The following is a 56,973-nucleotide window of genomic DNA, read 5'->3' as shown; positions in this document are numbered from 1 at the left end:
CCGACTCATGATCGAGGTACGCCGACAAGGTGGCGAGAAGCTCGCCGCCACCGACGGCCAGCGGAGCGAGCAAGGATTCCGCCGCCGGCACAAAAGTGTCGTGTTCGGTCCACGAGAGAAGCAGTTGCTCGAGACCCAGCGCATCGAATCGCACGAACCAGCCTGTCCCCGATCGGTTGGCGGCAATGCGTGCGGCATCCGTGGCGCCGCTGATGGTCGCAACGAGGCCCGCCGAACCGTTTTCGAAAGCTCCAACCCCAGTTGCGACGTTGAATGCCTTCCGCACCGTGTTGTGTACCTTACGGAGCGAGAATACGTGCTGTTCCAGTTGGCGAGGGGACTGCGATTCAGTGAAAGTGAGCCAGCCGGTGACGCCGCGACCGGTCATGGTTGCGTGCGAGTCGACCGCAAGTTGGCCGAGTTGTTGTGTTACGAACCTCAGTAGCTGAAAACTGTCGAGACGTGTCCGGCCGAGGATCCGAAACCCAAGGTGGAATCCCGCCGTGCGCCATCCGTGGTCCAACAATCGCTGCTCGAGCTCAGCCTCAATTCCTCCGCGCTGTTCGAGGAAATCCCGCAGGAGGCCGGATGACACGGACGCCTCGTTTACGGCAACAACTTCGTCAATGAGAATGCGTGCGGCCACGGCCGGCATTGCCACTTCAGCTGCGACCCCGAGCGCCCGCAGCTGCGGATCGCTCAGGCCGTTTCCGAAAAAGGCAATGCGGAGCCCCGCCCTGCTCGGGCTGTCGACGCGTACGGATGCTGCGGTGCCGCCGCCATCGATGCGGGCGAGGTCGACCCACGGGGCGAAGTTGACGGCAGAATGCATGGCGGGCTCGAAGTGGCCACCTGCTTCAAGCAGCACGCCCTTCTCATCGATGAGTGCGATGGCGTGACCGACGTTAGAGGAGAGGTGATGGAGGAGATCGGGCAGCCCAGTGGCGTGGTACTCAATGGATTGCGCGACCTTTCGTACGTAGCCGAGAGTCAGCGCGTCGCGCGCCTCGAGTAGCTGCCAACAGGCCTTGGCAAGCATCAACGGCTTGTCGACGTGAAGTACGCTCAGCCCGAGTCGGGTGGCGAGAGCGAGATTGCCGGCGCCGAAATTATCGATACCCGGCATTGCGAGCGCAACGAAACCCCGGTCTCGCACGCGGCGGATGAGGGCGTCTTGCTGCCACGGCGTTGTCGGGGGAGAGGCGGAGAGAATGGCGATGCCCCCACTCACTTCGGCAGGGAGCTCGCTCTCGTTGGACTCGATCACGACCTCGTTCCACTCGGCCTCTGCTGGTCCGGCTACCGCACGGAGGCCACCGTTCGCTGGGTGCGCCAGCAAGGCCCGGAGGCGCAGGTTCTCGCTCATCCGGGGAACTCCAATTCGTCGAGACCGTATGCAGCAGGCACCACGTGGCGCATGCGTTCCGCGGACCGGCTCCACCAATGGGGCGCGGGCAACTCGATGACGGAGACGTGACGGCCGATCGTAAACGCCGTCACCTCAAGAATGTCGCGCGAGATCGAATCGAGGGTGACGATGATCGTCGGGGCGGACGCTTCGACGCGTCCATCCGTCATGAAGGCCAGCGACTCCGATCTGCTGACGATGCGGTGCACTTCGCCGCCGACACCCGCGATCTCTACCGAGCTGACATGGGGGTCTCGCGGATGCGAAGTGGCGGCGGTGATGCGGCCCTCGCCCAGTACGCGGCCACCGAGCGCGGCGGAGAGTTGGGACAGCGGTTCGGATGCCATGGTGTCGAAGGTCGTGCCCAGCTCGAGCGCCCGTGCGGTGCCGCCGAGAATCGCGTGCTCTGCAAGATCGCCGACGGTGAAGCCCGCGAACACCGTGCCACATGCGCCGCCCGCCTGAATAACAGCAGCGCGGACGATCCGCTCCAGATCGGCTGGGCGATCGGTCTGCAGGAGCATGACGCCGCCAGCACCGGTGTCGCACGTCGCTATGACCCCCGGAACACGATCGACGTGCAACGACATCTGATCGAGCCCTGGTACCGCCCGGCCGGTGAGGTCGGCGTCCACCATCATCCGCGTCCCGGCGAGGGTGAATGGGGTGAGCCCGTTGAGCCCACCGCCCTCCAGGGAACAGACAACAGGCACAGATATGCCAAGCCATCTCTCCGCCGCCGCGATGAGTGGATCGAACGGCGCGTCGCCCGGCAGTCGTTCGTTGAGCAGGAGAGTCGAGCCGACAAACGCGGCACCCAGGCACGGCAGCGCCGGATCGAGCTCCTCAAGCCCATACAGCTGCATAGGCCACAAGGAAGCATCCGCCAACGCGAGCTCGAGCATGGTGGTCGTGCCGCCTCCACCTGAACCGAGGAGAGAGAACCCGCGACCGAGCATCGGCAGCTGTTCGTACTGGAGTGTCCTCACCATCCTGCAAGCCTAGGCGCGTGGCAACTGTGGAACACAGCGGGGAAGAACGCCGATCGGATCAGGTGCGGTCGTGCGATTCGACGGGGACGAAAGGCTCCGCGATGCCGAACGCCGCCGGCCCGAAGGCTGCAAGTGCGTCAGGAGTACGCATCATGTCTGGAGTCGAGATGCCGAGTACGCGTACGCGCTGGCCGTATCGCAACCCCTCGGTGGTGATGGGTTCGGCCGACTCGTAGTCCACGACGCAGATGAGGTCGGGCACGATCGCCACCACAGCGCCGTCATGGCGTGCGATGAGGTTCTCGTTCTGGAACGTGATCTCGAACCTCCCTTCGACCGTTGGATCGAGCGGGGAGATTATTGCGCGACCCTTCGCGAACCCTTCCGTCGTCCGGCGTTCAACGTCAGTCACTTTGCCCGCGAAGAGTTCGCGCATGTGCGAATACAGGGTTGGCGCGAGAGTATCCGCTATCGCCTCAAAGGGTGAGCGATTCGCTTCGCGAGCCAGGCGTATGGCGCGGCCGAGGGCGAGCGCCATCGAGATCGTGCGCGGTACCGCAGTGCGCTTCACGTCTGCCCCGCTCATGGCGTACTCGGCAATGTGGCCAACGCCGCCGAGCCGGATCGTGATCCCGCGGGCAAGCCACTCCATCTGGCGATCGTCATCGCCCGTGTCGATAATCACCTGTTCGCCGCGCTCGCCGGCGAGCGCCAGGGGCGAGCCGTGCACACCATAGACCGCGAACGTCTCCATCGAGAGTTCGGGGAAGGCTCGCCCCATGCCGTCGGCATCGACTACGGGGAGCCCGGTTTCAGCTGCCACGATGAGGGGGATCATCGAGTTGATGCCACCGCACTCGATCGGCATCGTGGCGTCCGCTCGCTTGCCCAGGTGCTCCTCGAGCGTTCGGAGCGCAAGAGTAGGTTCCGTGCCTGCCGGTATCTTTTCGATCATCACTGTTGGTGCGCCCATCTGCGCCGTTGGAATGACAAAAAGATCGTCATCGAGTTCGGCTGGGTCGAGGATCGTGATGGAGCGCTCGCCGAGCACGCGCTCAACGAGCATCTTGCCGATGTACGGGTCGCCGCCACCGCCCGTGCCGAGCAGGGTCGCGCCGCGTGCGAGATCGGGAAGGTCGACCGACCTGAGCTGCCAGGTCATGCGGCGACGCCGGGACGCGCTTCGATGGTGCCGTCGAAGCGGTGCGGGGGCAGGTCATAACCGAAATAGCCGGGGCCCACCATGGCCAGGGCAGGAACGGTGTGCCATCGCTCGTCGCTGGGGGCGCCGATCACCCTGATGCGCTGACCGTAACGGAGGGCTTCGGTTGTGATGGGTTCGCCCGAGTCGTGCTCCAGCACGATAATGAGGTCGGGGGTCGTCGTCAGGATCCGACCATCCTCCTCTGCGATGAGGTGCTCGTTCTGGAATGAGAGCGTCAGGGTCGAATCTGGGCCTTCAATTCGTGCTCGGCCCCGCGCGAACCCGGTTGTGGTGGCACGCTGCACGTCGATGACTTTGCCGGCGAACAGCTCGCGGCCGCCGAGAAGGTCGACGATGCGTTGCACGGGGTCGGCCTTGTCTTCGCGCGCCAACATGATCTGTTTTCCGATCTCGACACAGCGGGAGAGGGAGCCCGGAACGAGTGCCTCGCGGGCTTGGTCGCCCGACATGGGGAACCCCGAGATCATTACCGAGCAGCCCATCTCGACGCATGCGACGCGGGCGATGCGTTCGGTCCACTTGTTGTCGACGGTCTGGAGGACGCCGATATTCCCCTTCTCGTCGCTGAACGCGAGCGGTGAAGCGGTGATGTCGTACAGCGTCGGCAGCACCATCTGCAGTTCGGGGAACGCTCGGCCCATGCCGTCCGCGTCGAGGAGTGGGAGGCCGAGCGCTGCAGCCGCGGCAATCGGAATTGTCGAATTCACGCCACCTATCTCGGCGCAGGCGACGTGGGTGACGGGGCGGCCGAGATATGTGCCGAGTGCCAGCACGGGCGCCGTGACCTCATCGAGGCTGGGGAGCTTCTCAACCATGACGGTCGGTGCGCCCATCATCGCGACGGTGAGGACAACAGCATCGGCAGGAACCTCATCGAGAGTGACGACTGTGACATCGCCGTGCGCACGCAATGCCTGGGTCGCCAGCAGCGCACCGATGTAGGGATCACCGCCGCCTCCTGTTCCAAGCACCGCCGCGCCGCGAGCAAGGTCAGAGATGTCGTTTTCGGAGATCGTCCAGCTCATGTCAGGCCCCCATGTCGAGGTCGCCGACGGCCTTCACCCGGATGCGGGTGGCGTTGCCCGGTAGATAGGGAATGGGCACCTCATCGAAGTCAACGATTTCAACGGATGAGGGCTTCGCCCCCGCCGCGACCGCCTTGTCTATAGCTTCCGCGCGCACTGCGGCGATGGCTTCCTCGCGTCTGCCCGGTTCGATGGCGTAAACCTTGTCGATCTCACCGCCGACCTGGGCGATGGAGGCGCCGATCGCATTGGCGACCGCATAGTTCTCCGGCCGGCGAACTGCGCCGAAGAGCTCGAGGTGCTCTGGCAGGAGTATCGAGCCGCCGCCGACGGCGACCACCGGGATCGGTTCGGGCGAAGTGCGCATGCGGTCGACCGCCTCAGAGACGCGCTCGGCGATGCGAGCCAGGACACGCTCGACGAATGCTGAATCGAGATGGGCGACCTTCGAGGCATCGCCGATATCGGCCCGGCCGGCTGCCACTGCAATATCGGTGGCAGTGAGAGTCGAGCCACCGAAGACGAGTGCTTCCGTCGTGAGCCTGTAGCCAACGGACTCCGGGCCCACCTCGCCGGTTTCGGTGTCGACGATGCTGCCTCCACCGATTCCGAGTGAGAGAACGTCCGGCATCCGGAAGTTTGTGCGGATTCCCGCGACTTTCACCTCGTTGGATGTCTCGCGGGGAAAACCGTTCATGAGCAGCCCGACGTCGGTCGTCGTTCCGCCGACATCGACGACCGCGCACGTCTCGAGGCCGCTCGTGAGTGCTGCGCCGCGCATCGAGTTTGTTGGGCCAGATGCGAAGGTGGCCACTGGGTAGAGGCGCACATAGTCCTCGTCCATGAGGGTGCCGTCGTTCTGGCTGAGGAAAATCGGTGCGTCAATGCCTTGTGCCCTCACAGCGGTTGTGAGCCCGTCGACGATTTCGGATGCCAGCTCGCGCAGCGCCGCATTGATGATCGTCGCGTTCTCGCGCTCTAGCAGCCCGATGCGACCGATCTCATGCGAAAGAGAGATCGCGACATCGGGGCCGAGCTCCTCGGCGACGATTCGGCCGGCTTCGACTTCGAGGTCGTGATTTACCGGGCTGAAGACCGAAGAGATCGCCACGGAGCGGATTCCGGCGGCCTTCATGTCGGCTGCGTGAGCGCGAAGCTCTCCAGGGTCGAGCGGGGAGATCGGGCGGCCGTCGAATTCGTAGCCGCCATGGGCGAGATAGCTCTTGCCGCTGATCGCCTCGATGAGATCCTCCGGCCAGTCCACCAGCGGTGGCAGCGCTTTCGTAGCTGGCAGGCCGAGGCGGAGGGCCGCGGTCGGTGCCAGGCGCTTGGCCTGCACCAGTGCATTGATGAAGTGGGTGGTTCCGATCATGACCGCGTCGATGTCAGAGCCGACGAACTCGTGGCCGGTGCGGAGGTCTTCGATCGCCTGCACGATCCCGCTTGTGACATCCGGTGTCGTGGAATGTTTCACTCCGGCGAGCACGTGCACACCGTTCATGAGCACTGCGTCCGTGTTGGTGCCGCCGACATCGATGCCGATATGCATGGTTCTCGCTTCCTGGGTGATGATCTGTTGTGCTGGATGGTTCTGGTTCAGGCGGGGACCGATTCGACAGGCTCCTCGACCTGCTTGGTCCGCGCGCTGCCGACACCCTTCACCCATCCGAGCTTCCCGGCGACGATGTAGAGAACCATCGAGACGATGAGCGAGAGGATGGGCGGGATACCCCAGGTCACGAAGTAGCCGATGAGTGCTGACGCCAGCCAAATCACAAGCGTCGCCGGCACGATCCGGGGTGCGGTCGCTGGCAGTCGGCCGATTTCACGAGTGGCGTCGAGTTCCCCGCGCCAGCGCTTCACCACGAAATATTCGGCAACCATGATGCCTGCGATGGGAGGGAAGGCGACGCCGAGAATGATGAGGAAGCCGGTGAACTGACCGAGAATGCCGGCTGCGGCCAGAATCGAACCGACGATGCCGAGCACTACTGTGGTCGTCACGCGGTTCAGATTTCTGTTGAACGCAGTGGAGATGAAGTTCACGAGTCCGAGGGTTGAGGAGTAGAGATTCCAGTCGTTGATCTTCAATGTGCCGGTGATCACGATGATGAGGCCAACGAAGCCGATGGACGATGTGACGATCGCGACGATATTGCCCGAAGCAGCAGCGTGCGCAAGGAGGACACCGGCGAGGCCGATGACGAACTCGCCGAGACTCACTCCCACGATGGTCTGCTTCACGACGTCTGCGGCCGAACGGTTGAATCTGGTCATGTCGGCGGTGATGATGGCGCCGACGATGAGTCCGCCGGCCACGATGCCGGTGCCAGCCCACACACTCATGGTTGGACCGGGCGCAGGTCCGGTGATGAGCTCGACAAAATCGTGTTTCGTGAGCTCGCTGATCACGGACCATCCGACGAGGATCAGGAAGAGCGGCACAGTGATGTTCGCGAGCCACTGCATGCCTTTGAATCCGAACGCGACGATCGCGGTGACGGCCAGGCCGAAGATGAGGCTCCACGCCCAGGCAGGCAGGACACCCGGCATGAGCACGTCGAGCGACTCCGCCGAGATCGCGCTCTGGATGCCGAACCATCCGATGAGGCTGATTCCGATTGCAAGCCCGACGAGTGAAGCACCGATCTCGCCAAAGCCTGTCCACCGAGCCAGGAGCGCGGTGTTCAAACCCTCCTTCTGGCCGATGATGCCCACGATGCACATGATCACCTCGAGGATGATCGAGCCCATAAGGAGAGCGAGCGCAGCTTCACCGAAGGTCATGCTGTAACCCAGAGTCGCGCCCAGCAGGAATTGCGAAAGGGCAGAAACTTGACCGAATCGTTGAACGGAGATGCCGAACCAGGGTTTCTGGGCGTCCCGGGTGACGCGGGAGAGTGCGAAGTCGTCTGCGTGAGCCGTGCGAGCCATGAGGGTCCTTCTGCGAGGGGAGGGGGTGTCGAACACGCTACCCAGTGGCTCGGATCTCTTCCATGTGCAATCTGCCCTGATCCTGACAAAAATTCGACAGATTGCCCTCGACTTACCGAACAGCACCATCGAGAATTCCACCCACCGACCGGGCCAACCTGTTCCCTCACGCGATTGAACGACAACCGGCAGACTCAGACCTCGACGAGATGGATCTCCAGTCCAGCGGCCCGAAGGGCAGCCAGCGCTTCGGGATCTGCCGAGCTGTCGGTCACGAGGATGTCGATGTCGCTGATCGGCGCGACCTCTGCGAATGCCAGGCGACCAAGCTTCGACCCGTCTGCCACCACGATCGTGCGTTGGGAATTCTGCACCATCGCCTTGTTCGTTCGGGCCTCCGTCTCGTTGTGAGTGGTGACTCCTCCCGTCACCGACACGCCGTCTGCACCGAGAATCGCCGTCTCAACGTTCATGGCGTTGAAGGTGTGCTCCGCGATGATCCCGACCAGTTCGAGTGACTCCGCCCGCAGGCTCCCACCCGTCATGACGACGCTGAGGTGCGGGAACGTCGTAATCAGGCTCGCGATCGACAGCGAGTTCGTGACGATGGTCAGCTCCCGATGGCCAGAGAGTGCATTGGCGACACAGGAGGTCGTCGACCCGCCGCTGAGTGCGATGGCGGACCGCCCACCACTGGGAATCAGGGTCGCCACGTGCGCGGCGATCGCCCGCTTCGCCTCCTGGAACCGGGTATCGCGCAGCGTCACGGGCAATTCGGTGCGCGAATCGATGCTCGTCGCGCCGCCGTGCGTTCGAAGCAGAAGTCGTTGTGCCTCAAGATCGGCGAGATCTCGCCTGGCGGTGGCTGGCGAGATCCTCAGGGTCGTCGCCAGCTCGGAAAGTCCGACGGTCCCGCGCTCGGCGACGAGGTCGAGGATCGCCACCATACGCTGCGACCGCTTGCCGGATGCCGCACGCACACCGACTGCTCCCGGGGAAATTGTCACAAGGCCCTCCGAATTCCGCCCACAACGTCCCGCCGTGCGCAATCAGCAATGTTGATCACTTTAGCCAATAGTCGCTCATTCGGTTGCACGATTCGCGCATTTTGCTCCATGATCGGTCTATGCCACGAATAGTCTTCACCGGCGCCGGGAGCGTCGTCTTCACTCGCCAGCTACTGACCGACCTGCTGCGATTTGAGGGCCTGCCGACACTGAACATCGTTCTCTACGACATTGACAGTGAGCGGTTGGCCGTCGCAGAGGGCACTGCGCGGTTCGTCGCCCGCCATCTCGGCCGCGAGGTCGATCTGGAAGTCACGAACGACCGCCGGGCCGCGTTCACCGGCGCCGACTTCGTCGTCAACATGATCCAGGTCGGCGGTATCGCCGCCACGCGCGTCGACCTTGAGGTGCCCGCACGACACGGCCTGCTCCAGACGATCGGCGACACGACCGGCGTCGGCGGCGTCTTCCGCGCTCTTCGCACCTTCCCGGTACTCACCGACATCGCGCGCGACATGCGTGAGCTGTGCCCTGATGCGTGGTTCCTCAACTACACGAACCCCATGGCGATGAACATCTGGTGGATGTCGGTGGTTGCGCCGGACATCAAGGCGGTCGGTCTCTGCCACAGCGTCTACTGGACGGTCAACGACCTCTGCGAGCTTCTCGATGTGCCGCTCGACGGAACGCATTTCCGTGCGGCCGGTGTGAACCACCAGGCCTGGCTCTACGAGTGGTCCCATGACGGCGAAGACCTCTATCCGCGGCTCAAAGCCCTCATCGATTCCGACCCGGATCTGCAGCGTCGTGTGCGTGCCGAGATCTTTCGCCGCATCGGGTACTACCCGACCGAGACCAGCGAGCACTCCTCTGAATATCTCTCCTGGTTCTTGCATGACCCTGAACAGATCGAGCGGTTCCGGCTCCGGCCGCTCGAATACATCGGCATCAGCGAGGAGAACGTCGCCGAGTTCGAGGCGGCGCGCGAATCACTGAAGAACGGCACGGACCTTGAACTCGAGGACGGCGCGGCCGAATACGCCCCGCAGATCATCCACTCGATCCTGACGGGAACCGAGCGAGTCATCCACGCCAACGTGGTGAACCGCGGGTATATCGATAACCTTCCAGAAGGCGCTGTGGTCGAGGTGCCGGCGCACGTCGACGCAGACGGAATCCACCCCATCAACGTCGGTTCCATCCCCGAGCAGGGCGCCGCGCTCAACCGCACATACCTGTCGGTGGCCGGCCTCACGATCGAGGCGGCACGTCGAGGCGAGCCGGAACTGGTCAAGCAAGCCGTGCTGGTCGACCCGAATGCGAGCTCGAGTCTCACCCCCGCCCAGATCTGGGCACTGTGCGATGAACTCACCGAGGCGCACGCGAAGTATCTGCCGACGGCTCTCGGAGGCATGCTTGAAGTCGAAACGGCCGAATTCAGGGCGGCGAACGGATGACCCTGGTCCCGTCGCGCTCGCTCCTTGACGATGCCGTTCTGCACGAGCGCGCCGTCCCTTCGTTCAACGTCATCACGCTCGAGCACGTCGAAGCGATCGTCGTTGGGGCCGAGCGCGCGGGCAGCGGTGTGCTCCTTCAGCTCAGCGAGAATGCCATCAAGTACCACGGCGGGCGCGCCGAGCCACTCCTCGCGGCCAGTCGAGAGCTGGCTGACGCGGCTTCCGTGCCCATCGGCATCCACCTGGACCATATTCAGGACCGGAAACTCGCCGAACGACTGATTGCACTGGCGCCTCGCTTCGGAGTCGGCTCCCTGATGTTCGACGCCGCGAACCTGGACTATGCCGCCAACGTGGCGGCGACGACCGAGGTGACCGAGGCCGGGCATGCGGCGGGCCTCTGGATCGAAGCAGAACTCGGCGAGATCGGCGGTAAGGACGGCGCGCATGCGCCCGGAGTGCGCACCGACCCTACTGAGGCCGCCGATTTTGTCGCGGCCACCGGTGTTGACGGGCTTGCCGTCGCCGTCGGCAGCTCGCACGCCATGACAGAACGGGCTGCCTCGCTCGACCTCACCCTGATAGCGGAGCTGGCGGCACGCCTCCCCGTGCCACTGGTGCTCCACGGTTCCTCCGGCGTCCCGGACGAGACCATCGCACTGGCCGTTGCCGCCGGCATCCGGAAGGTGAACATCGGAACCGTGCTCAACGTCGTGTGGACCGGTTCGATTCGGGCGACGCTCGCAGGCAACAGCTCGCTCGTCGACCCGCGCCGGTATTTCCGGGGCGCGAGAGACGAGATGACCGCGACAGTGGCCGCGCTGTGTGCGGTCGTCTCGCCGTCACCTCTCTGTAAATACTGATCAGCCTGAGTGATCAAGTCAGGCAGTTTTCTTGTCAAATGATCATTACTGTTCAAGACTGTTGGCCAACCTACTTCGCCCGTCGCACCTCGACTGGCGAACGCAACAAGCAAACGGAGTGTTTCCATGACGATCACGGCACGCGAAATCGCCAGTCAGCCCACCATCTGGCGCGAGGCCCTCGGTCTCGTCGACACAGCTCGCGAGCTTCTCACGCGAAAGGGCGAGAACGTCCTGGTCATCGGCTGCGGCACGTCGGCTTTCGTCGCCGAGTCCTTCGCCGTGCTGCGTGAGCAGGCCGGCTTCGGTCGAACGGATGCCGCTTACGCCTCAGAGCCGTGGAGCTGGCGGGACTACGACGCGGTGATCGCACTCACTCGCTCCGGAACGACGACAGAGGTAGTCGAAGCCCTGCGCGCCGTTCCAGAGGGCGTGACACGCATCGCGGTCACCGGCGTCTCTGGTTCTCCGGTGACCGAACTGGCCGAGGCCACTCTCGGGCTCGACTTCGCCGATGAGCAGTCCGTCGTGCAAACACGTTTCCCCACGACCTTCCTGCTGCTCGCCCGTGCGGCGCTCGGCTACGACGTGGACGCCGTGCCTGATGAGGCGGCTCGCATCCTCGCTGAACCGCTGCCGGTCGAGCTTGATGGCAAGGACCACTTCGTCTACCTCGGCACCGGCTGGACGTACGGGCTCGCACAAGAGGCCGCGCTCAAGATCCGCGAGGCAGCCCAGGCCTGGTCAGAGTCCTACCCCCTTCTCGACTACCGTCACGGTCCACTCGCGGTTGCCGGTCCCAGCTCGATCGTCTGGATGTTCGGCGCAACCGACGAGGGGCTGATCGAACAGATCCGAAGCACGGGAGCCCACGTTGTGACGAGCGTGTCAGACCCCCTCATCGAACTCGCCCAGGCTCAGCGGCTCGCCGTCGCCGTTGCCGAGAGCCGCGGTCTCAACCCCGACTCTCCACGCAACCTCACGCGCTCAATCGTTCTGAGTTGAAGAACCCGCAGTGACACAAAAACGCAGTGACACAAAAACGCAGTGACACACAAACGCAGTGACACACCCACAGAGAGTGAGAAGACGATGATCGGTCGCCGAACCAGCACCACCCGAAACATCCGCCGTCTCGCCATTGCCCTCGGCACAGTCGCCGTGGTCGCTGGCGTTGCCGGCTGCAGCGGTGCTCCCCAAGGAACGACGGAGCTCGACACCGAAGCCGACGTCACCATCACGATGTGGAGTGGGCAAACAGACGACGCGCAGAAGATCCTCGAGGGGCTCGCGCAGGAGTTCGAAGATGAACATCCCAACGTGACGATCGAACTGTCTCCTGGCGCATCGTCGACGGAAGAGTTGCTCCAGAAGCTGTCTGCCGGTTTCGCGGGCGGCTCCTACCCCGACATCTCATACGCCTTCGGATCGTGGGCGAGCCAGCTCGAACGCTCAGGGCGCACATCGGACATCACCGAGCAGGTGGCTGAGCCCGATGTGAAATGGGACGAGTTCTCCGACGCGGCCCGCAAGACGGTGCAGCCGACGGGGGAGGCGACGATCGGCTTCCCCGCCATCGTCGACAACATCTCGCTGATCTTCAACAAGACGGTCTTCGACGCTGCCGGCGTTGCATACCCGACCGACGACTGGACCTGGGATGACTTCAGGACCGCAGCAAAACACCTGACAGACCCGGCAACGAACACCTACGGATACGCGTACTCGGTTTCCGGCTCAGAGGAGACGACCTGGCAATTCTGGCCGCATCTCTGGCAGAACGGCGGCGAGATCCTCAGCGATGACCAGAAGAGTGCTGAGTTCGCCTCAGACGCGGGTGTCGACGCGCTGACATTACTTCGCGACATGGCCGTCGACGACAAGAGTGTCTACCTCGACCAGACCGACACGAAGTTCGCGCAGCTGTTCGCCAGTGACCGCATCGGCATGATGACGTCTGGACCCTGGCAGCTGTACGACCTGAAGACCGCTGGTACCGACTACGGGGTGACGATCCTGCCCGGCACGGACGGCGACCATCAGACGGTGTCTGGCCCCGACATCTGGGCGCTGTTCGACCATAAAGACACGAACCGCGAATATTGGGCATACGAGTTCACCGAATGGCTGACCTCCGCGGAACAGGACCTGCGCTGGAACGTCGAGATCGGCAACCTGCCATTGCGGTCGACCGAAGTCGACTCCGAGGTGTTCGCTGAGCAGGCAGCGAACTACCCAGGGCTCGAGATCATGGCGGCGAACAACGCCAACGCCGAGCAGGCGCGGCCGACTGTGCCAGGGTATGTCGGGCTTTCCGAGGCCATTGCCGACGCGATCTCTCAGGTGCTACAAGGGCAGGGCGAACCCGGCCCGGCTCTTGAGAAGGCCGCCGAACGGGCCGATGCGGCACTGAGCGAGGACTAGGTGCCAACGCACGAGTCGCGTGGCACTGGGACAACAGTCCTGAACGATGCGCAGGCCACACCGACAGAGGCGGACAGGGCCGATGCCTCAGCCGGGCATCGGCCCGCGAGGGCGACGGCCCTCCGACGCAAGGGTCTGAGAACGGCACTGGAAGGATGGAGCTTCGTCGCACCGGCGATGATCATCATCCTCGGCTTGTCGATCTTCCCCGCCGGCTGGGCGTTCCTTCTCTCGATGCAGAAGTGGGACGGATTCAGCGAGCCCAGTTTCGTCGGACTCGAGAACTATCAGCGACTGGTCACCGATGAACAGTTCTTCGACGCGATCACGCACACCGGCTTCTACACCGTGCTGTTCGTTCCGCTCTCAGTGCTCACCGGACTGTTTCTCGCCGTCGCGCTCAACCGCAACATCCGTTTCATCGGAATCTACCGGACGGCGATCTTCGTTCCGTTCGTGGCATCGGCGGCGGCGACCGGCATCCTCTCCACTTACCTGTTCAACCCAGAGTACGGCGTCGTGAACAATGTGCTGCGCGTGCTCGGGCTACCGCAGCAGGGCTGGCTGGAAGACCCGGCACAGGCGATGGTCGTCATCGCGATCATGTCGCTCTGGGGGCAGGCAGCGTTCACAACGGTGATCTACCTCGCGGCTCTCCAGGACATTCCGGGGGAACTTCTCGAAGCAGCCCGTGTCGACGGCGCCAACCACTGGCAGTCGTTCTGGCGGGTGGTCTGGCCACAGTTGACGCCGGTCACCGTGTTCGTGACGATCTGGCAGGCGATCGGGGCATTGCAGTTGTTCGACCTCGTCTACACGACGACCAGGGGAGGGCCGCTCGATGCCACCAAGACGATCGTGTACTTCCTGTGGGAGCGCGCATTCCGCGGTCTGGAGTTCGGTTACGGTTCGGCCGCGGCGTACGTTCTATTCGCGCTGACGCTGATCATCACGCTCGTGGTCGTCGTCTACGCACGTCGTCGCAATATGGAGGCCTTCTGATGGCAACAACCATGATCGACGAGATTGCCCCACCTGGCGCAGGAATGACCCAACGGCTCGCTGACCCAGGCCGCAAGAAGCGCCGCCGCGGCTTCAGTGGTTGGCATTTTCTCCTGGCGCCCGCCGCACTCCTCTTTCTTCTGCCTTTCGTGCAGATGTTCCTCGCTGCGCTGTCGCCGGCGAAGGAACTGGTCAGCTACCCGCCACCGTTCATCCCGTCCAGTCTCACCCTCGATGGATTTGTGCGCCTGTTCCAGGGCTCGGAGATCCTGTTGTGGCTCGGAAACACGGTCATTGTCTCAACGGCGGCGATTCTCTCGCACATCGTGCTCTGTTCGATGGCGGGATACGGTTTCGCGCGCCTGAAGTTCCGTGGACGCAACCTCGGTTTCTTCGCGATCGTCGGCACGATCATGGTTCCGACTCAGCTGCTCATGATCCCGACCTATATTCTGTTCGCCCGTCTCGGCCTCATCGACGGCCTCGGCGCCGCCATCGTGCCGTGGCTCGCTTCGGCGTTCGGCATCTTCCTGATGCGTCAGTTCTTCCTGTCGCTGCCGGCAGAACTCGAAGAAGCAGCGACGATCGACGGATGCAGCAAATGGCAGGTCTTCTTCCGGATCGTGCTGCCCCTGGCCAAGCCGGCCTTGGCCACTCTGGCGATCTTCACGCTGCTGAGCTCATGGAACGACCTGGTCTGGCCGCTCATCGCGATCAACAACGACCATGCCTTCACGCTCCAGCTCGGGCTGGCAAACTTCCAGGGAGCAAGGAGAACGGATTGGAGCCTGCTGATGGCCGGCAACGTGGTCGCCACGCTTCCGCTGATCCTGTTCTTCCTCTTCGCGCAGCGCCAGTTCATTGCGACAATGTCGTTCTCGGGCCTCAAAGGATGAGTGAACGGATGCCGGACCAGGCCCACAACGCGATCGATGTCCTCGTCGTCGGAGATGCGAATCCCGACCTGGTGTTGAGGGGAGACGTGGTGCCGCGCTTCGGACAGGCGGAGCAAATTCTCGACGGAGCAGACCTGGTGCTCGGTGGAAGCGCCGCCATCGTCGCCTGCGGCCTGGCGAGGCTGGGCGTGCGCACCGCGCTCGCCGCGGTGGTCGGCGACGACTCTTTCGGTCGTTTCACACTGAGTGTGCTGGAGGAGGCCGGTGTCGACATCTCAGCGGTCAGGGTCGACGCCGAGGTACCGACGGGCCTCTCCGTCATCCTCTCCGCGCCCGGCGACCGTTCGATCCTCACCCGCCCCGGCACGATCTCTTCGCTTCGCCCCGAGCATGTCGATGAGGCCGTCGCCCGGCTTCGCCCGCGCCATGTGCATGTCGCGTCGTACTTTCTGCAACCCGGTCTCGCTGCCGGGCTGCCTGCCCTGCTCGAGGGCATCCGTTCAGCGGGTGCCCATCCAACCCGAACGACTTCAACTCGAACGACGGTGAGCCTCGACACCAACTGGGACCCGACAGAACAGTGGGACGGACTCGCCGAGGTGCTCGGGCACGTCGACTACCTGCTGCCCAACCGGGAGGAGTTGTCGGCGATCGCGGGTGCGCTTACCGGTACGGATGTCGCAACCGATGTCGCAGCCGATGTCGATGCCGCGGCGGCATCGATTGCGCGGTTGGGGCCGGTCGTCGTCATGAAGGCAGGGAAAGCGGGAGGTCTGTCGTTCGCGGACGGCCGGGAACGGATTGCCGCCCCCGGCCTTCAGCTCGAGGTCGTCGACACGACGGGCGCTGGGGACAGCTTCGATGCAGGTTATCTCGCCGCCGTCATCGACGGCATCGATGACGAGGCAGAGCGGGTGAGCTGGGCGGCCATCGCGGGTTCCCTGTCCACTCGGGCAGCCGGTGGTACTGCGGCGCAGGCGACGCGCGCCGAGCTTCGCAGTGAATTGGAGCGGCGTGAACTGGAGCGGCGCGAATGATCCATTTTCTCGGCTTCAGTCCGGCTATCGATGTCACCTATCGCGTTGATCAGGTCACCATCGGCGGAATCCACCGCCCGAGCACTGTGCTCCGTCTGCCCGGCGGCAAGTCCCTCAACGCGGCGCGTGCCGCTGCCAGGCTCGGCGCATCCGTTCATGCCATCGTTCCGACAGCAGGTCGCACGGGTGACCTGCTCACCGCGTTGATCGGTGAGGTGCGGCCGCGTCTCACCGTGACGACCGTTGATGCGCCGGGGGAGACCCGCAACTGTGTGACGGTGATCGGGGAACCGGCGCAGGGACTGACCGAGTTCTATGAGCCGGCTCCCGAACTCGGTACGGATGCCTGGGCGGCGCTCCTGGAGCAGGTGCGAGTTATTCCGGCTGGGGATTGGCTCGCTGTTTCCGGCAGTGTGCCGCAGGATGCCCCGCTGGGTGAGCTCGTCGTGGCGCTCTCGGCCTGCAGCGCTCGTGGTGTGCTGGTGGCCGTTGACGTGCACGGGCCGGCGTTGTCCGCCATCGTCGCCGCAGCTGCGCCGACGGTGCTCAAGGTGAATCGGGCAGAGGCAGCTGCCCATCTCGGCATTCCATCGGCGGACACCCTGCTGGTGGATCTCGCCTCCCGGATGGTGGCACAGACCGGCGGGACCGTCGTGCTGACAGACGGTGTCGATGGTTCACTTGCGGCACACGGTGACCGCAGGATCAGGGTTCATCCCGACCCGGTGGTCGGAGCGTATTCGGTAGGCAGCGGCGACTGTTACCTCGCCGGCCTGGTCACGGCGCTCGCCAACGGCGACGAACTCGATGCTGCGCTCACTCGCGCAGCCGCCTGCGCAAGCGCGAACACCGCCGTGCCCGGTGCCGCCGTCTTCGATGTTGGCGACTTCCAAAGTGCCACCGACCGCATCGACGTCACCGCTGAATCCGCCTGATTGAGCAGACGCGCGCTTCGTGCCTTCCTCCGGGTCACGTCGCGCGATCGAGTCGCCCGAAATGGTCCTTCCGGTCGAGATCGAACGTGCGTTTCGGGCACCTCGACGCTGCCATCGGCGAACCTTCGGAGCGAGCGCTGAGGGGATGCTCCCGCTTCGCTGAACGGAAGTCTCGAGCCCCCCTTGTCCTGACCCGGCGGCGGTGCCAGAATCGGAACCATCCAGAACTGGACTGGTACGCCGACCTGCGGCACACCGCCGCGTCTGACGCCTTCATTGAGTGGGGTTGTTATGAATCGGTTTGAGGGGTTGTCGAAGCCTTCCCTCCTGGCATCCGGCGTCTTGCTGGTACTCGGCAGCATCGCCCAGCTTGTCCGGCTGGCTGATCGGCCGAGTGATGCGGTACGAAGCCCGCTCTCCCAGATCAGCGCTGTCGCCCTGCTCGCGGGCGGCATGCTGCTCCTGCTTGCGCTGGTGGCGCTTTACGTGCGTCGTGCGTCGCAGATCAAGGGCTTCGGCTTCGCCGCCGCACTCGTCGCAGGGGCGGGTACCGTGCTGATGTGCGCCGTGTACTGGAACAGGGCTTTCATGGAACCGGCCGCCGCTCTCGTCGCGCCGGCGCTTCTTGACGGTCGAACGGTGCCAGGATCCCTCCTGTTCGGCACCATCGTTGCGAAAGCAATCTTCGGCATCGGCTGGATCATGGTGGGCGTCGCGATGGTACGAGCGCGGGTCTACGGGCTGGCACCGGCCCTCCTCATCATGCTCGGTGGTGCGCTCAACGCTGCTCCGCTCATCGGAGTCGGGCCGCTGGTACTGGGGGTCGGCGTCATCTGGCTGGCGTTCAGCCCCGCGTATGCACGCCTCACCCGCTATCGTCGGGCCGAGCGCGAGGGAGGAACCCAGGCGGCCGATCAGGCGTCACCGGCCACCACGGCCAAAGCCTGACCATCCGCACCCGCACTCCACGGCTGGCAACACGGCTGACAACATGGCTGGCCTTCGTGTTGGAGCGCCTCCCGGTCGCGGTGCCGACCGATGTCACACTGGACGGTGGCACAAAGGAGGTCACATGCCCCTGATCGACAACGCGATCTACGTGGACGGCAAGCGGGTGGAAAGCCCCGCGACCCTGGACGAGACCTACGAGCTGATGAAGGCCAGGAACGGGTTCGCCTGGATCGGCCTCTACCGTCCAACCGACGAGGAAGTGCACTCCGTCGCTGCCGAGTTCAGCCTGCACCACCTCTCCGTCGAAGACGCACTCCAGGGCCACCAGCGGGCAAAGCTCGAGCGCTATGACGACGTGCTCTTCCTGGTGCTTCGTCCTGCCAGGTACATCGATGCGGACGAACGCGTGGAATTCGGCGAATTGCACCTCTTCGTCGGCCCGGACTTCGTGGTCACCATCCGTCACGCCGAGTCTCCAGACCTGGCCAAGGTGCGTCATCGCGCCGAACAGGAACCCCATCTGCTGGCCCTCGGGCCAGAGACCGTCCTGTACGCCATCCTCGACGAGGTCGTCGACGAGTATGGCCCGGTCGTCGCCGGACTGGAGAACGACATCGACGAGATCGAAGACCAGCTCTTCGGTGGCGACCAGGACGTGACCCGCCGAATCTACGATCTCTCCCGCGAGGTAATCGCCTTTCAGCGTGCGACGGGACCACTCACCGGCATGATCGAGTCCCTGCAGAAGGGTTTCGAGAAGTACAACGTCGACGTCGAACTGCACCGGCACCTACGAGACGTTCTCGACCACACCCTGCGGGTGGTCGAACGCGGCGACTCCTTCCGGCAGCTGCTCCAGAACGCGCTCACGGTGCACGCATCCCTCGTCGGCCAGCGCCAGAACGAAGAGATGCGCCATCTCACCGAAACGAGCCTCGCCCAGAGCGAGCAGGTGAAGAAGATCTCCAGCTGGGCCGCCATCCTGTTCGCGCCGACGCTGGTCGGCACGATCTACGGCATGAACTTCACGAACATGCCGGAGCTCCACTGGGAATACGGCTACCCGTACGCGATCGGCCTGATGTTTATCCTCGGATTTGCGCTCTATGCGGTATTCAAGAAGCGCAACTGGCTCTGAACCCGCCGAATCAGTGTCAAAACGCGCGAAACCCGGGCCGCCTAACGGAAAATACGTCCCGTGCGAATTAGGGTGACGGTGTGTGGCGCCTCGATCGAAAACCAGATGACGACAATCTGCTGTCGCAGTACCCGGATGCGCCTGCCCCCGACCCGAAAAACCTCACGGCTCCGCATTCGGTCAGCCTCGGTGACGCGGCTCTCGTAGCGGGCAATATCGCCGAACCCGCCTGGAAGCGCTGGCGCGACGAACTCGCCGGTGTCGGCGGTCATTCGCCGCTGTTGCACTTCTCAGACAACCCCCGGTCGCGCATCGAGCTGAGCGCGACGCATCCCGGCGGCCTGCCGCAGTTCATCACCGGCAAGACCACCCTTCTGTCGAACCTGATCCGCGACGAGCTGGCCCTCAGGAACGCCAGACTCGCCGCGAGCGAGATCACCCAGAAGGGCATCGAACTGCGCTCCATGCGCGGCATCGAATCCGTTCACCTGGCCATCGGCCTGGCCGAATGGCGCCACAGTGATGTGGAATTCACAGCGCCCGTGTTGCTCCGGCCGCTCGCCATCCGCCGGTACGGCCGTGATTTCGAACTGAAGCTCAAGGGCGCGCCATTCCTGAACCCTGAGCTGGCTCGTGCCCTGCACGACCAGTTCCAGATCACGCTCGACGCCGACGCCTTCGTGGCGTTGGCGATCACCAACGGTGCGTTCAAGCCGCAACCGGTCATCGACCGACTTCGTGGGCTCACCTCGCACCTGGCGTGGTTCAACGTCGTTCCTCGCCTGGTCGCGTCGTCGTTCGCCGACGTGGGGAGGGCGCTCGCCGCCGACGCCGTCAAGCTCGACCACCAGCTCCTGGATGCGGTCGCGGGCAACACCACTGCCCGCCGCAGCATCGAGACCGCATACAACCCCGTCGTTCCGATCGGTCAGGACGCCAGGCCTCCGGCGACTGACACCCTCCTGCTGGATGCCGATCCTGAGCAGGAGAACGTCGTCGCCCAGATCGCCGCAGGCAACTCTCTGGTTGTGAAGACCCTGCCAGGCACCGGCGGAACCCAGACCATCGTGAACGCGATCGGTTCTCTCGTCGCCCAGCACAAGCGTGTACTGGTGGTAAGCGCCCGTCGCTCGAGCCTCGACGGTATCGCCCACCGCCTGGTGCAGGTCGGCCTGCCGGGTGTGGCCGTCACACCGCGTTCACTGCGCCGCGACCTCATCCAGTCGATCACGCGCAACGAGAAGGCCACCCAGCCGAAGGTCGGCGACGTCGACGACGCGCTCGTGCGCCTGCGCAAAGTGCTGCTCGACTACCGCGCCGCACTGACTCGCCGCGACCCGGCCCTGGGCGTCTCGGTGCTCGACGCTCTCGGTGAGCTTGCCCGCCTCGCCCAGCTGCCGAAGCCGCCGTCTACCACGGCCCGCCTCGACCGCCAGTCGCTCGAGCTCCTCGCCAACGATCGTTCGCGGGCGGCGGCGACGTTGATCAAGGCTGCCGCGCTCGGCGAGTTCCGCTACGGCCCAGGTGATTCACCCTGGTACGGGGCGTCGTTCACGTCGACAGACGAGGCATCCGCTGCCCACCAGCTTGCCAAGCGCGTCAACCAGGTGGAATTGCCCCGCCTGCTCGAACGTGCGTCAGGGCTGATCAGCCAGACCAGGCTGCGGCCGTTCGAGACCATCACCGAACTCGGCATCTACTTGCGGTTGCTGCTCGATATTCGTGAGACGCTCGACAAGTTCCAGCCCGCCGTTTACGACCGCTCGCTGACCGAACTGATCTCTGCGACCTCCGCCAGGCGCGACTCACCAGACATGTCTGGCGCGAGCCGTCGTCGCCTGCGTCGCCTGGCCGACGAGTACCTGCGCCCCGGTGTGCACGTGAGCGACATGAACGAGAGCCTGCGACGCATCCAGCAGCAGCGCACCCTGTGGCAGCGATACGTGGTTGCCGGTGCGACGCCCGAGGTGCCTGTTGGCATCAACGACGTTCACGTTGCCTTCCAGCGTGCGAACGAAGACCTCGCCGCCCTCGACGTGCCGCTGGGGAATGCCGGCACGACGCGGCAGCTTGCCAACCGGCCGATCAAAGAACTTGTCTATACCGTCTCCGGCCTGGCCGCCGAGAGCGAGGTATTGGCCAACCTGCACGAACGCACCGCGCTGCTCTCCACACTTCGCGAGCACAACCTCGACCCCCTGATGACCGACCTTTCGCAGCGTCACATCTCGGAGAAGCATGTCGCAGCTGAACTCGAGCTGGCCTGGTGGCAGTCGGTGCTCGAGCTGCTGCTCGGCAACGACAAGGCACTCCTGAACGCCAACACCCAGGTGCTCGAACGACTCGAGGCCGACTTCAAGCTGGTCGACGAGGCGCATGCTTCTGCCGCTGGCCAACTGCTGGCCTGGCTGCTCGCCGAAACCTGGAAGATCGGAATCGTCGACTACCCGGAGGAGGCCGACGAGTTGCGTCGCCTGCTCCGCGCCGATCGGGCCACACCGGCATCCGTTCATGAAGCGGCGCCGCACCTTGGCCGGGTGCTCGCACCGGTCTGGCTTGCCTCGCCATACGAGATTGCCGGTCTGACCGATCGGATGACGTTCGACACCGTGCTGCTGGTCGACGCCGGAGCGACGACCTTCGCGGAGAACGTCGGCGCGATTCGCCGCGCAAAGCAGGTTGTGGCATTCGGAGACCCGGTCACGCAGACCCCGTCAGTGTTCGACACCGGCATTGTCGAGAAGGCAGAAGACGCAGAGCCGGCCGAGAGCGTCGACGGACTGCACGCCGACTCCGCGCTGGCGCGCCTGGGCGAACTGCTGCCGACCTTGACGCTCACCCGCAGCTACCGCGCCGGCGGCGAAGACCTCGCAGAGCTGGTCAACCACCGGTTCTACGCAGGCCGCATCGACTCGCTGCCCTGGGCAGGCAGCTACCTCGGGCACGGCAGCCTCACGCTCAACTACGTCAAGGGCGGCCACGGCATGCCAGACGCCGACAGCGGCGCCGTTGAAAGTGTCGATGCCGAGGTCGCCAAGGCGGTCGAGCTGGTCATGGACCACGCCGTCAAGCGTCCCCGCGAATCGCTCATGGTCATCACCGCCAGTACCCGGCACGCGGTGCGGGTGAACCAAGCCGTTTTGGCCGCGTTCGCCAAGCGCACCGACCTCTCCGACTTCATCCTGGGGGACCGCGCCGAACCCTTCACGGTGCTCACCCTCGAGCAGGCAGTCGCGCAGAGCCGTGACCGGGTCATTTTCTCCATCGGCTATGGTCGCACCCCGCACGGGCGCCTGCTGTCGAACTTCGGTTCGCTCGGTGAGCCGGGCGGAGACCGGCTGCTCGCCATCGGCATGACCAGGGCGCGTCGGTCGATGGACATCGTCTCCTGCTTCCGGCCGGCTGACATCGACGAGGACCGTCAGCGTCACGGCATTCTGGCGCTGTCACAGGTGCTCAGCGAGACGGAAGCGCGCGGCACCGAAGCGCGCGTGCCAGACGCCAGCGAGCCGATGCTCGTCGACCTCGCCGGACGGCTGGAGCGACTCGGCCTGACGGTGTCGCTCGGTCACCGCGGCAAACTCGCGCTAGCGGCATCCCACGTCGGTCGTGCCGTTGTTGTCGAGACGGATGTTGTGGTCGGCCGCACGAGCCTCCGCGAGTCCTTGAGGCTCCGCCCCGAGGTGCTTCGGCGACTCGGCTGGCACTACGTGCGCGTGCACAGTTTCGATCTCTTCAGCAACCCCGATGCCGTCGCGCGTCGTATTGCCGCACTCGCCGGGGTGAAGCCGGCTGCACCGGCCGCCGTGGGCACCGAGACGGCGCCGATCGCGCTCCCGCGTTCCTGAAGAAGCGGCGGTTGTGCGCCCGTTGTGCCGCCTCCCAAGCAGATGAGGCGGCACATGGAGCGCACGCGTGAGTTGGAACCGACGGTTTACGCTGGAGACATGGGCCAGAACGACGAACAACGCCAACACGTGGTGAAGGCTCCCGGGCGCGCTCGTCGATCCAAGCTGACACCGGCGCCGAACACCGATCCCAGCCCGGAGTCGCCGGTCGCCCGCGAAGAGGGTGGAGTGGCGTCTGGAGGCTCCTCCGGTGAGAACGACGACCGCCTGAAGCAGGACCGCCCGCCGCACTGGTAGTTGCGCTGGCTGAGCCCGTTCTATCGTCGTTGATCGAGCCTGTTGCTTGTCGTTAATCGAGCTTGTCGAGATCCTGTCGTGGTCTCGGCAAGCTCGACCAACGAGCCTAGAGCGTGTGCTTTGGCGTGTCGCCCCGCCCGGCTGCGAGCAGGTCGCGGATCTCGGAGAGCAGCACGAGTTCGCTCGCCTCTGCGTCTTCTTCGACGACACCGGCCTTGCGGCGACGCTCCTGCGCTTCCTTCATCTTGTTGATCGGAAGCACGAAGACGAAGTACACGACGGCCGCGATCAACAGGAAGTTGATGATTGCTGCAAGCACGAGACCGAAGGACATCGTCGCGTTGCCGATCTGAACGACCATGGCACCAGCCAGGTCTTTCGCGTTGAAGATGGCTGCTATCAGCGGGTTGAAGATCCCCTCGACGATTGCGGTCACGACTGCCGTGAACGCAGCGCCGATGATAACCGCGACCGCCAGGTCGATCACATTGCCGCGCATGATGAATTCTTTGAATCCCTGAATCATGGCCGTTCCTCCTTGCAACCTGCGGCAATGAGAACTATGCGTCTGAGTGACTCACGGCGCCGCCGGGGTGGCCGCGCTCTTCTCAGTGCCTGTTTTTTTGACACTAGCGGAGGATGCGGCCTCTTTCACAGCAGGCGCACCACTTGATTTTTCACTCGACTTTTCACTCGACTGGGGGGCGGGGCGCGAGTCGTTGCGATAGAAGCCGGAACCGGTGAAACTGACGCCAACGGCCGAGAACACTTTTCGGAGCTTCCCCCCGCACGAGGGACACTCGGTGAGAGTGTCATCGGTGAAGGCCTGCTGGATGTCGAAGGCCGTGTTGCACTCGGTGCAACGGTAGGAATAGGTGGGCACTGGTTCTCTTTTTTTTGGGAAATCGGCGAACGGATGCTCGCTGAGACAACTTAGAACGAGATGATTCTCGTGGGGGTGACGACGCCGTTCACCGGCTGATCGTGCAACTCTTTGGGAACTTCTTCGATAAATTCGTTGTCGTAGACAACGGCATACACCGGAGGACATTTTTCCATCGAACCGAGGGTCTTGTCGTAATAGCCGCGCCCCCAGCCAATGCGCATGCCCGTGGAATCGATCGCAGCAGCGGGGACGATGATCAGGTCGACATCGTTGATCGCGATCGGGCCAAGCAGTTCACCCACCGGCTCCGGTGTTCCGGCGATGCCTTCGTACTCCTCGTGTTCTTCACCGACAGTCCAGTCCAGCAGGCCATCTTCCCTGGATACCGGGAAGAGAATGCGGATGCCTTCTGTCTCGGCCCAGTTCAGGAACGGGCGGGTGCCTGGCTCGTTTTGCGCAGAAAGATAACAGGAGATCGACCGGGCAGAAAGGTCGGTGACGAGGCTCTGCAGGTTATCGGTGAACCCGGCGGCGGCCGACTCCTTCTCAATGGAGGTCAGATTCTGGCGGCGCTCACGCAACTCGGCGCGGAGCGCCCGCTTTCGGTGACCGATTTCAGAGTCCATGTGACCAATTCTAGATGCGGATAATCTAAGGGGTATGAGTAAACGGATCACGAAGGCTGTCATTCCCGCTGCAGGGCTCGGAACCAGGTTCTTGCCCGCGACCAAGGCAATGCCGAAGGAGATGCTCCCCGTCGTCGATCGGCCGGCGATTCAGTACGTCGTTGAAGAAGCGGTGGCCGCAGGGCTGCACGACGTGCTCATGATCACTGGGCGAAATAAGAACGCACTGGAGAACCACTTCGACCGGATGTTCGAACTCGAAGTCCTGCTCAAGGAGAAGGGGGACCGCACCAAGCTGGCCAAGGTGAACGAGTCGACCGACCTGGCCGACATGCATTACGTGCGGCAGGGCGACCCGCGTGGTCTCGGCCACGCCATCCTGCGGGCCAAGATGCACGTCGGTCGTGAACCGTTCGCCGTTCTCCTCGGCGATGACATCATCGACGAACGCGATCCACTGCTCGACAAGATGATTGATGAGCAGGAGAAGCGCAATACCAGTGTTGTCGCGCTTCTCGAAGTCGAGCCGTCGCAGATTCACCTCTACGGCGCGGCGGCCGTTGAAAAGACCGATGATCCGGATGTCGTGCGCATCACGGGCCTGGTCGAGAAGCCTGACGAGGCTGACGCGCCCTCGAATCTCGCCATCATCGGCAGGTATGTGCTGCGCCCCGAGGTGTTCGACGTGCTCGAGCACACCGAGCCGGGCAAGGGCGACGAGATTCAGCTCACCGATGCCCTGCAGGAGATGGCGGTGACGCCTGAGGAGACCGGCGGTGTCTACGGCGTGATCTTCCGGGGCCGACGCTACGACACGGGCGACCGGCTGGACTACATCAAGGCCATCATTCAGCTCGCCGTCGATCGCGAAGACCTGGGGCCTGACCTGCGCCCCTGGCTTCGTGACTTCATTCACACCCTCGACTAGACGACTCCCAGATCGTGTCCATCGTCATCCCCACCCTCCGCGAGGGGCCGGTCGTGCTCCGGCCGGTGCGCCTCCGGGATTCCCGCGCCCTCGAGCGCGACTTGATGGAGAACCGCGGGTGGCTGCGCAAATGGGAGGCAACGAGCCCGTACGCGCCGATGTCGTTCGACACGCGCGCCAGCATCCGGAATCTGTTGACTCACTCGCGTTCCGGGCATGGCCTGCCGTTCATCGTCGAGTACAACGGTAAACTGGCCGGCCAGTTGAATGTGTCGTCGATCACCTGGGGATCGCTCTCGAGCGCGACGATCGGGTATTGGGTGGGGGAGCGGTTCGCCGGACATTCGATCACGCCGACGGCCGTTGCGCTCGCGACGGATTACTGCTTCTTCCAACTCGGACTGCACCGGATGGAGATTTGCATTCGGCCGGAAAACGCGGCGTCGTTGCGGGTGGTGGAGAAGCTCGGTTTTCGTTATGAGGGGTTGCGGCGCCGCTATATCCACATCAATGGCGACTGGCGCGATCATTTCTGTTTCGGGCTGGTGTCGGAAGAGGTTCCGCAGGGAGTGCTGCGCCGCTGGCAGAAGGGCGGCGTGCCGACGGATGCCGCGCGTGTGCTGGCGGCAGATCTGGAAGCGGCTGCGCATCCGTTGCCGACTGCGAAGCGATAGTGGCTCAGACGATCGTGCTCGTATTGGAAGCGATCGGTGGCCGCGATCGATGACACACCCCCGGTAATCAAGGGCGAAAGGCGATGCCGCTCGTACCGTAGTGAACATGAGCGGTGAGGCCCTTGGCGGGGGAGTGATGGTGGCGGTTGCCGCTGCCCTCTGGGTTGTCTACCTGATTCCCACCTGGTCCAGGCGGCGGCAGTATCTCGCCACTGAGCGGAACGCCGTTCGGTTGCAGCAGACCATGCGCATTCTCGCGGAGACGGCCGAGGTGCCCCAGCAGGTGCGGCTCGAGGCCAACGCGCGCACGGTCAATGCGCAACAGAGACTCCTTGCACAGGCTGAAGACGAAGCACGGGTTGAGGCGGAGGCCGCCGAAGCGGCTGCGCTCGCCGCCCGGCGCGCGGCTGCGGCGCTGGCCAGGGCATCCAGGCCGCCCGTCGTCGATTCTCCCGCCCAGCTGCTTCGTCGGCTGCGGAAGTTGAGGGCGTTGTCGTCGCTGGTCTTGCTCGCCGGTCTGGTGACGGTTGTGGCTGGCGCGGTGGCAGCGCTCGTGAGCGGGTCGTGGCTGCTTTTCGGGATCGGGGCCGTCGCATCCGTCGTCGCTCTCGGCTCGTTGTCACGGCTGGCGAGGTCTGCGCGTTCGGCTCGGGTTGTGATTGCACCTCCGGTGCAGGTCGCGCCCGCGGCGCCGCGGTTCGAGCCGGTGCAGTTGGAAGAGTCGCCGATGGAGCCGCCGACGTGGACTCCACAGCCCCTGCCGAAACCGCTGCATCTGTCGCGGGGGTCGATCGCGCAGGCCGCGATGGCGTCGGTGGATGCCGCGGAGGAGTTGCGTAAGGCGACCGCGCAGGCAGAGATCGCCGCACGCGCCGCGCAGATCGCACCAGACGCGACGCCGATTTCCCGGCCGGCCGCTGCGCGTGCTGCAGCTGCGCTTGCTGATGTGCCCACTGCTGTGCCTTCCGAAGCGCCGAGTCGGTTCGCTACGATGGGGATTGTGGGCGAGACGAAGCCAGGCATGTCGGATCTCGATGCTGTGTTGCGGCGTCGCCGTGCAGGCTGACGACGAACCTGAGGTTCCTCCGGTCGATCCTTCGGAGCGACGCGGTGACCCGGCATGCTGGTTGGCGAACGTGTGCCCAGACTGTGGTGCCTACGTCGATGATCCCTCGCTCGGTGTCTGCCCTCGTTGCGGAAATGCCCTGCCGCCACCCGACTAGCCCCAATTTGTCCTGAGACGTCCCAAATTCTCCTGGTTGAGGAGCGTCCGAGGAAAGAGGGCGCGTCTCGAGACCCCCACGTGCAACTCGTCATTCCGCACCGCTTCAGCTGAGCATCCCAAGGATGCCCGCCAACTCTCGTGCAACTTTTCCCGCCCCGCGCGTGATATTCTGCATAAGCAGTTTGGGGCTATGGCGCAGTTGGTAGCGCGTCTCGTTCGCAATGAGAAGGTCAGGAGTTCGAATCTCCTTAGCTCCACGTATTGCGTTTAGAAAGGCCGCTTGACCAGGGATTCCCCCGGAGAGAGCGGCCTTTTTGTTTTCTCTGAATGCTCAGGCTAAATAGTTAATCTCGTTCGCGGCCATCGAAATAGCCCGCGCTTTCCGGAACTATTCGGATTTCGGCGCCCCGATTTCATGACGTCGCGAACATCAGGTGCGGCGTTCGCGATGTGCCCGGCGTAGCGCGGCGAGGCACGTTCACCCGAGCCACGACACTGGCGGCTACAGCCCAGGTCTTGAATGGAGCCCGCCAGTTGTGCAGCCGTGATAGCTAACAATGGCCATTTCTCGATATAGTGGAAGCTATAGCTATCAATATGAGGTGAGCAAAGTGGTCAAACGCAGTTCCGTTCGGCAAGAAAGGCTCTTGCGGATCTTCGGTTCGAACATCCGCCGCTGGCGAAGAGTCAACGGGATGTCCGCGACCACCCTCGCCGAGAGAGCTTTCATCACCCGCGAGACGCTCCGAAACATCGAAACCGGAACCGGGACACCTCGAATCGACTCCCTTTTCGCTGTTCTGACTGCGCTCGGTATCGCGGATACGGTCATCACCGCGGTTGACCCCTACAACAACCAAGCCGCCCGCGCCAGAATTGACGACATCCTCGGCACCGGAGAAGCACCGTGAACGTCGTCCTCGAGGCGCACGTCTACACCGACTTGGGGGGTGGCACCCCGACCTTCGTTGGCGTTCTCAAGCCCTCGTTCAGCGGAGGGCGAAACCTCGCGTCCGCGTCCTTTCAATACGACTCCGGCTACCTCGCCCACCCCCGTGCCTACCCGATCTCGCCAGAGCTCCCTCTCGTTCCCACCCGCACTTTTACGCCGGAGAACATGACAATCTTCGGTTCGTTCGCCGACGCGTCACCGGACATGTGGGGCAAGAAGCTCATCCAGGCAAACCATGCGCTGAGGCTGGAAAAGCAACCTGGCGTCTACCGCAAGCTCGGGGACTTCGACTTCCTCTTGAACGTCTCGGACTTCACACGCATGGGAGCGCTACGGCTCAAAGCGCCGACAGGCGGCAGCTGGCTAGCCAGTGACTCCGAGGCAGCGAACATCCACGATCTTGAGAGAGTCATCGCGGTCGCTCGTCGCTACGAGGATCAAGTTGCCAGTGACGAAGACCTGGAATATCTCTCGGACATTGCCACTAGCCCTGGTGGAGCGCGCCCGAAAGCGAACGTAATCACGGAGTTTGGAAACTTGGCGATTGCCAAACTGCCACACTCGAAAGACGGCAATATCGACGTTGAAAGCTGGGAAGCGCTCGCCCTGACATTGGCCGAGAACATCGGCATCCGCACACCGACGTTCGAGCACAGGCGGGCTGGCGCCGACAAGTCGGTACTCGTTGCACACAGGTTCGACCGTGTCGGCGAGGATGTTCGCTTGGGCTACATGTCAGCGTCAACGGCGATGGAGCTCGGCACTTTGAGCGACTCTGGTGTCACCTATCAAGAGTTCGCGGACACAATCAGTGAACTCAGCTCACAACCCGCGGCCGATCTGCATGAGATGTTCACGCGGATCGCATTGACGGTCCTCATCAACAACGTAGACGACCATTGGCGAAACCACGGGTTCTTGCACGACGGGTCCGGATGGCGACTTTCGCCGGTCTTCGACGTGAACCCGAGCACCTCACATTCCGTGAACTCGAGAGCGATAAGCGAGCAAGACGACCCGAGGAACCGTGACATCCGGAATCTCGCTTCCGTGGCCGAGAGTTTCAGCCTGACCGGTGAACAGGCCGCGGCAATAGTCCACAGTGTCGCGGATCACGTCGAGCGGTGGCCGGCAATCGCGAACTCGTTTGGGATTCCTGTTGAGCAGCAGAAGGCTATGTCCCGTGCCTTCGACACCAACCAGCTGTCCGTTGCGCGGGAGTACTCGCCGCTGGCCCCACCGAGGATCGTAGACCTAGCTCCGCCGGCGCAACCGGGCCAGGCAGGAGCCGTCTGGGTCGCCCAGCATGTGCGGGGCGGTGCCCAGGTGGCCGGTCATTGGCGGGCGGCGAGGCGCTCGAGCTGACCTCTATGGGTATTTCGCACAGCACATTCGTGCTTTGCGGCTGCGGGCTCTACCCGACGCGGTAGAGGCTGAGGCATCCGCTGTCGGTACGCACGGCCAGGTCGCTGCCGTGCCATGCGATCCCCGCACGGTGGACGACGTGGTCGAGCGGGAAGGTGGCCGTCGGCTCTCCTCCGGACTCCGCGCGGATCGTGACGACGGAATCGCTGAGCACAGCGACGCGACCGTCGCCGAGTGCTTCGTCACTCAGCGCGAGGTCGAGACGGGTGCCTTCGATATCGGTCCAGCCCGGGAGGGGTTCGCCGGTACGGGTGTCTCGGGCGACGATCCGCATCGCGGCGTTGGAGTTGATGACGACGAACACAGTCGAGCCATCGCTGCTCAGCGCAATGCTTTCGACCAGGCCGCTCGGAATAGGAACCGCTCGGATGCCAGTTTCGCCAACCAGCTGCACCTGCACCTTCGACTGCGCGTCGGACCACGCGAGCGTCGAGGCATCAGCGGCCAGCGCGGCACGCAGCAGCGGAGTGTGCCCTCTATACAGCTCAGGCGACACAGGGGCGCGCACGATCATGTCTCCGTCTTCGATCCGTTCGAGGGTCACCGTCTGGTCGCTGAGCGAGGCGACCATCAGCAGGCCCTGTTCGGCGGCGGCGTCATTCAGCCAGGACCCCTCGTGCCTTTGCCGAACATTCGCGCCGAGAAGGTGGATGGCGCCGTCTGTGCGCGCGATCAACCCGTTCCGGCCGTTATGGCACATGATCTGCCAGATGATCGCGTTCTCCTCTGGCGTCCACAACTTGTCGCAGTGGCCGGTGGCAGGATCGATGACGACGAGCACCCCATCGCCGTCTGTTGTATAGAGAGACTGCCCGTCGCTTACCAGCGGAAGCGCACCGGTGTACCTCCTGCCAACACTGCGGTGCAGCATGGGCTCACCCTTCGCGGCATCCGGTGCCGTCAGAATCAGGCCAGCTCGCAGTCTTCTGAGGGCATCGTCCGAGACGATACTCATGAGCCCGCCTGGACGATCAGCGTGGCGATTCCTGCGCCGAGCGCGATCGTCACAAGAACGGTGAGAACGGATGCCACGGCGCGGGGTGTGCTCGGGCGCAGGAGGGGCATCTGCCCCGAGTACTCCGTCAGGTCGGCGCTGTCGCCCCACGTCTGCCGCTCGACCGCCACCAACTGGGCAGCGGTGGGGACACGCTCGATCGCGACGGCACCCGAGTACTGCGGCAGGTAGCGCACCGCAAGCGTCTCACCGGGTTGGAACCGCGGTACGTCGGTGACCGTGATCTTGGCCGCGGTCGAGGTGATGAATCGGCTCGAGGTCGGGGGAGCGACCTCGAGTCGCAGCCGAATGAAGACGTTGCCGTTCTCGTCTTGCGATTGGGTCGTCACGTCGAGTACACGGGCGGGCACCACCACCCCTGTCATGCTCAGCAGGCGGAGCCCTCGCTGATTGATGCCGAAGAATCGCTCGTCGGTGTCGGCGGACGAAATCACGAGGGAGAAGATCGCGACCATGATCGAAACCCAGAAGACCGTCCACGCAGCGACGTGGCCGCTCTGGATGACCGCGATGGTCGAGGCGGTGATGCTTCCGATCGCCAGCATGAGTGCGAGGAGCAGGACGCGTTGTCGGGCTATCATCGCGTCTCACGATGGCCGTCGCTGGTGAACGGGTGGTGAACCAGAATATCGCCATTGACGTGGATGATACGTGCGTATAGCATTCTGCACATGCAGACAGTGTCTCGTGTGCAGTGGACTCGACCAGTCGGAGATTTGACGACAAGGACGCGTCTCCGCGACGCCGCGATCGAGTGTTTCGCCCTGGGTGGATTCGAAGCCTCAGTGCGGCAGATCTCCGCACGGGCAGGCGTGAGCCCTGGGCTCGTGCGGCATCATTTCGGCACCAAAGAGCTCCTCAGAGCGGAGTGCGATGACGAAGTACTGCGCCGGTTTCGAGAGATCAAGGGCGGTGGAATAAGAATGCCGCCGGGCGAGGCGATCAGAATGTTCTCGCAGCTCGACGAATTCGCGCCGACCTTCGTATACATCCTGCGGAGCGTTCGCGACGGCGGAGAAGTCGGGCGCGCTTTCGTCGAACACATGATCGCCGATGCCGAGGTCTTCACCGAGGAAGCGGTCAAAGCCGGAACCCTCAAGCCCAGCCGCGACCCCGCCGCCCGAGCCAGGTACCTCGTGACAAGCTCTCTCGGAGGCCTGCTCGTGCAGCTCACGCTCATGCCAGACATCGATCTCGCCGACATCGGCACCGCCATCCATCGCCTCACCGAATCCATCGCCCTACCGAGCCTCGAACTCTTTACAGAGGGAATCCTCGTTGACCGTTCCATGCTCGACGAATACCTGATGTACGTTCCCGATCCACCAGGCACCACGGACGCCACCCCACCCCATCCGTGAATTCCTGTTGGAGGCAGACATGACCCAATCGCTGGCCGTCGATGTGCACGGTCTGACCAAAAACTTCGCAAGCACGCGCGCCCTGGACGGCCTCGACCTGCGCGTGGCCACCGGCAGCGTGGCAGGCTTCCTCGGCCCGAACGGATCGGGAAAGTCGACGACGATCCGCATCCTGCTCGGTCTACTGCGAGCCGACGGTGGCACCGCAACGATGCTCGGAGGCGACCCCTGGCGTGACGCGGTCGACCTGCATCGGCGCGTGGCCTACGTCGCGGGCGATGTGACCCTGTGGCCCAATCTCACCGGTGGACAGGCCATTGACATCCTCGGCGCGTTGCGGGGTGACGTCGACCGTGGCCGCATCGATCGGTTCCTGCAACTGTTCGACCTGGACCCGACGAAGAAGGCCCGTAGCTACTCGAAAGGGAACCGTCAGAAGGTCGGCCTCGTCGCAGCGTTTGCGAGCCGCGCCGAGCTGCTGATCCTCGATGAGCCGACCAATGGCCTCGATCCACTCATGGAGGGCGTCTTCACCGATTGTGTCTCCGAAGCCAAGGCAGAGGGACGATCTGTTCTGCTGTCGAGCCACATCTTCGCCGAGGTCGAGAAGTTGTGCGACACGGTGACCATCATCCGCGACGGTCGAACTGTCGAATCGGGAACGCTGACGGAGCTGCGCCACCTGCAGCGGTCGACAATGACTGTCACCATCGACGGAGACAGCGCCGTGCTTTCCGCGGTGCCCGGAGTACAGGAGCTCACCGCCGACGGCCAACGGGTCTCCTTCTCTGTCGACGAGGGCGCGCTCCCGGACGTCATGCGAGCCCTCGCTCCCCTGGGGCCGCGAGGGTTGATCTCGACCCCGCCATCGCTCGAAGAGCTGTTCCTTCGTCACTATGGGCTGCACGCCGAGGCTGCGGAAGCGGCAACACGGCCATGACCACCATCCAGGAACAGGGCGCACGCACTCTCTCGCGCACTCCGGGCCGCGGCCGGGTGATCGACGCTTACGCGGGGTTCGGGCTCATGGTGCAGTTCATTGTGCGCCGCAATTGGCTGAGGATGCTCATCTGGACGATCGCGCTCGCCGGGATGATCGCGATTGTCGTCGAATCCCAGCGGATTGCGTTTCCGACCCAGGCGGACCGCGATGCCTATGCAGCGATCGCGAACACACCCTCGGTCGCGGCCCTGACTGGACTGCCATACGCTGCGAGCACACTGGGCGGCATCCTCAACATCAAGTTGTGGATGACAGAAGCCGTCGCGCTCGCTTTTGCGGTGATCTTCCTCGTCACCCGCAACGGCCGCGCAGAGGAGGAAGCCGGGCGGACGGAGTTGCTTCGTGGCGGGGTGCTCGGGCAGCACGCCTATTCCCTCGCGAACTGGGTCGTCGCCGCCGGATTCTCGGTGCTCATCGGACTCAGCAGCGCCCTCGTCGCGATCGGACAAGGTCTGCCGGCGCTCGGAACTCTCGTGATGGGTGCGTCATTCACCGGTGTTGGCCTGGTCTTCATCGGCGTCGCAGCGGTCACCGGTCAACTCGCGCAGACCAGCCGTGGCGCCAACGCCCTCGCCTCGGTCATACTCGCAGCCGCGTACCTCACCCGCGCCGCCGCCGACCTGCAGGCCGACGAGGACAATCCGAGCATCCTCAGTTGGGCTTCGCCGATCGGCTGGGGCCAGCAGATGCGCTCGTACGGGGAGAGCCTCTGGTGGCCGTTCGGGGTGTCTGTGGCTGCTGCCGTACTGCTGTGCGCACTCGCCCTGCTGCTCGAACGGCGGCGGGATGTCGGCGAAGGCATCCTGCCTGATCGACGCGGACCGCGGCACGCGAGCGCGTTGACCAGAACCCCGGTCGGACTCACCCTGCGCCTGCAGCGGGGGTCGATCATCGGGTGGAGCCTCGGTGTGCTGGTCGGCGCTCTGTTCTTCGGGACGGTGGCGACGGCGATGGCTGACCTCCTCTCCGGTGACAATCCGATCGCCCAGGGATTCATCGGTGGGTCGAAGGACGTGCTGGACGGACTGTTGGGTTTCTTCGCGATGGCCAACGTACTGCTGATCTCCGCGTTCGCGCTTCAGAGCACTGACACGATCCGTGCGGAGGAATCCAGCGGTAGAGCTGAATTGCAATGGTCAAGAGCTATCTCACGGGTGCGTTGGGCGCTGTCGCGGATGGCGGTGCCTGCTGTCATATCGTTCGTGCTGCTCGCCTTCAGCGGGTACGCGATCGGCGCCAGCTTCGGCGCGTCCATCGGCGATCCAGGCCAGGGCGGGCGGTTTGCCGCGGCATCCCTCGCTTATTGGCCGTCCGTGCTGCTCGTGATCGCCTTCGTCGTATTCTGCGCTGCCTGGCTGCCGCGAGTTGCGAGCGCGCTCACGTGGGGAATCTTCGGTTCCATGGTTGTACTCTCGATGTTCGGCGACATGTTCGGCCTGCCGGACTGGGTCGTCGACAACACCCCGTTCACGGCTGTGCCGAGGCTGGGCGAGGAGTTCTCCGCCGTGCCGCTCATCGTGATCGGCGGCCTCGCGGTCGTGCTGGTGGTGCTCGGGCTGCAGCGCCTCCGAACCAGGGACATGACCGCGGCTTAGGGTTTCAGGGCTTCGACGACGGAATTCTCGCCCGGAATACCCGACTCCTCCACCCGGGACCGCTCGCTCCGTCCTGTCCACTCACGAAAGTGCCGGAACGCCAACGGGATGCCCCGGGCAACGGAGAGGTCCAGGTTGTCCATGACCTGCAGGTGCACGTGCGGCTGGGTTGAATTGCCGGAGTTGCCGCATTCGGCGATCGGTTGGCCTGTCGTGACAACGTCGCCCACAGCGACCTGAGGCGAACCGGCACGCAGGTGCACCAGTGAGACGAATGTGTCGTTGCCTGGCAGCGCGATGGTCACATAGTTGCCGGCGATCGCCGCCACGCCTTGGCGGAGCCGCCCTGCTTGTCTGAGGGCGTAATGCACGAGCGACAGTTGCGACCGGCGCGCAACGTGATCGACTTCGCCGTCGTGAACCTGAACAACCCTGCCATCAGCTGGCGCCAGGATCGGTTGCCCGAACGCGAAGAACCGTTCGACCGGTTCCGTGCCGAAGTAGCTGCCCCAGTCACGATGGGTCGCCGTTCGGCGCCGATCGTCAACCCCGACGAAGTCAATGGCATACCGTGAACCCAACAAGTCCGTTCCGTGGCTGGGAACCCGCCTGGCCGGACTGTTCATCGCCAGCCACCGCCCCTCGAACGGCAGCGAAAGAACGACCACTCCATCTCCTGAACCTGGGGAAGGTCGACTTTCGCTCACGGATCGAGTCTAGGCGGTGCCGACGCGCGGCTCGGAGACTGCAGGCCCGTTGATGCCGCCAGCAGCCATCCGCATGAGATCTGTGCTGAAGTCGACGTCGTCTGCGCCCCTCTCGGCGCGGGTCGCGTTGCCGTTGAACTGGTGCTGGTAGCCGGTCCACGCGCTGTCGGCGATCGAACGGCCCACCCCACTCTGGAGCAGGAGCACAAGCTCGGTGGCGGCGCGGTCGATCCGCTCCCCTAGTGCCGACCCGCCCCAGTCCTCAGGGGCGGCGAAGAGCGACGTCGGTGCGGGGATCGCGCGGAGGAAGGCGAAGAGCGGCCGCAGTTGCTCGTCGACGACCATTGCGTGTCTGGCGGTGCCGGCCGTCGCCGCGAGAATGACGGGCTTGGCGATCAACAGATCGTTGTCCAGGACATCCGCGAAGGATTTGAACAGTCCACTGATCCCCGCCTTGTAGACAGGCGTGCTCGCAATCAGGGCGTCGGCTTCCGCGAGCCGATTGATCGCGTCTTGGAGTCGTTCACCCGGAAAGCCGGACACGATCGCCTGGGCAATGTCAACGGCGAGCGGCCCGAGCTCGACGACACCCACTGTGGCCGGGGTTCCGGCCTCGCGCAGCAGGTCCAGGACCTTCTGCGCGGTGCGATCCGCCAGGAGCCGGGTGGACGAGGGCTCACTCACCCCCGCGCTCACCACAACCAGACGCACCGGCGAGCTGATCTCGGTGGGTATTCCTGGCCCAGGCATGGTGATGCTCATGAGTCGTTCCTTTCGATCGATTGCTTGCGCGCACTCGGCTCGTGCCCGGTTGCACCGGCGGCAAGGGTGTTACTCAGGTCGCGCAGGGTCGTCATCTGCTCACTGTCGAGTGCGCGAGTCATTGCTTCCGCGACGTGCCTGGCGACGTTCGCACCGACTCGACGCTGGGCGCTCACCCCTTCAGGTGTGAGACGGATGCGACGGGCGCGAGCGTCGGCTGCATCGTCGCTTCGCTCAACGAGGCCGCGAGTTTCGAGACGAATGATGAGGCGGGACATCCCCGGCTGGGTCAGGAGCACGTCCTGCCCCAGCTCGGTGATGCGCAGGCCATGCGGTTCTCTGGACAAGGCGTGCAGCACGGCGTATTCCCGCGTGAGCAGACCGTCCCAGATATCGGCGTTGGTGAGTTCGAGCGCGATTGTCGCCTGCGCCCGGTAATACGCCTCCCAGGCCTGGTTGGCCAGACGGATGTCTCCGGCCACGATCAGACCGCCACTGGGAAACGGGCTTCGACGGCCGGGTCGCTGTCCTGGTAGGGGGATGTGCCGGAGAGGTTGTCACCGCGGTTCGGGTTCGGTCGTGGCTGACGCGGTTCCCCATCGCCATACTTCTTAGTGATCAGACTGCTGTGCGTCGGGGCATCCGGAACTCCCGGTGCTCGTCGTGCAGCCATCTCCTTCCGCAGCACGGGGACGACCTCGGTGCCGAGGAGTTCAACCTGCTCGAGGGCCATCTCGACGGGCAGCCCCATGCTGTCGACGGAGAAGAGCTGGCGTTGATAGTCGCCGAAACCGTCCTGGAAGGTGAGCGTCTTGTCGATGATCTCCTGTGGGCTGCCGACGCTGAGTGGTGTGCTCTTCATGAAGTCGTCGAGCGAGCTCCCCCGGAACACCGGGTAGTTCTCGAAGTATGGCCGGAAGGTCTTCACGGCGTCCTGTGAACGCTTCGCGATGAACGCCTGGCCGCCGAGACCGACGATCGCCTGGTCACTGGTGCCGTGACCGTAGTGCTCGAAGCGTTCCCGGTAGAAGTCGACAAGCGGCTTGAAGTGGAAGTTCGGCGCCAGGATGTGGTTGGCAAAATATCCGTTGCCGTAAAAGGCCGCCTGTTCTGCGATCTCCGGGGTGCGGATCGAGCCGTGCCAGACGAATGGGGGCACATCGTCCAGTGGTCGGGGAGTCGAGGTGAAGCCCTGCAGAGGCGTGCGGAAGCTGCCCTCCCAGTCCACGACATCCTCCCGCCACAGCCGGTGCAGCAGGTTGTAGTTCTCCAGTGCGAGGGCGACGCCCTGGCGGATGTCTTTTCCGAACCAGGGATACACGGGCACGGTGTTGCCGCGGCCGACCATGAGGTCGAGGCGCCCCTTGGCCATGTGCTGCAGCATCGCATAGTCTTCGGCGATCTTCACTGGGTCGTTGGTGGTCATCAGGGTGATCGATGTGCTGAGGATGATTTGTTTGGTCAGCGCCGCGACCGTGGACAGAAGCGTCGGTGGTGATGAGGGGATGAACGGCGGATTGTGGTGCTCGCCGAGGGCGAAGACGTCGAGGCCCACCTCGTCTGCGCGTTGTCCGATCCGCACCAGGTTGCTGATGCGTTCCGCCTCGCTCTGGGTGTGACCGGTTGTCGGGTCTGGTGCGATGTCGCCGACGGTGAAGATTCCGAACTGCATGCTGTCCGCCTTTCTGCGGTGTCTCAGAAGGCACAACAACATGACTGCGCATGTATTCCCGTGGCCATCCCTGCCGGTGTCGGCGCGAAGGTTGGATCGGTGCAGTGGCAGGTAGGCTGGGTACGAAGCATCTCGTTAGGCGAGGCTACTTCGCGAACACAGGCCACTGATCTCACGACATCGAGAGATGCCCAAGATCAGGACAGATCCTCCCGGATTAAGGGTTGATCCCAGGTGGCTTCCACGGTGCAGACCGCGGACACGTCGCGTCGTGCTGAAGCTCTTACGTGGGCGTGCTTCTCACATCAACCGGTGCACAACGCTGCGTCGACACTCGGTCGCGGCCGATGGTCGTGCGTGCACGATGCTGGAGGAATGCAGATATGGACAACACGATTCGCGTGGAGGACGAGCTCGAAGACGCGGTGAACCGAAAGGATCTCCGAGCGGCCTCACGGACCCTGACCCAGATGAGCCCCCATGATGTTGTGGGTGTGATCGAACGGTCGTCGCTCCGGAGGGCGGCGGTGATCTTCCGCCTGCTGTCGAAGGAGCGTGCACTTCAGTTCTTCGATGGCCTTGGCCACACCATGCAGAGTGAGCTCTTCCGCGGTCTGCGGGATGAGGACGTCGCAGCGACGATTCGGGTAGATCCAGCGGTCTTCTCCACCCCGTTCATCACGACATTCTGTGACGCGACCGGGCTGCTGATCTATTTCACGATTGCGAAGGCAATCCTCGGAGTGTGACAATCGCAAGGGCGTCGGCAGCCCTTACAGCGAGCGGTAGCGGAGATGGACGACGCCGTTGGTGAAGCGATGTTCGTCGATCAACTCGAGCCGCACGCGGACACCGTCGGGCAGAAACGACGTGCCGCCGCCGATCACGATCGGGGAGAGGAACTGCTGATATTCGTCGACCAGTCCGGCCCTGATTGTCTCGGCAGCGAGGTCGGGTCCGCCCACGGCGATGTCCCGACTCGCCGTCCGCTTGAGCCGGCGCACCATCTCCGGATCGAAATCCCGCTCTATTCGCGTTCGGGCGGTGGCTGCCTCGTCGAGAGTTCGCGAGAAGACGACCTTGTCAGCCTCGTGCCAGATCTGCGCGAAATCCCGCATGACAGCCGGCTGCTCGGCGTCCTGGTACAACGCGTCCCAGACGCTCATCACCTCATACATCCGCCGGCCGAACAGGAAGGTGCCCACGGACCGGACCGAGTCGTTGACGTAGGCGTGCACCTCTTCATCTGGCGCGGTCCAATCGAAGTTGCCGTCGGTATCCGACACGTAACCGTCGAGGGATGTGATCGCAGAGTAGATGAGGATTGCCATGAGTGAACTCCGTCTCCTTCAGCCGTGCATTGAGAAGCTGAGCAGTCAGTCCGACTTTAGGTTCGGCCGCGGGCATTGGCAATCGGCAATAATTGACGTTGTGAGCCCGACCCGCTGCCCCTGCCTGAGCGGTGAGAGTTATGCCGCCTGCTGCGGCCGGTTCCACAGCGGCGAGGCGGTAGCGCCGACGGCTGAGCGTCTGATGCGCTCACGGTTCTCGGCCTATGCGATCGGTGACGCCGACTACCTGCTGCAGACGTGGCATCCGTCGACCAAGCCAGCGTCGCTGGAACTCGACCCCGGCATCCGGTGGTACCGGCTCGACATCCTTGGCGGCAAGCGCGGTGGCCTGCTCGATACCGAGGGCACCGTCGAGTTCCGGGCGTTCTATCGAACGGATGCCGGGGCAGGCGAGCAGCACGAGCTCAGCCGGTTCACTCGCGTCGGTGGCCGTTGGCTGTACGTCGACGCTGCTTAACGTGCTTCGCGGCTCCGATCGGGAACGGAATCGGGGCGGAGAGCGTTGGCAACCTCATGAGAGCTATCGCGTATACCCAGACCGGCACCCCGTCCGTGCTCCAGCTCGTCGACCGCGAGCAGGCTGATCCGGGGGAGGGTGAGGTTCGAGTCCGTGTTGTTCGCTCCGGAGTCAATCCCACGGACTGGAAGTCGCGCGCGGGCTCAGGAGCAGGTCAATCGCTTCCGTTTCCGGAAGTCGTGCCGAACCAGGACGGCGCCGGCGTGGTCGACGCGGTCGGCGCTGGCGTGTCTGGAGTGAGTGCCGGCGACCGGGTGTGGCTCTACCTCGCGGCGCACGGGCGCCCGACCGGCACGGCACAGGAATTCACGGTCGTTCCTGCGGAGCGTGTCGTGCGCCTGCCGGAAGGCATCGGGTTTGATCTCGGCGCGAGCCTCGGTGTTCCGGCCATGACGGCGCATCGGGCGCTCACCGTCGCTGAAGACGGACCGACCCGACTTGCACCGGGCGCGCTCGCAGGCAAGACCGTGCTGGTCGCCGGTGGCGCGGGCGCGGTCGGGCACGCAGCCATCCAGCTGGCCCGCTGGGCGGGCGCAACCGTGATCACCACCATCAGCAGCCCGGAGAAGGAGACGCTGGTGACTGCGGCCGGCGCGGATCACATCGTGAATTACCGAACGACGGATGCCGCGACGGCGATTCGGGCGATCGCCCCGAACGGTGTGGACGTGGTGGTCGAGGTGTCACCTGCGCAGAACGCAGAACTCAACCAGACGGTGATCGCCAACCACGGAACGATCTCGGTCTATGCGAACAACGGTGGGAGCGAGGTCACCCTCGATGTGCGCCGGCATTTCGCGCTCAATGTGAGGTACCAGTTCCTGCTGCTTTACACAGTGGGCCAGGGCGCGCTGGCCGCTGCCGCGGAGGACATCACCGCCGCCCTGATCGACGGCGTCCTTCCGGTCGGGGAGGGGGCAGGTCTGCCACTTCTTCACTTCCCGCTGGAGCGTGCTGCCGAGGCGCACGCAGCGGTCGAGGGCGGGGCAGTCGGGAAGGTGCTGATCGACGTGGCCGAGTGATGCCGGCGCGAGCGCACTTCAATGGCTTTAGTCGCGTCACCTACTGCAAGCTACTCCGTCGATCACGGTGATCTCGATCTCGTCTTCGAGCCCCGCTGACCGAGCGCTACTTCAACAGGCGCGAGAGCACGCGGTCTGCGAGCGGCTTGCCACCGGTCTGGCAGGTCGGGCAGTACTGCAGCGTTGAGTCGGCAAAGATCACCTGATGCACGGTGTCGCCGCAGACAGGGCAGGCTTGCCCGGTTCGCCCGTGCACAGCCATGCCCGACTTCTTCTCCTTCTTGAGTTCGGAAGCAGCAAGACCGTCTGCCCTCGCGATCGCACCGGCGAGGGTGGCCTGCATCGAGTCATACAACCCTGAGGCCTCGCCGCCGCTCATCGCTGCCGGCTTGAAGGGTGACATCCGTGCCGCGTGCAGGATCTCGTCTGAGTAGGCGTTGCCGATTCCGGCGATGACCGACTGGTTGCGTAACAGGCCCTTGATCTGGCTTCGGCCGGCGCTCTGCAGGATCGCGAAGAAGTCGTCTCGGGTGAAACTGTCGTCCAGTGGGTCCGGACCCAGCCTGGCGATGCCTGGTACGTCCGCCGGGTCGGTCACGATTGAGATCGCAAGGCTCTTCTTGGTGCCCGCTTCGGTGATGTCGAGGCCCGACCCGTCTTCGAGCACAAGTCGGGCGGCGAGCGGTCCTTTGCCGAGCCGGCCAGCGGGCGCAGGTGGTCCGTCCCGCCAGCGGATCCACCCGGCTCTCGCCAGATGCATGATGAGATGCAGGTCGCCGATCGAGAAGTCCAGAAACTTTCCGTGGCGAGCCACGGTGTTGATGGTGCGGCCGGCCAGCGCGGAGACGGATGGTTCGAACGTCTTCAGCGCAGCGAAGGACACGATGTCGACCCGGTCGATGGTGCGCCCGGCCAGACGCCCGCCCAGGTCCGCCGCGAGGGCGTGTATCTCCGGAAGCTCTGGCACCCCTCCAGTGTGCCCCCGGTCGCCGACATCCGTCACACAGTGATCAGGTTTCGGTCAGGAAGCGACGGCGATACCGCCGGCGCGTTCGAGGGCGTGCGCATGACCCCACTCGGTCAGCGGCTGAAGTAGCGTGATCAGCTGCCGGCCCGACGGCGTCAGCGTATAACTGATCGAAACGGGTGTGGTTGGTCGCACCTCGCGTTCGATGAGACCCTCGTACTCGAGTTCCTTGAGGCGCGAGGCGAGTAGTCGATCCGAGATCCCGTCGACGAGTGTGCGGTATTCGGAGAATCGGCGCGCACCGCGCATACCGGCGAGGAGAATGGCGCCATTCCATTTGCGTCCGGCGAGTTCGATCGACGACTGAAACCGGCGGCAGGCCGCTTCGTCGATGCGCTCGAAGTCCTTCTCATCCATCCGCTGCACCTCACCTGTCGCTTACTATTGATAAGTAGCTTACCTGAGACTCGCGCCTCGCAACAGGGCGCGGCATGCTGAATGGACGAGCAGAGAACCACCGCGGAACGGGGAACGATGTATTACGGTCACGAGCTTCAATTCGGCACGTTCATCACGCCGGGAAACAATCCACCAGAGACTGCGGTGTCGCTCGCACAGCTCAGCGAGCAGCTGGGCTTTGACCTGGTCACATTTCAGGACCACCCGTACCAGCCCGCGTTCCTCGACACCTGGACCCTCCTGACCTGGGTTGCCGCGTCCACCGAGCGGGTGCACGTCTCCGCCAATGTTCTCAACCTGCCCCTCCGGCCACCGGCGGTCATCGCGCGCGCCGCCGCGAGCCTCGACCTCCTCTCGCACGGGCGTTTTGACCTGGGACTCGGTGCCGGCGGCTTCTGGGACGCCATTGACGCCATGGGAGGACGAAGGCTCACTCCGGGGCAGAGCGTTGATGCACTCAGCGAGGCGATCGACGTCATCCGGGGCATCTGGGACGTCGAAGATCGTTCCGTTCTGCGCGTCGAGGGTGAGCACTACCGACTGGACGGAGCCAAACGCGGGCCGGCGCCGGCACACAACATCCCGATCTGGCTTGGCGCATACAAACCACGGATGCTGCGGCTCACCGGCGGCAAGGCAGACGGTTGGCTTCCCTCCCTCGGCTATATGAAGCCGGGGGAGTTCGCGGCATCGAGCGCCGTCATCGACGAGGCGGCACTCGGTGCCGGGCGCGATCCTCGTGAGATCCGCCGGCTTGTGAACATCGGCGGTAGCTTCGGCGATTCGAACGGAGGATTCCTGAACGGGCCAAGCGACCAGTGGGTGGATGAGCTCCTCCCTTATGTGGTGGATCACGGCGTTGGAACCTTCATCCTCGCGTCAGACGATCCCGGAACGATGCAGCGCTTTGCACTCGAGGTCGCGCCGGCGCTGCGCGAGGCCGTTGCCCGCGAGACGGCTGCGGCGGCGCAGCCCACAGCGCTCATTCGGAGCGCGGCCGCACGACTCCGGCGGCGTGACGGCATCGACTACGACAGTCTTCCGTCCTCGCTCGCGGCCGGGGCAGTCGAGCCGGGCGACGCCGGGTATTCGCGGGTGAAATCGACGTATATGCGCGGTGGAGAGCCGGGGCTTGTGATCAAGGCGCACAATGTAGACGAGGTGGCGGATGCCCTCGCTTTTGTGCGGGCACACCCCGAAGTTGCTCTCGGGGTGCGCAGCGGTGGGCACGGGATCAGTGGGCGTTCGACGAACGATGGGGGGATCGTCATTGATGTGTCGCCGATGAACGCGATCGAGGTTCTCGATGAGTCGAACCGCCTGGTGCGGATCGAGCCGGGCGCCAGGTGGAAGGATGTCGCGTTTGCGCTGACCCCATACGGCTGGGCGCTGAGTTCTGGCGACTACGGCGGTGTCGGCGTCGGGGGATTGGCGACTGCCGGTGGTGTCGGTTGGATGGTGCGCGAGCACGGGCTCACCATCGATCATCTGCGTGCCGTCGAGATGGTGCTTGCAGACGGCAGCGTCGTGCGGGCCAGTGGCAGCGAGAACTCCGACCTGTTCTGGGCGGTGCGGGGCGCAGGGGCGAACTTCGGCATCGTGACATCGTTCGAATTCGAGGTCGATGAGGTCGGCGACCTCGGCTTCGCCCAGCTTGCATTCGATGCAACGGACACCGCCGGATTCCTGGAGCGATGGGGCGCAGCGGTCGAAGCGGCGCCGCGCGATCTGACGAGTTTCATGTTGATGGGGGCGGCGCGGGCAGGGCAGGCGCCCGTGGCGCAGGTCATGACGGCGGTCGATTCCGATGATCCGGACGTTGTTCTGGAGCGACTGCAGCCGCTGGCCGGCATTGCGCCCCTGCTAGACCAATCGGTGAGCATGACGCCGTACACCGGCATCATCACGAACTCCCAGGATGGCAGTCATAGCGGTCAGGGAGAACCGACGGCGCGTACCGGTCTGCTGGAGCACATCACGCCAGAGTTCGCGGCGGCCGCGGTGGAGCTCATTGAGAGCGGCGCGACGTACTTCTTCCAGATCCGTTCCGTTGGCGGTGCGGTGCAAGACGTCGACCCGGATGCGACGGCGTACGCTCACCGCTCGGCCAACTTCTCTGTGGTCGCGTTCGGGTCGAATCGTGACCGGCTGGATGCGGCCTGGGATGAATTGCATCAACATTTCTCCGGCCTGTACATCAGCTTTGAAACCGATCTGCGTCCTGAGCGGATCGAGGACGGATATCCCCCGCGCACTCTGTCGCGGCTGCGCGAATTGAAGCTTCGCTACGACCCGGCCAACGTGTTCCGCGACAACTTCAACATCGTGCAACCGGTCGCGTCAGCCGCCGAGTGACGGCGCCGTCGGTCGGGTTTACGATCGGTTCCGTGACTATTCCAGATATCGCAGGTATTCATCACGTGACGCTCACCGTGTCGGATGCTCCGGCCAGCGCTGAGTGGTATCGCGACGTGCTCGGGTTCTCCATACTGAGGCAGGTTGCCCAGAACGAGCTCACCAAGGTGATGCTCGCGCGCCAGGGGTTGTCGCTGATCCTGGTCGATCACGGTGACCAGGCCGTGCCGGGGGATTTCTCCGAGCGGCGAAACGGTCTTGACCACCTGGGTTTCGCGGTCGCCGACCAGGTGACACTCGAGAGCTGGGTCTCGCACCTGGACTCGGTCGGTGTGCCGCACTCACCGGTCACGCAGGGATCAAGCGGCCTACTCATTGCGTTCCGAGATCCAGACAACATCGCCCTCGAGTTCTACACCCAGCCGATCGGCTAGCGTAGCGATTTCGAGCGCGTCGAAACCCCAACCCGGCCCGAATCTTCATTCCGCCGAATGTCGAGGCGGGTAGAGTGCGCCAGCGAACGAAGTGGTTCCGAGATGGCCCTGGCGGGCCTCCTCAGCCCACGTACTGCGGAGGGTGAAGGCGCCGGCGGCAGCTAGGGAAGGACGGGGCCGACCGAGACCATCAGGCAGAGCGCCAGGATGATCACCAGCGAGAACCGGAACATCTTGCGTGCCCAGCGGGCGTCATCCGTTGCCCGGATGCCGACGATGCCGAGCCAGATCCAGTAGGCGCCGACGGCGCCCATGACCACGGTGTAGACGATGCCGACGTAGCCGAACACCGGCAGGAGCAGTGTCGCCACAACAAACGCGATCGTGTAGACGAGAATCTGGACTTTAGTGTTGCGGATGCCCCTGACCACCGAGATGACCGGCACGTTCGCCCTGGCGTACTCGTCGTGCCGGTAAATCGCGATGGAGTAGAACTCCGGCATCTGCCAGAGGAAGACCGTCAGGAACGCGAGCACAGCGCCGATGTCGACAACACCGGATACCGCGACGTAGCCGGCCAGGATCGGCGCGGAACCTGAGATGCTGCCGACGAGGGTGCCGTGGATCGACAGGCGCTTGGAGAGCATGCCGTAGAGCACGACATAGACCAGGAAGCCGCCGAGACCGACGAGCACGACCAGCCAGTTCGTCCAGGCGATGAGCATCGCCATGCCTGCCACGCCGAGGACCACGGAGAAGATCACCGCGTTACGCGCCCCGATGCTGCCGGTGACGGTGGCGCGCTTCCTGGTGCGCTCCATGACGGTGTCGATGTCACGGTCGAGCACGTTGTTGAGCACGCAGGCCGACGCGATCACGAGGGTGGTGCCGAAGACGAGCGCTGCGAACAGAGGGAAGTCCACCTGGCCGCGGCTTGCGAGCAGGAAACCGGCCGCAGCGGTGAGCACGTTGCCGTACAGGACGCCTGGCTTGGTCAGCGAGTAGTACCGGGTGAGCGTGTCGCGGAGTGAGGTGCCACTGGCGCGGGCTGCGAGTGCCCCATCTGTTCCGTCTACACCTCTGCCATCGACACCTGGGCCGTCAAAATGGCTGGGGGCGGGGGATTGTGCGCTCGCGGTCATGCGAAAAAAGGTCCTATCGGGGGAGCAGTCTTGCCTTCAATCATAAGGCGTGCAAAATGTGCGACGTCCGGATGCGCCTGGCTGGTCACGCGGTCATGGCCGCTGTGGAATTCGTGGCCACCGGGACGCGCCGAGCCCGAGCGGTTGATTCCGCGACCACGATCACGGTGAGGGCGGCCAGGGTCATCCCCACCCCGGCCCAGATAGACGATGTGTAGCCGAGGCCCGCGCTGATGGTGAGACCGCCGATCCACGCTCCCAGCGCGTTGCCGAGGTTGAACGCACCGATGTTCGCGCTTGAGGCGAGGGTCGGCGCGGCGCTTGCGTACTTCATCACCCGCAACTGCAGCCCAGACACGGTGGCGAAACCGAATGCACCCATCAGGAACAGCGAGACGATCGTCGCCACGGGGCTCTGTGCGGTGAGCGCAAAGAACACCAGCACAACGGCGAGCCCGGCGAGGATGACGATCAGCGTGCGATCGATCGACCGGTCTGCGGCCTTACCGCCCAGGATGTTGCCGAGGAACATTCCGCCGCCGAACAGCACGAGGAGCCACGGCACGGTGGAGCTCGCGAAACCACTGACCTCGGTCAGGGTGAACGCGATGTAGGTGAATGCGCCGAACATGCCGCCGAAACCGAAGACCGTGACGAGGATCGACAGCCACACCTGGCCGGAACGGAACGCACGGAGTTCGCCGAGCAGGCCGCCGGCGGATGCCGATGGTCGCCCGATATTCGGAACCAGCGTCACCAGTCCCACCAGCGCGACCAAACCGATGAGCGTGATCGCCCAGAAGGTGGAGCGCCAGCCGTAACCCTGCCCGAGGAGGGTGCCGAACGGAACCCCGAGCACATTGGCGGCGGTGAGGCCGGTGAACATGATGGCGATGGCGCCGGCCTTCTTGTGGGGCGCGACCAGGCTGGCAGCAACAACAGAGCCGATTCCGAAAAACGCGCCATGGCAGAGTGCGGCGATGATGCGTCCGATCATCATCGTGCCGTAGTCGGGTGCAAGTGCAGACAACAGGTTGCCCGCGATGAACAGCACCATCAGGGCAACCAGTACGTGCTTGCGGGAGAAGCGCGTGACCGCGGCCGTGAGCACCATGGCCCCGACGACAACACTGAGCGCGTAGCCGGTGATCAGCCAGCCGGCGGCGGCCTCACTGACCTGGAAGTCCGCCGCCACTTCCGGCAGCAGACCCATGATGACAAATTCGGTGAGTCCGATGCCGAAGCCGCCGATGGCGAGCGCGATGAGGCCGAGTGGCATGTGTTTTCTCCTTGAAAGGCGTATCGCGCGTGTTGTTGGCGTACGCTGGTAGTTGCAGGCGCGGGATAAATCATTGCACACGCAAGTAACCAGCGCAAGCAACTAAATTCACGACCAGGGCGAAGCGCCTGTTCGAATCGAGAGAGGCAACGGATGAGCATCGAAGACGACGCCGTCGAAGTGCGCACCCAGGGGTGGCGCACACTTGCCGCCCTGCACGGGCTGATCGAGGCGGAGCTGGAACGTGCCCTGCAGGCATCCGCACGCCTGTCTGTCGTCGAATACACGGTTCTCGATGCGCTCGGCAGGCAGGACGGCTGGCACATGCGCATGCAACAGCTGGCGCACGCAACGGCGCTGAGCGCCAGTGCGACGACGCGTCTCGTCAATCGGCTCGAGGAGCGCGGGCTGCTCACGCGGGTTCTCTGCCTCGACGACCGCCGCGGCATCTACACCGAACTCACCGCGGCTGGCCAGGACCTGCTGACGGATGCCCGGCCGACCCACGACGCCACGCTGGAACGGGCCCTGTCCGATGCGCGAAGTGTTCCGGAGCTTGCGCCGCTCGTCGACGCGCTTCCCGGCTTGCTCGCCTCCGCCGTCTGAGCTGCCATCTGCCGCGATGCACTAGTTACGCGCGAATGCGCCACGCGCGCATGGCGCATTCGCGCGTAACTGGCGCGCGAGCCGCAGACTCTCGGCGGGTGAGGCCCTAGGCTCTGGGCATGGATGCAACGGTGCAGACAGTCTCCCGAAAGTCCATCGCCGCGTACGCGATCGGATCCCTCGGCACGGGTGGGTTCGCCACGCTGCCGGGGCTCGTGCTGGTCTACTACCTGACAGACACGCTGGGAGTTGCTGCGCTCGCCGCCGGCGCCGTTGTCGTCGTCGCGAAGATCTGGGACGTGCTCATCGACCCGGTGATCGGCGCCCGGAGCGACCAGGGTCTCGCCAGATACGGAACCCGCCGGGGGTTTATGGTGCTCGGCGGTGCACTCCTGCCGGTGTTCTTCATCCTCACCTTCGCGGTTCCGGCCGGCGTCGACCAGGTGCTCTCGGTCATCTGGGTGACGCTGGCGTTCCTGCTGTGCGCCACCGCGTTCAGCCTGTTCCAGGTGCCATACATCGCCCTCCCGGCTGAACTCTCCAGCCGGTACGACGACCGCACGCGGCTGTTGACCTGGCGTGTGGTGGTACTGGCGCTCGCCATCCTGCTGTTCGGCGCAGGCGGCCCGCTGCTGCGCGGGCTGGGCGACGACGAACGGCTCGGTTACCTGGTTATGGCCGTGGTCGCCGGTGTGGTGATCGGCCTCGGGATGCTGGTGGCGGCAACCGTCGCCCCGCGGAACGCACCTGGTGCGGGCGTCCAGCCCTCGCCGGGCATCGCGCAGGGCTACCGCAACGGCATCAGCGCCCTGCGCCGCAGCCAGCCGTTCCGCGTGCTGCTGGCGACCTTCATGCTTCAGGGGCTCGCGACCGGCCTGATGCTCGCCGGTGCGCAGTACGTTGCGACCTGGGTGCTGCACTCCGAAGACGCCGTCACCCTGCTGTTCGTGGCACTGATCGCCCCGGCGCTGCTGCTGGCGCCGGCCTGGGGCGTGCTCGCGCGAAGGGTCGGCAAAGAGCGTGCCTTCACACTCGCGAGCGTGCTGTTCGCCGTCGCGGCGCTCAGCCTCACCGGGCTTCTCTGGGCGCCGGGCCCGTGGGTGTACCTGCCCGTGGCGCTGGCGGGCATCGCCTACGCGGGAATGCAGTCGCTGCCGATGGCGATGCTGCCCGACGTCATCTCGCACGACGCGCAGACCAGCGGAGAAGGGCAGGCTGGCATCTTCGGCGGCGTCTGGACCGCCGGCGAGACCACGGGTATGGCGCTGGGAGCAACGGTGCTCACGATTGTGCTCGCCATCACCGGCTATCTGGCCTCGACCGGTGACACCGGCACGGTTCAGCCGGCCAGTGCCGTCGCCGGAATCGTCATCAATTTCAGCGTCGTGCCCGCCGCGCTCATGCTGCTGAGCCTGGCGACGCTGGGCCGGTACCGCCTGCGCAGGCACGACATCGACCAGCCGGCTGCAGTGAAGGAGGAACTCTCGTGAACGAACCGACCGAACCGACCGAACCGACCGAATCTGCCGAACGCTCCGACGAGATCCTGGCCGAGCTGCGCGCCCTGCGCCAGGCCGATGCCCCCACCCACGGCGGCCATGTGCTCTCCTATGTCTACGACTCCGGCCTGCCCGAGCTCGACGAACTGGCCGCGGAGGCGATTCGCATCATGCAGCCGGTGAACGGACTCGATCCGACGACGTTCCCCTCGGTGGCCGCGCTGGAACGCGACCTGGTGGCCTTCGCCAGGAGGATGCTGCACGGCGAGTCATCGGCAGACGGCGAGGTCGTCGGCAGCGTCACCTCCGGCGGGACCGAAAGCTGCCTGCTCGCGGTGAAGACGGCCAGGGACGTCTGGCGTGAGACCCACGACACATCCGTCGACAGTCCGCGCCTCCTCGCACCGGTCACTGTGCACGCCGCGTTCCATAAGGCGGCCCACTATTTCGGACTCGAACTCGACCTGGTGCCGGTGGATGCCGGTGGCCGGGTCGACACTGCAGAGCTCACGTCACGATTCGGTGACGACGTCGCCCTCGTTGTGGTGTCGGCGCCGTCGTACCCCTATGCAACACTCGACCCGGTTGTCGACGTCGCGGCCGCGGCATCCGTCGCCGGTATCGCCTGCCATGTCGACGCCTGCATCGGCGGTTGGGTGCTGCCGTGGTGGGGCGAGGAGCTGCCCGCCTGGGACTTTGCGGTGCCCGGTGTCACCAGCATCTCGGCTGACCTGCACAAGTTCGGCTACGGGCCGAAGGGAGCATCCGTGCTACTGCAGCGCGGCCGTGACCGGCAGCGCCACCAGTACTTCGCAACGAAACGCTGGCCCGGCTATCCCGTCGTCAATCCGACCATGCTCGGCTCCAAATCGGCCGGCGCCCTCGCCGCCGCCTGGGCCATCACCCGTCGGCTCGGTGACGGCGGGTTCGCCGAGTTGAGTGCGTCGTGCCGGCAATCGACGGATGCGCTTGTGCAGCTGGTCGGGGAGATCGACGGGCTGCGCGTGGTCGGTTCGCCCGTCGGGCCATTGTTCGCCGTTGCCGCCGACGAAACCGCCCAGCCAGAGCGCAGGGTCGATCCCCACCACCTCGCCGACCGGATGCGACAGCTCGGCTGGCTCCTGCAGCAACAGCCAGGCCTCGTGCAGTCGAACGGTGTGCGACTCGCGCACACCACGCACCTGACGATCACGCCGGTGACGGAATCGGTGCTCGCCCGGCTGAGCGTTGCCCTCGTGCAGGCGGCCGATGACGTGCGCGGGGTGCCGGCGGTCGACCCAGCAGGGCTACTTGGCGCGCTGCCGCCAGTCGAACTCGATTCGGGCCCACTGGGTTCTGCGGAGGCACTGGGTTCTGCGGAGGCCGCCGGGGTGCTCGCCGGCCTCGGGATCGGTTCGGCGGAAGACGCCCTTCCGGAACAGATGGCGCCACTGCTTGCTCTCATCGAGGCGCTGCCGGCCCCCATCACCGAGCGACTGCTCATCGAGTTGCTCGCGCGTCTTGTCGAGCCGGAGGTGCCTTCCACTGGATGAGCTGTCCGCCGTTCGCAACCCGCATGCGGCAGTGGGAGAACTGGCGACCTGAGTCCATTGGCCGAGTCGTGGCGCAGAGCGAGACTCAAACCAAGGAATGTCCCATCCTCCGACGAAGGGAAACCATGTCCAGACGACGCATCATTCCACCGCTCGCGGTTGGAGCGATTGCCCTGCCGCTGGCGGGTTGTGCCTCTCCCAGCTCAGACGAGCAGTTACCCGAACCTGCCGCGTCTGAGACCGCGTCGACCGCACCGGCATCCACGTGCGTAACGGATCCCGAGGCGGTCGTCACGGCGGAACTTCCGGCAGCCGCTACCGAGCCGATGCCCGCTGATCTGGCGGCGACGATCGATGCCGCAGCCGCAACATCCTTCACCGAAGCCGCCGCGCCAGGCGCCGTGGTGTTTGTTCAGACTCCGGAGGGCACCTTGAGCAAGGGCTACGGCATGGCAGACCCCACGACGGGTGCCCCGATGACCACCGACGTCACGCTGCAGGCGCCGGATGCCACGCCAGAGAATCCGACGGACGCCACCGATTGGAATCCGTCGTGGGGCTGGACCGCCGGCGAGCTGATCTCTACCGGGCAGGACATGCTCGTCCTCGCCCGCGCGAACGGCACGGGTCAGGGGCTGCTCGATGCCAAGTCCCAGGTCGAACGCCTGACGTCATTTCCCGGTGAGGCCGGTTACGGGATCGCCACCCGCATGTTCGTCGCGATCTCCGGGGCGCTCGGGAACGCGTTCGTCCCGGCGCCGAAGGGGTAGGGGTAGGTCGGCTGGCGAAGGGCTGAGTCATGGTCGACGTCTGGGGCGAGGAGACGACGCTTCCGCTTCGGGCGCCGGGCGGGCAATACCATGGTCACATGGTGACTCCCGGTGTGGCGCGATCGTCCCAGCCTCGATCGCTCGACCGTGCCCTCATCCTTCTCGCGATCTCCGCCGTTTTCCTCGGAGCCATTCAGCTCATTCTTGCGCTGCCGGGTTCCGGTGCCTACTGGTGGGTGCACGTGCTGTTCACCGTGGCGTTCTGGGTCTACGTGGCAGCAGGCATGATCGCTTGGTGGCGACGCCCAAGCAACCGGATGGGTGCGCTCATCGTCCTCGGGGGCTTTGCCGTGTTCGCCGGAAGCCTGGCGAACACCGGGGTGCCGGTGTTCACCGCTTTCGGAACGATGACCGCGACCCTGGTGCTGGCCGTCGCTATCCACCTGCTTCACGCCTTCCCATCCGGTCGGCTGAGGGGCCCCGCATCGCGGGCGACCGTTGCTGCCGGTTACGTTGTCGCTCTCGTGCTACAGGCACCGCTGTATCTCTTCAACGCCGCAGCCCCTGCGCCGTTGTTCATTGCTGACCGACCGGATCTGATGGCGGTCGGCTCCGAGGTGCAGCGCTACACCGGTTTGATCGTGGCCATCGCGACCGTGGTGATCCTGGCGAGGCGGCTCATTCGCGCGGATTCGGCACACCGGCGAGTGCTCGGCCCGTTGTTCGCCTACGGGATGTTGGCGGTGCTGCTGATACCGACCAGCGCGACTGTGTTCCAGCTCATGCTGGGTATGTCTCCGGGCGCGCGGGCGGGATTGCAGGCCGTTTTCCTCGCCGGCATCCCGATCGCGTTTGCGCTCGGCGTGCTTCGGGGAGGATTCGCGCGAACGGGCGAGCTTCAGGAACTCGGGGCCTGGCTGGGAGCCAGCGGCGGGGCGAGGCCGGAGCTGACGACGGCGCTCGCGCAGGCGCTCGGCGACGACTCCATTGAGATCGCCTTCTGGATTCCGGAACACGAAGACTGGGCAGACGCCGCCGGACTGCCGACGAAGCTGCTCGTCGCGAATGGCGAACGGGCGAGCGTGGACGTGCGGGTGGGGAGTCAACTGGTCGGCGCTATCGTCTACGATGCTGCGTTGATCGAAGACCCAGAGCTGGTGCGCACGGCGGGCCGGGTGGTCGCCATCGCGATGGAGCGCGAGCGGCTCACCGCCGAACTCCTGGCGAGTCAGGATGCGCTGCTGGCGTCGCGCGCCCGCCTGGTTGCCGCGGCGGATCGGGAGCGCAGGCGAATCGCGCAGAACCTGCACGACGGGCTCCAGGTTCAGCTGGTTCTCCTTGCCCTTGAGGCGCAGCAGGTTGCGAACGCGTCGAGTTCTTCTGTCACGACCCGAGAGCAGGCTACGGCCCTCCGGAAGGGCATAGACGAGGCCGCCGCAGAACTACGACGGCTCGTGCATGACGTCATGCCGTCCACTCTGATCGAGCGTGGTTTGTCCGCCGCGACGGAAGACCTCGTCGACCGGATGCCGGTGCCCACCAGCCTGCACCTGGGAATCACCGACGGCGCGCTACCCGAATCGATCGAGAGCACCGCGTACTTCGTGGTTGCCGAAGGACTCGCGAACGCACTCAAACACTCCAAGGCGGAGTCGTTCAGCGTGCGCCTCGAGCGCGATGGTGACCAATTGCTGGTCGAGGTGAACGACGATGGCATCGGCGGGGCGTCCCTCGCGGCAGGGCAGGGTCTTCGCGGACTGGCCGATCGCGTCGACGTCATCGGCGGCCGGCTGCGGGTGCAGAGTGAACTGGGCAGCGGAACCCGACTGAGAGTGGAGTTGCCGTGCGCGTAGTGATCGGCGAAGACGAGGCGCTGCTGCGGCAGGGGCTGGCACTTGTTCTCGAGCAGGGCGGGTTCGACGTGGTCGCTGCCGTGCCAGATGCCGTGCAGCTGCTCGAGGCTGTCGACCGGCACAATCCCGACCTCGTCGTGACAGACATCCGTATGCCGCCGACCCTCACCGACGAAGGCCTGGTTGCGGCGTTGCGCATTCGTTCGGCTCACCCGGACACTGCGGTTGTCGTGCTCTCGCAGTACGTGCAGCGACGATATGCCGTCGAGTTACTCACCGACCGGCCGGCGAAGGTCGGATACCTGCTGAAGCAGCGGATCTCCGACGTCGACACCTTCTGCGCCGATCTGCGGCGAGTCGCCGCGGGTGGCACTGCTCTCGATCCGGATGTGGTCGGGGTGATGGTCAAGCGGGCGCGACTCGCCGATGGCGATGTGGCGCGGTTGACGCCGCGGCAGCAGGAGGTCATGGCGCTGATGGCGGAGGGGCGCAGCAACGGCTGGATCGCCTCGCGACTGGTGGTGACGGAGAAGGCGGTCGTGCAGCACGCCTCGCGCATCTATGACGCCCTCGGCCTGCCGGTCGATGCCGACGACCACCGACGAGTGCTTGCCGTCATCCGGTACCTCGCCCAATAAGCTCGGCTGCCGTTCTCGTGTCTGCACGCACGGGTGACGGATGTCGGTGGTCGCGGGTAGCGTGCCAGTGACGCTTCCGGGAGCGTCAGAAGGCGAGTCTGCATGAACGACGACACTGCATGAACGACGACACTGCATGAACGACGACACTGCATGAACGACGACACTGCATGAACGACGACACTGCATGAACGACGACACAGCATGAACGACGACACAGCATGAACGACGACACAGCATGAACGACGACACAGCCGAAGTGCGCGGCGCATCGCCCGTGCGGTTCAGCTGCGGACACGGCGCCTCTGGGGAGGAAGCGCTCGTCACGCTGCGGCGGGAGTGTCCGCTGTGCATGCTTCTGGGCGAGACGAAGCGCACGCGGTCCCAGCTGCTGGCGAAGGTCGCGCCGGCCAGGCGGTCTGCGCTTGCCCGCGAAACGCGCATCGGCGAGGAATACGAGTGGATCTGCGAACGAGGACACTCGCGTTATCGTGCCAGCGTGCGCGAGGTGCTGACCGGCCCGGGCTGCCAGAAGTGCCTGGCGAACGCGCAGGCGCCCGGCTCTCGGTTCGAAGGAGGTGTCGCCTTCATGAAACCCGGTTTAAAAACGCGAACGTCGATGACGGAGCAGCGGCTGCGCGTGCTCCTGGCCGAACGCATCCGTTTGCCGCATCGGGTGAACGCCGTGAAGATCAACCGCACTTTCTACGGCAAACCGGAGGTATGGCCAGACATTCTGGTTCCGGCGTTGCGGATCGCGATCGAGTACGACGACCCAGGGCGCGACGGAACGGCGCACCGCGGGCTCAAGGAGGTGTCTGATCGGGAGAAGGATGCCGCTCTCGCCGAGGTGGGCTGGGAGGTGATTCGGGTGCGCGCCGGCGGGCTCGATGAGCTCGGTGCGAACAGCATCGTGTGCTCGGGTGTCACGGCCGCGGTGGTCGATCGTGTCATTGAGCACCTGCGCCGGATCCGTGGGGAGGAGGCGCTCGCCCGGGTGCTCTTAGCCGGCTGACGGGACGGTCGTCGCGGTCGTCGTGGACGTGGCCGTGGTGGCCGTGGTCTCCATGGTGAGAATCGTGGTGCCATCCACATCTTCGGTGGAGAGGGCGATGCGTACGCTGCCCAGGCCCGCGAGCGAGTTTCGGTGGGTTCCACCGCAGGGGATGCGCACCTCGGCTCCCGGGAGTTCGCACACCCAGTACCGGCGGTCGGTGAGCGTCTCGCCGTCGCGTTCGACGCGCACCGCGGCATCCGTCGCCACCCACTCGGCCAACGCCGCGTTCGCCGTCTGCTCGACTTCGTCAAGACCGTCGGCGAAACCCTCGGCGACGAACCCCTTCTTGCGCAACGACTTGCCGAGCCGGTAGGTGTCGGTCGAGCCGTTCTCGGTGATCAGTGAGACGTCGTTCGCGGCGCCGTCGAAGTCGGGATGCCCGAGGCCGTCAGCCCTGATCTCCTTCCGCCAGCGGCCCGCGAGCGCCTCGTTGAGGGCGAGCGACGCGAGGTGACAAGCGGTGTGGCCGGTGGAGGTGCGCTCGCGGAAGCCAGCGTCGACTTCCACGTCGACCCGATCGCCCTCCGCCAGTGCCGCGTCGCCCGCGACCACGTGAACGACGACGAAGCCCCACCCGTCTGTGCCCTTTGCGACGGGAATGTCGCGCCCGAGATAAAGAGCCGCTCCGTCGGTCGCGCCGACGATGCAGTCGGTGATCTCGATGTGGTGCCCGCCTGCAGTCGACCCGGCAGGAATGAGCGTGGCACGGTCGGCGCTCTGGTCGGGCCAGCCGGCGTCGATGGGATGGACGCTGGTCCTATCCAGCAGCACGACCATCGTTCCGTTCGGCAGCCCCTCCACGTGAAGCACGGTTGCCGAGTTCCGCACGATTCCGGCCGGGTAGTCGACGCGGGTGCTCTGGCGGGGGAGGGTCACAAGCTGGTCCTTTCGTGCAGATGCTGCCCGCGAATTCCGCGGGCAGCATCGTGAACTGTGGAGTGAAGGGTTAACGCTTCCTGGCCTTGACGGAGGTCTCGTCGCTCTTGGCCTTCTTGTCGGCGCGCTTCTCCTTCAACGAACGGTCGGCGCTCTTCTTTCCTGCGTCTTTTTTGGGTGATTTATCAGCCATGTCCACTCCTTTGTCCTGAGCCGGGTCGGCCCCGTTTCATCGACCATACGCGGATTCGCTGTAAACGGCATCACCCGATTGAGCTGGGTCTTCGGCGGCGCCCTGTTCAGAACGGGCGGGCGGCTCTAGGCTGGCGGTGCACGTCACATCCG

At 64.7% G+C, this 56,973-nt stretch carries 55 protein-coding genes, 1 tRNA gene and 1 riboswitch (1 of these 57 only partly in view); of the genes, 33 read left to right on the top strand and 23 right to left on the bottom strand.

The genetic code is table 11. The features are described 5' to 3' along the window. The 7 genes from K323_RS0112980 to K323_RS0112950 all read right to left on the bottom strand — a co-directional run. Positions 1-1,366: the 5' portion of a PucR family transcriptional regulator gene (locus tag K323_RS0112980; RefSeq protein WP_022885714.1), read on the bottom strand. The gene continues 152 nt to the left of window position 1, outside the view; only the first 1,366 of its 1,518 coding nucleotides appear in the window; the start codon lies at positions 1,364-1,366; its stop codon lies beyond the left edge, outside the window. Next, a complete protein-coding gene (locus K323_RS0112975) occupies positions 1,363-2,400 on the bottom strand; it encodes an S-methyl thiohydantoin desulfurase domain-containing protein (RefSeq protein ID WP_022885713.1) in 1,038 nt (345 codons plus the stop codon). Before K323_RS0112975 ends, K323_RS0112980 begins: the two co-directional genes overlap by 4 nt. Before the next feature lie 58 nt (positions 2,401-2,458). Continuing rightward, on the bottom strand, positions 2,459-3,562 hold the full coding sequence (locus K323_RS0112970; protein WP_022885712.1) for an S-methyl thiohydantoin desulfurase family protein: 1,104 nt from the start codon (positions 3,560-3,562) through the stop codon (positions 2,459-2,461). Beyond that, positions 3,559-4,650, bottom strand: a complete 1,092-nt coding sequence (locus tag K323_RS25920; RefSeq protein ID WP_022885711.1) for an S-methyl thiohydantoin desulfurase family protein — start codon at positions 4,648-4,650, stop codon at positions 3,559-3,561. The genes K323_RS0112970 and K323_RS25920 overlap by 4 nt, the downstream gene beginning before the upstream one ends. 1 nt (position 4,651) lies before the next feature. Further along, entirely contained in the window at positions 4,652-6,199 is a 1,548-nt protein-coding gene (locus K323_RS0112960; protein WP_022885710.1) for a hydantoinase/oxoprolinase N-terminal domain-containing protein, read from the bottom strand. A 47-nt stretch (positions 6,200-6,246) separates the two neighbouring features. After that, positions 6,247-7,584: a purine-cytosine permease family protein gene (locus K323_RS0112955; RefSeq protein WP_022885709.1), complete on the bottom strand. Its 1,338-nt coding sequence runs from the start codon at positions 7,582-7,584 to the stop codon at positions 6,247-6,249. A 194-nt stretch (positions 7,585-7,778) separates the two neighbouring features. Next, a complete protein-coding gene (locus K323_RS0112950) occupies positions 7,779-8,591 on the bottom strand; it encodes a DeoR/GlpR family DNA-binding transcription regulator (RefSeq protein ID WP_245570980.1) in 813 nt (270 codons plus the stop codon). 119 nt (positions 8,592-8,710) lie between these two features. Between K323_RS0112950 and melA the strand changes: the two genes are divergently transcribed. From melA to K323_RS0112890, 12 genes are all read left to right on the top strand, one after another. Next, the gene (gene melA / locus K323_RS0112945) at positions 8,711-10,048 is read left to right on the top strand and encodes an alpha-glucosidase/alpha-galactosidase (RefSeq protein WP_022885707.1); all 1,338 of its coding nucleotides are present in this window, start codon (positions 8,711-8,713) and stop codon (positions 10,046-10,048) included. After that, a complete protein-coding gene (locus K323_RS0112940; protein ID WP_022885706.1) occupies positions 10,045-10,911 on the top strand; it encodes a class II fructose-bisphosphate aldolase in 867 nt (288 codons plus the stop codon). Before melA ends, K323_RS0112940 begins: the two co-directional genes overlap by 4 nt. 126 nt (positions 10,912-11,037) lie before the next feature. Next, positions 11,038-11,916 carry an SIS domain-containing protein gene (locus K323_RS0112935; protein WP_022885705.1) on the top strand — a complete coding sequence of 293 codons (879 nt, stop codon included), beginning with the start codon at positions 11,038-11,040 and terminating at the stop codon, positions 11,914-11,916. A gap of 42 nt (positions 11,917-11,958) precedes the next feature. Further along, the gene (locus K323_RS0112930) at positions 11,959-13,335 is read left to right on the top strand and encodes an ABC transporter substrate-binding protein (protein ID WP_245570979.1); all 1,377 of its coding nucleotides are present in this window, start codon (positions 11,959-11,961) and stop codon (positions 13,333-13,335) included. Then, a complete protein-coding gene (locus tag K323_RS25915) occupies positions 13,336-14,337 on the top strand; it encodes a carbohydrate ABC transporter permease (RefSeq protein WP_022885703.1) in 1,002 nt (333 codons plus the stop codon). Continuing rightward, positions 14,337-15,233, top strand: coding sequence for a carbohydrate ABC transporter permease (locus K323_RS0112920; protein ID WP_022885702.1), 897 nt, complete (start codon positions 14,337-14,339; stop codon positions 15,231-15,233). The genes K323_RS25915 and K323_RS0112920 overlap by 1 nt, the downstream gene beginning before the upstream one ends. An 8-nt stretch (positions 15,234-15,241) precedes the next feature. Continuing rightward, positions 15,242-16,270 (top strand): carbohydrate kinase family protein, encoded by a 1,029-nt coding sequence (locus tag K323_RS0112915; RefSeq protein ID WP_022885701.1) that lies wholly within the window; start codon positions 15,242-15,244, stop codon positions 16,268-16,270. Further along, positions 16,267-17,205 carry a 1-phosphofructokinase family hexose kinase gene (locus K323_RS0112910; protein WP_022885700.1) on the top strand — a complete coding sequence of 313 codons (939 nt, stop codon included), beginning with the start codon at positions 16,267-16,269 and terminating at the stop codon, positions 17,203-17,205. The genes K323_RS0112915 and K323_RS0112910 overlap by 4 nt, the downstream gene beginning before the upstream one ends. A gap of 291 nt (positions 17,206-17,496) precedes the next feature. Beyond that, positions 17,497-18,153, top strand: a complete 657-nt coding sequence (locus K323_RS0112905) for a hypothetical protein (RefSeq protein WP_022885699.1) — start codon at positions 17,497-17,499, stop codon at positions 18,151-18,153. A gap of 124 nt (positions 18,154-18,277) precedes the next feature. Then, the gene (corA, locus tag K323_RS0112900) at positions 18,278-19,294 is read left to right on the top strand and encodes a magnesium/cobalt transporter CorA (protein ID WP_022885698.1); all 1,017 of its coding nucleotides are present in this window, start codon (positions 18,278-18,280) and stop codon (positions 19,292-19,294) included. Positions 19,295-19,374: 80 nt separating this feature from the next. After that, positions 19,375-23,142, top strand: coding sequence for an ATP-binding protein (locus K323_RS0112895; RefSeq protein ID WP_022885697.1), 3,768 nt, complete (start codon positions 19,375-19,377; stop codon positions 23,140-23,142). Between the two features lie 99 nt (positions 23,143-23,241). Beyond that, the gene (locus K323_RS0112890) at positions 23,242-23,439 is read left to right on the top strand and encodes a hypothetical protein (protein WP_026851621.1); all 198 of its coding nucleotides are present in this window, start codon (positions 23,242-23,244) and stop codon (positions 23,437-23,439) included. 106 nt (positions 23,440-23,545) lie between these two features. On the opposite strand, the gene mscL is transcribed toward K323_RS0112890, so the two are convergent. From mscL to K323_RS0112880, 3 genes are read right to left on the bottom strand one after another with little or no spacing between them, the layout of a single operon-like run. Next, positions 23,546-23,965 carry a large conductance mechanosensitive channel protein MscL gene (mscL, locus tag K323_RS0112885; RefSeq protein WP_022885695.1) on the bottom strand — a complete coding sequence of 140 codons (420 nt, stop codon included), beginning with the start codon at positions 23,963-23,965 and terminating at the stop codon, positions 23,546-23,548. Positions 23,966-24,016: 51 nt separating this feature from the next. Continuing rightward, positions 24,017-24,322 (bottom strand): FmdB family zinc ribbon protein, encoded by a 306-nt coding sequence (locus tag K323_RS29455; protein ID WP_084697270.1) that lies wholly within the window; start codon positions 24,320-24,322, stop codon positions 24,017-24,019. A 50-nt stretch (positions 24,323-24,372) separates the two neighbouring features. Continuing rightward, positions 24,373-24,951, bottom strand: a complete 579-nt coding sequence (locus tag K323_RS0112880; RefSeq protein ID WP_022885694.1) for a 5-formyltetrahydrofolate cyclo-ligase — start codon at positions 24,949-24,951, stop codon at positions 24,373-24,375. Between the two features lie 34 nt (positions 24,952-24,985). Between K323_RS0112880 and galU the strand changes: the two genes are divergently transcribed. The 6 genes from galU (at position 24,986) to K323_RS25910 (ending at position 30,095) form a co-directional block, all read left to right on the top strand. Next, a complete protein-coding gene (gene galU / locus K323_RS0112875) occupies positions 24,986-25,879 on the top strand; it encodes a UTP--glucose-1-phosphate uridylyltransferase GalU (RefSeq protein WP_022885693.1) in 894 nt (297 codons plus the stop codon). A 14-nt stretch (positions 25,880-25,893) separates the two neighbouring features. Continuing rightward, positions 25,894-26,553, top strand: coding sequence for a GNAT family N-acetyltransferase (locus K323_RS0112870; RefSeq protein WP_022885692.1), 660 nt, complete (start codon positions 25,894-25,896; stop codon positions 26,551-26,553). A gap of 106 nt (positions 26,554-26,659) precedes the next feature. Beyond that, entirely contained in the window at positions 26,660-27,619 is a 960-nt protein-coding gene (locus K323_RS0112865; protein WP_022885691.1) for a hypothetical protein, read from the top strand. Between the two features lie 343 nt (positions 27,620-27,962). Next, positions 27,963-28,035: transfer RNA gene (locus tag K323_RS0112860), tRNA-Ala, on the top strand. A 300-nt stretch (positions 28,036-28,335) separates the two neighbouring features. Continuing rightward, on the top strand, positions 28,336-28,689 hold the full coding sequence (locus K323_RS30695) for a helix-turn-helix domain-containing protein (protein ID WP_084697268.1): 354 nt from the start codon (positions 28,336-28,338) through the stop codon (positions 28,687-28,689). After that, positions 28,686-30,095, top strand: coding sequence for a type II toxin-antitoxin system HipA family toxin (locus K323_RS25910; RefSeq protein WP_022885689.1), 1,410 nt, complete (start codon positions 28,686-28,688; stop codon positions 30,093-30,095). The genes K323_RS30695 and K323_RS25910 overlap by 4 nt, the downstream gene beginning before the upstream one ends. Positions 30,096-30,144: 49 nt before the next feature. Here K323_RS25910 and K323_RS0112845 read toward each other — a convergent pair whose 3' ends face one another. After that, positions 30,145-31,110: an SdiA-regulated/phytase-like domain-containing protein gene (locus K323_RS0112845; protein ID WP_022885688.1), complete on the bottom strand. Its 966-nt coding sequence runs from the start codon at positions 31,108-31,110 to the stop codon at positions 30,145-30,147. Continuing rightward, a complete protein-coding gene (locus K323_RS0112840) occupies positions 31,107-31,751 on the bottom strand; it encodes a DUF3592 domain-containing protein (protein ID WP_022885687.1) in 645 nt (214 codons plus the stop codon). Before K323_RS0112840 ends, K323_RS0112845 begins: the two co-directional genes overlap by 4 nt. 135 nt (positions 31,752-31,886) lie before the next feature. Here K323_RS0112840 and K323_RS0112835 point away from each other — a divergent pair, with 135 nt between their 5' ends. Genes K323_RS0112835 through K323_RS0112825 form a run of 3 tightly spaced genes read left to right on the top strand, consistent with a single transcriptional unit; the run spans position 31,887 to position 35,129 of the window. Next, positions 31,887-32,531, top strand: coding sequence for a TetR/AcrR family transcriptional regulator (locus K323_RS0112835; protein ID WP_245570977.1), 645 nt, complete (start codon positions 31,887-31,889; stop codon positions 32,529-32,531). A gap of 19 nt (positions 32,532-32,550) precedes the next feature. Beyond that, entirely contained in the window at positions 32,551-33,471 is a 921-nt protein-coding gene (locus K323_RS0112830; protein ID WP_022885685.1) for an ABC transporter ATP-binding protein, read from the top strand. Further along, positions 33,468-35,129, top strand: a complete 1,662-nt coding sequence (locus K323_RS0112825; protein WP_022885684.1) for an ABC transporter permease — start codon at positions 33,468-33,470, stop codon at positions 35,127-35,129. Before K323_RS0112830 ends, K323_RS0112825 begins: the two co-directional genes overlap by 4 nt. On the opposite strand, the gene K323_RS0112820 is transcribed toward K323_RS0112825, so the two are convergent. The 4 genes from K323_RS0112820 to K323_RS0112805 are packed head-to-tail and all read right to left on the bottom strand — an operon-like array spanning position 35,126 to position 38,270. Next, on the bottom strand, positions 35,126-35,836 hold the full coding sequence (locus tag K323_RS0112820; protein ID WP_051147339.1) for a M23 family metallopeptidase: 711 nt from the start codon (positions 35,834-35,836) through the stop codon (positions 35,126-35,128). The two genes, K323_RS0112825 and K323_RS0112820, sit on opposite strands and share 4 nt — an antisense overlap. 9 nt (positions 35,837-35,845) lie before the next feature. Continuing rightward, positions 35,846-36,598, bottom strand: a complete 753-nt coding sequence (locus tag K323_RS0112815; RefSeq protein WP_022885682.1) for a CE1759 family FMN reductase — start codon at positions 36,596-36,598, stop codon at positions 35,846-35,848. After that, positions 36,595-37,080 carry a MarR family winged helix-turn-helix transcriptional regulator gene (locus tag K323_RS0112810; protein ID WP_022885681.1) on the bottom strand — a complete coding sequence of 162 codons (486 nt, stop codon included), beginning with the start codon at positions 37,078-37,080 and terminating at the stop codon, positions 36,595-36,597. The genes K323_RS0112815 and K323_RS0112810 overlap by 4 nt, the downstream gene beginning before the upstream one ends. A gap of 2 nt (positions 37,081-37,082) precedes the next feature. Continuing rightward, positions 37,083-38,270: a CE1758 family FMN-dependent luciferase-like monooxygenase gene (locus K323_RS0112805; RefSeq protein WP_022885680.1), complete on the bottom strand. Its 1,188-nt coding sequence runs from the start codon at positions 38,268-38,270 to the stop codon at positions 37,083-37,085. A gap of 124 nt (positions 38,271-38,394) precedes the next feature. Next, positions 38,395-38,570: riboswitch (M-box (ykoK) riboswitch) on the top strand. A 47-nt stretch (positions 38,571-38,617) separates the two neighbouring features. Here K323_RS0112805 and K323_RS30885 point away from each other — a divergent pair. Next, positions 38,618-39,019 carry a magnesium transporter gene (locus K323_RS30885; RefSeq protein ID WP_425402279.1) on the top strand — a complete coding sequence of 134 codons (402 nt, stop codon included), beginning with the start codon at positions 38,618-38,620 and terminating at the stop codon, positions 39,017-39,019. A 24-nt stretch (positions 39,020-39,043) separates the two neighbouring features. Here K323_RS30885 and K323_RS0112795 read toward each other — a convergent pair whose 3' ends face one another. Next, positions 39,044-39,601: a dihydrofolate reductase family protein gene (locus K323_RS0112795; RefSeq protein ID WP_022885678.1), complete on the bottom strand. Its 558-nt coding sequence runs from the start codon at positions 39,599-39,601 to the stop codon at positions 39,044-39,046. A gap of 100 nt (positions 39,602-39,701) precedes the next feature. On the opposite strand from K323_RS0112795, the gene K323_RS0112790 reads away from it, so the two are divergent. Together K323_RS0112790 and K323_RS0112785 are read left to right on the top strand one after the other, a co-directional pair. After that, positions 39,702-40,079, top strand: coding sequence for a YchJ family protein (locus K323_RS0112790; protein ID WP_022885677.1), 378 nt, complete (start codon positions 39,702-39,704; stop codon positions 40,077-40,079). A 56-nt stretch (positions 40,080-40,135) separates the two neighbouring features. Then, positions 40,136-41,161 (top strand): NADPH:quinone reductase, encoded by a 1,026-nt coding sequence (locus tag K323_RS0112785; RefSeq protein WP_022885676.1) that lies wholly within the window; start codon positions 40,136-40,138, stop codon positions 41,159-41,161. Between the two features lie 106 nt (positions 41,162-41,267). On the opposite strand, the gene K323_RS0112780 is transcribed toward K323_RS0112785, so the two are convergent. Further along, positions 41,268-42,128: an Fpg/Nei family DNA glycosylase gene (locus tag K323_RS0112780; RefSeq protein WP_022885675.1), complete on the bottom strand. Its 861-nt coding sequence runs from the start codon at positions 42,126-42,128 to the stop codon at positions 41,268-41,270. Between the two features lie 54 nt (positions 42,129-42,182). After that, on the bottom strand, positions 42,183-42,545 hold the full coding sequence (locus K323_RS0112775; RefSeq protein WP_022885674.1) for a winged helix-turn-helix transcriptional regulator: 363 nt from the start codon (positions 42,543-42,545) through the stop codon (positions 42,183-42,185). Between the two features lie 81 nt (positions 42,546-42,626). Here K323_RS0112775 and K323_RS0112770 point away from each other — a divergent pair, with 81 nt between their 5' ends. Both K323_RS0112770 and K323_RS0112765 read left to right on the top strand, forming a co-directional pair. Continuing rightward, positions 42,627-44,942, top strand: coding sequence for an LLM class flavin-dependent oxidoreductase (locus tag K323_RS0112770; protein ID WP_022885673.1), 2,316 nt, complete (start codon positions 42,627-42,629; stop codon positions 44,940-44,942). Positions 44,943-44,974: 32 nt separating this feature from the next. Next, positions 44,975-45,376: a VOC family protein gene (locus tag K323_RS0112765; RefSeq protein ID WP_211219852.1), complete on the top strand. Its 402-nt coding sequence runs from the start codon at positions 44,975-44,977 to the stop codon at positions 45,374-45,376. Positions 45,377-45,537: 161 nt separating this feature from the next. Here the strand turns inward: K323_RS0112765 and cyoE are convergent, their stop codons facing one another. Together cyoE and K323_RS25905 are read right to left on the bottom strand one after the other, a co-directional pair. Next, complete coding sequence (gene cyoE / locus K323_RS0112760; protein ID WP_022885671.1) at positions 45,538-46,518, bottom strand: heme o synthase; 981 nt, start codon at positions 46,516-46,518, stop codon at positions 45,538-45,540. 85 nt (positions 46,519-46,603) lie between these two features. Further along, positions 46,604-47,797, bottom strand: coding sequence for an MFS transporter (locus K323_RS25905; protein WP_022885670.1), 1,194 nt, complete (start codon positions 47,795-47,797; stop codon positions 46,604-46,606). Between the two features lie 153 nt (positions 47,798-47,950). Here K323_RS25905 and K323_RS0112750 point away from each other — a divergent pair, with 153 nt between their 5' ends. From K323_RS0112750 to K323_RS28910, 7 genes are all read left to right on the top strand, one after another. Continuing rightward, on the top strand, positions 47,951-48,403 hold the full coding sequence (locus tag K323_RS0112750) for a MarR family winged helix-turn-helix transcriptional regulator (protein WP_022885669.1): 453 nt from the start codon (positions 47,951-47,953) through the stop codon (positions 48,401-48,403). Between the two features lie 119 nt (positions 48,404-48,522). Beyond that, positions 48,523-49,893, top strand: a complete 1,371-nt coding sequence (locus K323_RS0112745) for an MFS transporter (RefSeq protein ID WP_022885668.1) — start codon at positions 48,523-48,525, stop codon at positions 49,891-49,893. After that, positions 49,890-51,434, top strand: a complete 1,545-nt coding sequence (locus K323_RS0112740; RefSeq protein ID WP_022885667.1) for a pyridoxal phosphate-dependent decarboxylase family protein — start codon at positions 49,890-49,892, stop codon at positions 51,432-51,434. Before K323_RS0112745 ends, K323_RS0112740 begins: the two co-directional genes overlap by 4 nt. 125 nt (positions 51,435-51,559) lie before the next feature. Further along, positions 51,560-52,204 carry a hypothetical protein gene (locus K323_RS0112735; RefSeq protein ID WP_022885666.1) on the top strand — a complete coding sequence of 215 codons (645 nt, stop codon included), beginning with the start codon at positions 51,560-51,562 and terminating at the stop codon, positions 52,202-52,204. Between the two features lie 29 nt (positions 52,205-52,233). Next, a complete protein-coding gene (locus K323_RS0112730) occupies positions 52,234-54,057 on the top strand; it encodes a sensor histidine kinase (RefSeq protein WP_022885665.1) in 1,824 nt (607 codons plus the stop codon). Then, the gene (locus K323_RS0112725; RefSeq protein WP_022885664.1) at positions 54,048-54,695 is read left to right on the top strand and encodes a response regulator; all 648 of its coding nucleotides are present in this window, start codon (positions 54,048-54,050) and stop codon (positions 54,693-54,695) included. The genes K323_RS0112730 and K323_RS0112725 overlap by 10 nt, the downstream gene beginning before the upstream one ends. Before the next feature lie 238 nt (positions 54,696-54,933). Continuing rightward, on the top strand, positions 54,934-55,710 hold the full coding sequence (locus K323_RS28910; protein WP_022885663.1) for a hypothetical protein: 777 nt from the start codon (positions 54,934-54,936) through the stop codon (positions 55,708-55,710). On the opposite strand, the gene K323_RS25895 is transcribed toward K323_RS28910, so the two are convergent. Then, a complete protein-coding gene (locus K323_RS25895; RefSeq protein WP_022885662.1) occupies positions 55,699-56,628 on the bottom strand; it encodes an alanyl-tRNA editing protein in 930 nt (309 codons plus the stop codon). The genes K323_RS28910 and K323_RS25895 overlap by 12 nt on opposite strands. 70 nt (positions 56,629-56,698) lie before the next feature. After that, entirely contained in the window at positions 56,699-56,821 is a 123-nt protein-coding gene (locus K323_RS30690; protein ID WP_022885661.1) for a hypothetical protein, read from the bottom strand. Positions 56,822-56,973 lie beyond the last annotated feature (152 nt).

The sequence above is a fragment of the Glaciibacter superstes DSM 21135 genome (assembly GCF_000421145.1).
GTDB lineage: Bacteria > Actinomycetota > Actinomycetes > Actinomycetales > Microbacteriaceae > Cryobacterium > Cryobacterium superstes.
The sequence above is the reverse complement of the archived record's forward strand: the minus strand, read 5'-3'. Positions and strand labels throughout refer to the sequence as shown.

Excerpts from the sequence above, each read along its gene's own strand:
- K323_RS0112975 (WP_022885713.1), bottom strand. The coding sequence starts at position 2,400 with ATGGTGAGGACACTCCAGTACGAACAGCTGCCGATGCTCGGTCGCGGG.
- K323_RS0112970 (WP_022885712.1), bottom strand. The coding sequence starts at position 3,562 with ATGACCTGGCAGCTCAGGTCGGTCGACCTTCCCGATCTCGCACGCGGC.
- K323_RS25920 (WP_022885711.1), bottom strand. The coding sequence starts at position 4,650 with ATGAGCTGGACGATCTCCGAAAACGACATCTCTGACCTTGCTCGCGGC.
- K323_RS0112960 (WP_022885710.1), bottom strand. The coding sequence starts at position 6,199 with ATGCATATCGGCATCGATGTCGGCGGCACCAACACGGACGCAGTGCTC.
- K323_RS0112955 (WP_022885709.1), bottom strand. The coding sequence starts at position 7,584 with ATGGCTCGCACGGCTCACGCAGACGACTTCGCACTCTCCCGCGTCACC.
- melA (WP_022885707.1), top strand. The coding sequence starts at position 8,711 with ATGCCACGAATAGTCTTCACCGGCGCCGGGAGCGTCGTCTTCACTCGC.
- K323_RS0112940 (WP_022885706.1), top strand. The coding sequence starts at position 10,045 with ATGACCCTGGTCCCGTCGCGCTCGCTCCTTGACGATGCCGTTCTGCAC.
- K323_RS0112935 (WP_022885705.1), top strand. The coding sequence starts at position 11,038 with ATGACGATCACGGCACGCGAAATCGCCAGTCAGCCCACCATCTGGCGC.
- K323_RS0112920 (WP_022885702.1), top strand. The coding sequence starts at position 14,337 with ATGGCAACAACCATGATCGACGAGATTGCCCCACCTGGCGCAGGAATG.
- K323_RS0112915 (WP_022885701.1), top strand. The coding sequence starts at position 15,242 with ATGCCGGACCAGGCCCACAACGCGATCGATGTCCTCGTCGTCGGAGAT.
- K323_RS0112910 (WP_022885700.1), top strand. The coding sequence starts at position 16,267 with ATGATCCATTTTCTCGGCTTCAGTCCGGCTATCGATGTCACCTATCGC.
- K323_RS0112905 (WP_022885699.1), top strand. The coding sequence starts at position 17,497 with ATGAATCGGTTTGAGGGGTTGTCGAAGCCTTCCCTCCTGGCATCCGGC.
- corA (WP_022885698.1), top strand. The coding sequence starts at position 18,278 with ATGCCCCTGATCGACAACGCGATCTACGTGGACGGCAAGCGGGTGGAA.
- K323_RS0112890 (WP_026851621.1), top strand. The coding sequence starts at position 23,242 with ATGGGCCAGAACGACGAACAACGCCAACACGTGGTGAAGGCTCCCGGG.
- mscL (WP_022885695.1), bottom strand. The coding sequence starts at position 23,965 with ATGATTCAGGGATTCAAAGAATTCATCATGCGCGGCAATGTGATCGAC.
- K323_RS0112880 (WP_022885694.1), bottom strand. The coding sequence starts at position 24,951 with ATGGACTCTGAAATCGGTCACCGAAAGCGGGCGCTCCGCGCCGAGTTG.
- galU (WP_022885693.1), top strand. The coding sequence starts at position 24,986 with ATGAGTAAACGGATCACGAAGGCTGTCATTCCCGCTGCAGGGCTCGGA.
- K323_RS0112865 (WP_022885691.1), top strand. The coding sequence starts at position 26,660 with ATGAGCGGTGAGGCCCTTGGCGGGGGAGTGATGGTGGCGGTTGCCGCT.
- K323_RS30695 (WP_084697268.1), top strand. The coding sequence starts at position 28,336 with ATGGCCATTTCTCGATATAGTGGAAGCTATAGCTATCAATATGAGGTG.
- K323_RS0112845 (WP_022885688.1), bottom strand. The coding sequence starts at position 31,110 with ATGAGTATCGTCTCGGACGATGCCCTCAGAAGACTGCGAGCTGGCCTG.
- K323_RS0112840 (WP_022885687.1), bottom strand. The coding sequence starts at position 31,751 with ATGATAGCCCGACAACGCGTCCTGCTCCTCGCACTCATGCTGGCGATC.
- K323_RS0112830 (WP_022885685.1), top strand. The coding sequence starts at position 32,551 with ATGACCCAATCGCTGGCCGTCGATGTGCACGGTCTGACCAAAAACTTC.
- K323_RS0112825 (WP_022885684.1), top strand. The coding sequence starts at position 33,468 with ATGACCACCATCCAGGAACAGGGCGCACGCACTCTCTCGCGCACTCCG.
- K323_RS0112815 (WP_022885682.1), bottom strand. The coding sequence starts at position 36,598 with ATGAGCATCACCATGCCTGGGCCAGGAATACCCACCGAGATCAGCTCG.
- K323_RS0112805 (WP_022885680.1), bottom strand. The coding sequence starts at position 38,270 with ATGCAGTTCGGAATCTTCACCGTCGGCGACATCGCACCAGACCCGACA.
- K323_RS30885 (WP_425402279.1), top strand. The coding sequence starts at position 38,618 with ATGGTCGTGCGTGCACGATGCTGGAGGAATGCAGATATGGACAACACG.
- K323_RS0112795 (WP_022885678.1), bottom strand. The coding sequence starts at position 39,601 with ATGGCAATCCTCATCTACTCTGCGATCACATCCCTCGACGGTTACGTG.
- K323_RS0112785 (WP_022885676.1), top strand. The coding sequence starts at position 40,136 with ATGAGAGCTATCGCGTATACCCAGACCGGCACCCCGTCCGTGCTCCAG.
- K323_RS0112775 (WP_022885674.1), bottom strand. The coding sequence starts at position 42,545 with ATGGATGAGAAGGACTTCGAGCGCATCGACGAAGCGGCCTGCCGCCGG.
- K323_RS0112770 (WP_022885673.1), top strand. The coding sequence starts at position 42,627 with ATGGACGAGCAGAGAACCACCGCGGAACGGGGAACGATGTATTACGGT.
- cyoE (WP_022885671.1), bottom strand. The coding sequence starts at position 46,518 with ATGACCGCGAGCGCACAATCCCCCGCCCCCAGCCATTTTGACGGCCCA.
- K323_RS25905 (WP_022885670.1), bottom strand. The coding sequence starts at position 47,797 with ATGCCACTCGGCCTCATCGCGCTCGCCATCGGCGGCTTCGGCATCGGA.
- K323_RS0112750 (WP_022885669.1), top strand. The coding sequence starts at position 47,951 with ATGAGCATCGAAGACGACGCCGTCGAAGTGCGCACCCAGGGGTGGCGC.
- K323_RS0112745 (WP_022885668.1), top strand. The coding sequence starts at position 48,523 with ATGGATGCAACGGTGCAGACAGTCTCCCGAAAGTCCATCGCCGCGTAC.
- K323_RS0112735 (WP_022885666.1), top strand. The coding sequence starts at position 51,560 with ATGTCCAGACGACGCATCATTCCACCGCTCGCGGTTGGAGCGATTGCC.
- K323_RS0112730 (WP_022885665.1), top strand. The coding sequence starts at position 52,234 with ATGGTCGACGTCTGGGGCGAGGAGACGACGCTTCCGCTTCGGGCGCCG.
- K323_RS28910 (WP_022885663.1), top strand. The coding sequence starts at position 54,934 with ATGAACGACGACACAGCCGAAGTGCGCGGCGCATCGCCCGTGCGGTTC.
- K323_RS30690 (WP_022885661.1), bottom strand. The coding sequence starts at position 56,821 with ATGGCTGATAAATCACCCAAAAAAGACGCAGGAAAGAAGAGCGCCGAC.